Origin of the sequence: Streptomyces sp. Pv4-95 (genome assembly GCF_045782725.1) — a bacterium.
GTDB lineage: Bacteria > Actinomycetota > Actinomycetes > Streptomycetales > Streptomycetaceae > Streptomyces.
Window position 1 is genome coordinate 8,407,867 of the sequence record NZ_CP127172.1, and the last position, 57,067, is coordinate 8,464,933.

The 57,067-nt window shown below is 68.1% G+C and carries 52 protein-coding genes and 6 pseudogenes (1 of these 58 cut by a window edge); 30 read left to right on the forward strand and 28 right to left on the reverse strand.

Annotated features, from left to right (window positions below):
* Positions 1-153: 153 nt before the first annotated feature.
* A complete protein-coding gene (locus QOM21_RS36985) occupies positions 154-723 on the reverse strand; it encodes a hypothetical protein (RefSeq protein WP_407555474.1) in 570 nt (189 codons plus the stop codon).
* 80 nt (positions 724-803) lie between these two features.
* Between QOM21_RS36985 and QOM21_RS36990 the strand changes: the two genes are divergently transcribed.
* The 4 genes from QOM21_RS36990 (at position 804) to QOM21_RS37005 (ending at position 2,807) form a co-directional block, all read left to right on the forward strand.
* Entirely contained in the window at positions 804-1,307 is a 504-nt protein-coding gene (locus tag QOM21_RS36990; protein WP_407555475.1) for a LysR substrate-binding domain-containing protein, read from the forward strand.
* A 45-nt stretch (positions 1,308-1,352) separates the two neighbouring features.
* Positions 1,353-1,643: a cupin domain-containing protein gene (locus QOM21_RS36995; protein ID WP_407555476.1), complete on the forward strand. Its 291-nt coding sequence runs from the start codon at positions 1,353-1,355 to the stop codon at positions 1,641-1,643.
* Between the two features lie 61 nt (positions 1,644-1,704).
* Entirely contained in the window at positions 1,705-2,313 is a 609-nt protein-coding gene (locus tag QOM21_RS37000; protein WP_407555477.1) for a GNAT family N-acetyltransferase, read from the forward strand.
* A 299-nt stretch (positions 2,314-2,612) separates the two neighbouring features.
* A complete protein-coding gene (locus tag QOM21_RS37005) occupies positions 2,613-2,807 on the forward strand; it encodes a hypothetical protein (RefSeq protein WP_407555478.1) in 195 nt (64 codons plus the stop codon).
* A gap of 386 nt (positions 2,808-3,193) precedes the next feature.
* Here the strand turns inward: QOM21_RS37005 and QOM21_RS37010 are convergent, their stop codons facing one another.
* From QOM21_RS37010 to QOM21_RS37030, 5 genes are all read right to left on the reverse strand, one after another.
* On the reverse strand, positions 3,194-3,787 hold the full coding sequence (locus QOM21_RS37010; RefSeq protein WP_407555479.1) for an alkaline shock response membrane anchor protein AmaP: 594 nt from the start codon (positions 3,785-3,787) through the stop codon (positions 3,194-3,196).
* Between the two features lie 43 nt (positions 3,788-3,830).
* Positions 3,831-4,499 carry a DUF6286 domain-containing protein gene (locus QOM21_RS37015; RefSeq protein ID WP_407555480.1) on the reverse strand — a complete coding sequence of 223 codons (669 nt, stop codon included), beginning with the start codon at positions 4,497-4,499 and terminating at the stop codon, positions 3,831-3,833.
* Between the two features lie 31 nt (positions 4,500-4,530).
* Positions 4,531-4,848 carry a hypothetical protein gene (locus QOM21_RS37020; RefSeq protein ID WP_407555481.1) on the reverse strand — a complete coding sequence of 106 codons (318 nt, stop codon included), beginning with the start codon at positions 4,846-4,848 and terminating at the stop codon, positions 4,531-4,533.
* Between the two features lie 95 nt (positions 4,849-4,943).
* Positions 4,944-5,243: a hypothetical protein gene (locus tag QOM21_RS37025; RefSeq protein ID WP_407556033.1), complete on the reverse strand. Its 300-nt coding sequence runs from the start codon at positions 5,241-5,243 to the stop codon at positions 4,944-4,946.
* 75 nt (positions 5,244-5,318) lie between these two features.
* Positions 5,319-5,795, reverse strand: a complete 477-nt coding sequence (locus tag QOM21_RS37030) for an Asp23/Gls24 family envelope stress response protein (protein WP_407555482.1) — start codon at positions 5,793-5,795, stop codon at positions 5,319-5,321.
* Between the two features lie 304 nt (positions 5,796-6,099).
* Here QOM21_RS37030 and QOM21_RS37035 point away from each other — a divergent pair, with 304 nt between their 5' ends.
* From QOM21_RS37035 to QOM21_RS37045, 3 genes are read left to right on the forward strand one after another with little or no spacing between them, the layout of a single operon-like run.
* A complete protein-coding gene (locus tag QOM21_RS37035; protein WP_407555483.1) occupies positions 6,100-6,636 on the forward strand; it encodes an RNA polymerase sigma factor in 537 nt (178 codons plus the stop codon).
* The gene (locus tag QOM21_RS37040; protein WP_407555484.1) at positions 6,627-7,283 is read left to right on the forward strand and encodes a hypothetical protein; all 657 of its coding nucleotides are present in this window, start codon (positions 6,627-6,629) and stop codon (positions 7,281-7,283) included. The genes QOM21_RS37035 and QOM21_RS37040 overlap by 10 nt, the downstream gene beginning before the upstream one ends.
* Complete coding sequence (locus QOM21_RS37045) at positions 7,280-7,675, forward strand: hypothetical protein (RefSeq protein WP_407555485.1); 396 nt, start codon at positions 7,280-7,282, stop codon at positions 7,673-7,675. Before QOM21_RS37040 ends, QOM21_RS37045 begins: the two co-directional genes overlap by 4 nt.
* Positions 7,676-9,217: 1,542 nt before the next feature.
* Here QOM21_RS37045 and QOM21_RS37050 read toward each other — a convergent pair.
* The 3 genes and pseudogenes from QOM21_RS37050 to QOM21_RS37060 form a co-directional block, all read right to left on the reverse strand.
* Positions 9,218-10,426, reverse strand: coding sequence for a PP2C family protein-serine/threonine phosphatase (locus tag QOM21_RS37050; protein ID WP_407556018.1), 1,209 nt, complete (start codon positions 10,424-10,426; stop codon positions 9,218-9,220).
* 477 nt (positions 10,427-10,903) lie between these two features.
* Positions 10,904-11,195: pseudogene (locus QOM21_RS37055) on the reverse strand (hypothetical protein); the annotation flags it as partial.
* Positions 11,168-11,419, reverse strand: a complete 252-nt coding sequence (locus QOM21_RS37060) for a hypothetical protein (protein WP_407555486.1) — start codon at positions 11,417-11,419, stop codon at positions 11,168-11,170. The pseudogene QOM21_RS37055 and the gene QOM21_RS37060, both read right to left, overlap by 28 nt.
* Before the next feature lie 611 nt (positions 11,420-12,030).
* Here QOM21_RS37060 and QOM21_RS37065 point away from each other — a divergent pair.
* Positions 12,031-13,512, forward strand: coding sequence for an MFS transporter (locus tag QOM21_RS37065; protein WP_407555487.1), 1,482 nt, complete (start codon positions 12,031-12,033; stop codon positions 13,510-13,512).
* A gap of 1,053 nt (positions 13,513-14,565) precedes the next feature.
* Here QOM21_RS37065 and QOM21_RS37070 read toward each other — a convergent pair.
* The 3 genes from QOM21_RS37070 to QOM21_RS37080 all read right to left on the reverse strand — a co-directional run bounded on the left by QOM21_RS37070 (position 14,566) and on the right by QOM21_RS37080 (position 15,863).
* Positions 14,566-15,333, reverse strand: coding sequence for an alpha/beta fold hydrolase (locus QOM21_RS37070; protein ID WP_407555488.1), 768 nt, complete (start codon positions 15,331-15,333; stop codon positions 14,566-14,568).
* A gap of 165 nt (positions 15,334-15,498) precedes the next feature.
* On the reverse strand, positions 15,499-15,693 hold the full coding sequence (locus QOM21_RS37075; RefSeq protein ID WP_407555489.1) for a hypothetical protein: 195 nt from the start codon (positions 15,691-15,693) through the stop codon (positions 15,499-15,501).
* 5 nt (positions 15,694-15,698) lie between these two features.
* The gene (locus QOM21_RS37080; RefSeq protein WP_407555490.1) at positions 15,699-15,863 is read right to left on the reverse strand and encodes a hypothetical protein; all 165 of its coding nucleotides are present in this window, start codon (positions 15,861-15,863) and stop codon (positions 15,699-15,701) included.
* A gap of 776 nt (positions 15,864-16,639) precedes the next feature.
* Between QOM21_RS37080 and QOM21_RS37085 the strand changes: the two genes are divergently transcribed.
* From QOM21_RS37085 to QOM21_RS37125, 9 genes and pseudogenes are all read left to right on the forward strand, one after another.
* A complete protein-coding gene (locus QOM21_RS37085) occupies positions 16,640-17,821 on the forward strand; it encodes a S1 family peptidase (protein WP_407556020.1) in 1,182 nt (393 codons plus the stop codon).
* A 446-nt stretch (positions 17,822-18,267) separates the two neighbouring features.
* Positions 18,268-19,020 (forward strand): hypothetical protein, encoded by a 753-nt coding sequence (locus tag QOM21_RS37090; protein ID WP_407555491.1) that lies wholly within the window; start codon positions 18,268-18,270, stop codon positions 19,018-19,020.
* Positions 19,021-19,957: 937 nt separating this feature from the next.
* Positions 19,958-20,152, forward strand: a complete 195-nt coding sequence (locus tag QOM21_RS37095) for a PmrA (protein ID WP_407555492.1) — start codon at positions 19,958-19,960, stop codon at positions 20,150-20,152.
* Between the two features lie 248 nt (positions 20,153-20,400).
* Entirely contained in the window at positions 20,401-21,309 is a 909-nt protein-coding gene (locus QOM21_RS37100; protein WP_407555493.1) for a zinc-binding dehydrogenase, read from the forward strand.
* A 70-nt stretch (positions 21,310-21,379) separates the two neighbouring features.
* Positions 21,380-22,297, forward strand: a complete 918-nt coding sequence (locus QOM21_RS37105) for a cupin domain-containing protein (RefSeq protein ID WP_407555494.1) — start codon at positions 21,380-21,382, stop codon at positions 22,295-22,297.
* Between the two features lie 551 nt (positions 22,298-22,848).
* Positions 22,849-22,944: pseudogene (locus QOM21_RS37110) on the forward strand (IS5/IS1182 family transposase); the annotation flags it as partial.
* Positions 22,945-23,318: 374 nt separating this feature from the next.
* A complete protein-coding gene (locus tag QOM21_RS37115) occupies positions 23,319-24,152 on the forward strand; it encodes an SAM-dependent methyltransferase (RefSeq protein WP_407555495.1) in 834 nt (277 codons plus the stop codon).
* 1,354 nt (positions 24,153-25,506) lie between these two features.
* Positions 25,507-28,029 carry an SdrD B-like domain-containing protein gene (locus QOM21_RS37120; protein WP_407555496.1) on the forward strand — a complete coding sequence of 841 codons (2,523 nt, stop codon included), beginning with the start codon at positions 25,507-25,509 and terminating at the stop codon, positions 28,027-28,029.
* Between the two features lie 306 nt (positions 28,030-28,335).
* Positions 28,336-29,016 (forward strand): hypothetical protein, encoded by a 681-nt coding sequence (locus QOM21_RS37125; RefSeq protein ID WP_407555497.1) that lies wholly within the window; start codon positions 28,336-28,338, stop codon positions 29,014-29,016.
* Positions 29,017-29,023: 7 nt separating this feature from the next.
* On the opposite strand, the gene QOM21_RS37130 is transcribed toward QOM21_RS37125, so the two are convergent.
* Positions 29,024-30,235, reverse strand: a complete 1,212-nt coding sequence (locus tag QOM21_RS37130; protein ID WP_407556022.1) for a NosD domain-containing protein — start codon at positions 30,233-30,235, stop codon at positions 29,024-29,026.
* Between the two features lie 216 nt (positions 30,236-30,451).
* Between QOM21_RS37130 and QOM21_RS37135 the strand changes: the two genes are divergently transcribed.
* Together QOM21_RS37135 and QOM21_RS37140 are read left to right on the forward strand one after the other, a co-directional pair.
* Positions 30,452-31,609, forward strand: coding sequence for a Dyp-type peroxidase (locus tag QOM21_RS37135; protein WP_407555498.1), 1,158 nt, complete (start codon positions 30,452-30,454; stop codon positions 31,607-31,609).
* A 940-nt stretch (positions 31,610-32,549) separates the two neighbouring features.
* Entirely contained in the window at positions 32,550-33,527 is a 978-nt protein-coding gene (locus QOM21_RS37140) for an L-threonylcarbamoyladenylate synthase (RefSeq protein ID WP_407555499.1), read from the forward strand.
* Between the two features lie 19 nt (positions 33,528-33,546).
* On the opposite strand, the pseudogene QOM21_RS37145 reads toward QOM21_RS37140, so the two are convergent.
* The 5 genes and pseudogenes from QOM21_RS37145 to QOM21_RS37165 all read right to left on the reverse strand — a co-directional run.
* A pseudogene (locus QOM21_RS37145) lies at positions 33,547-33,774 on the reverse strand (carbonic anhydrase); the annotation flags it as partial.
* Positions 33,775-33,813: 39 nt separating this feature from the next.
* Positions 33,814-35,103, reverse strand: a pseudogene (locus QOM21_RS37150) (IS256 family transposase).
* A gap of 750 nt (positions 35,104-35,853) precedes the next feature.
* The gene (locus QOM21_RS37155; RefSeq protein WP_407555500.1) at positions 35,854-36,396 is read right to left on the reverse strand and encodes a hypothetical protein; all 543 of its coding nucleotides are present in this window, start codon (positions 36,394-36,396) and stop codon (positions 35,854-35,856) included.
* Positions 36,397-36,408: 12 nt separating this feature from the next.
* Complete coding sequence (gene nhaA / locus QOM21_RS37160) at positions 36,409-37,707, reverse strand: Na+/H+ antiporter NhaA (RefSeq protein ID WP_407555501.1); 1,299 nt, start codon at positions 37,705-37,707, stop codon at positions 36,409-36,411.
* A gap of 260 nt (positions 37,708-37,967) precedes the next feature.
* On the reverse strand, positions 37,968-39,494 hold the full coding sequence (locus QOM21_RS37165; protein ID WP_407555502.1) for an alanine/glycine:cation symporter family protein: 1,527 nt from the start codon (positions 39,492-39,494) through the stop codon (positions 37,968-37,970).
* A 420-nt stretch (positions 39,495-39,914) separates the two neighbouring features.
* On the opposite strand from QOM21_RS37165, the gene QOM21_RS37170 reads away from it, so the two are divergent.
* The 3 genes and pseudogenes from QOM21_RS37170 to QOM21_RS37180 all read left to right on the forward strand — a co-directional run bounded on the left by QOM21_RS37170 (position 39,915) and on the right by QOM21_RS37180 (position 41,468).
* Positions 39,915-40,040: a hypothetical protein gene (locus tag QOM21_RS37170; protein WP_407556034.1), complete on the forward strand. Its 126-nt coding sequence runs from the start codon at positions 39,915-39,917 to the stop codon at positions 40,038-40,040.
* Positions 40,030-40,269 (forward strand): annotated as a pseudogene (locus QOM21_RS37175) (IS5/IS1182 family transposase); the annotation flags it as partial. The gene QOM21_RS37170 and the pseudogene QOM21_RS37175, both read left to right, overlap by 11 nt.
* A gap of 395 nt (positions 40,270-40,664) precedes the next feature.
* Positions 40,665-41,468: a hypothetical protein gene (locus tag QOM21_RS37180; RefSeq protein ID WP_407555503.1), complete on the forward strand. Its 804-nt coding sequence runs from the start codon at positions 40,665-40,667 to the stop codon at positions 41,466-41,468.
* Between the two features lie 589 nt (positions 41,469-42,057).
* Here QOM21_RS37180 and QOM21_RS37185 read toward each other — a convergent pair.
* The gene (locus QOM21_RS37185) at positions 42,058-42,312 is read right to left on the reverse strand and encodes a hypothetical protein (RefSeq protein ID WP_407555504.1); all 255 of its coding nucleotides are present in this window, start codon (positions 42,310-42,312) and stop codon (positions 42,058-42,060) included.
* Between the two features lie 553 nt (positions 42,313-42,865).
* Between QOM21_RS37185 and QOM21_RS37190 the strand changes: the two genes are divergently transcribed.
* Together QOM21_RS37190 and QOM21_RS37195 are read left to right on the forward strand one after the other, a co-directional pair.
* Positions 42,866-43,825: a helix-turn-helix domain-containing protein gene (locus tag QOM21_RS37190; RefSeq protein WP_407555505.1), complete on the forward strand. Its 960-nt coding sequence runs from the start codon at positions 42,866-42,868 to the stop codon at positions 43,823-43,825.
* Positions 43,826-43,966: 141 nt separating this feature from the next.
* Positions 43,967-44,188 (forward strand): annotated as a pseudogene (locus tag QOM21_RS37195) (sigma factor); the annotation flags it as partial.
* Between the two features lie 41 nt (positions 44,189-44,229).
* On the opposite strand, the gene QOM21_RS37200 reads toward QOM21_RS37195, so the two are convergent.
* From QOM21_RS37200 to QOM21_RS37225, 6 genes are all read right to left on the reverse strand, one after another.
* Positions 44,230-45,363, reverse strand: a complete 1,134-nt coding sequence (locus QOM21_RS37200; protein WP_407555506.1) for a methyltransferase domain-containing protein — start codon at positions 45,361-45,363, stop codon at positions 44,230-44,232.
* A gap of 258 nt (positions 45,364-45,621) precedes the next feature.
* The gene (locus tag QOM21_RS37205; protein WP_407555507.1) at positions 45,622-45,837 is read right to left on the reverse strand and encodes a hypothetical protein; all 216 of its coding nucleotides are present in this window, start codon (positions 45,835-45,837) and stop codon (positions 45,622-45,624) included.
* Between the two features lie 89 nt (positions 45,838-45,926).
* Entirely contained in the window at positions 45,927-46,316 is a 390-nt protein-coding gene (locus QOM21_RS37210; protein WP_407555508.1) for a recombinase family protein, read from the reverse strand.
* The gene (locus tag QOM21_RS37215; protein WP_407555509.1) at positions 46,316-46,687 is read right to left on the reverse strand and encodes a DUF6415 family natural product biosynthesis protein; all 372 of its coding nucleotides are present in this window, start codon (positions 46,685-46,687) and stop codon (positions 46,316-46,318) included. Before QOM21_RS37215 ends, QOM21_RS37210 begins: the two co-directional genes overlap by 1 nt.
* A gap of 285 nt (positions 46,688-46,972) precedes the next feature.
* Positions 46,973-48,163 (reverse strand): helix-turn-helix domain-containing protein, encoded by a 1,191-nt coding sequence (locus tag QOM21_RS37220; protein WP_407555510.1) that lies wholly within the window; start codon positions 48,161-48,163, stop codon positions 46,973-46,975.
* Positions 48,164-48,270: 107 nt separating this feature from the next.
* A complete protein-coding gene (locus tag QOM21_RS37225) occupies positions 48,271-48,912 on the reverse strand; it encodes an HAD family hydrolase (protein ID WP_407555511.1) in 642 nt (213 codons plus the stop codon).
* A 173-nt stretch (positions 48,913-49,085) separates the two neighbouring features.
* Here QOM21_RS37225 and QOM21_RS37230 point away from each other — a divergent pair, with 173 nt between their 5' ends.
* Positions 49,086-49,568: a hypothetical protein gene (locus QOM21_RS37230; protein ID WP_407555512.1), complete on the forward strand. Its 483-nt coding sequence runs from the start codon at positions 49,086-49,088 to the stop codon at positions 49,566-49,568.
* A 1,017-nt stretch (positions 49,569-50,585) separates the two neighbouring features.
* On the opposite strand, the gene QOM21_RS37235 is transcribed toward QOM21_RS37230, so the two are convergent.
* Both QOM21_RS37235 and QOM21_RS37240 read right to left on the reverse strand, forming a co-directional pair.
* Entirely contained in the window at positions 50,586-51,497 is a 912-nt protein-coding gene (locus QOM21_RS37235; protein ID WP_407555513.1) for a terpene synthase family protein, read from the reverse strand.
* The gene (locus QOM21_RS37240) at positions 51,494-52,441 is read right to left on the reverse strand and encodes a hypothetical protein (RefSeq protein WP_407555514.1); all 948 of its coding nucleotides are present in this window, start codon (positions 52,439-52,441) and stop codon (positions 51,494-51,496) included. The genes QOM21_RS37235 and QOM21_RS37240 overlap by 4 nt, the downstream gene beginning before the upstream one ends.
* Positions 52,442-53,349: 908 nt before the next feature.
* Here QOM21_RS37240 and QOM21_RS37245 point away from each other — a divergent pair.
* A complete protein-coding gene (locus tag QOM21_RS37245) occupies positions 53,350-53,508 on the forward strand; it encodes a hypothetical protein (RefSeq protein WP_407555515.1) in 159 nt (52 codons plus the stop codon).
* A 191-nt stretch (positions 53,509-53,699) separates the two neighbouring features.
* Positions 53,700-54,602, forward strand: coding sequence for a hypothetical protein (locus QOM21_RS37250; protein ID WP_407555516.1), 903 nt, complete (start codon positions 53,700-53,702; stop codon positions 54,600-54,602).
* Positions 54,603-55,037: 435 nt separating this feature from the next.
* Here QOM21_RS37250 and QOM21_RS37255 read toward each other — a convergent pair whose 3' ends face one another.
* Entirely contained in the window at positions 55,038-55,289 is a 252-nt protein-coding gene (locus QOM21_RS37255; RefSeq protein WP_407555517.1) for a hypothetical protein, read from the reverse strand.
* 275 nt (positions 55,290-55,564) lie between these two features.
* Here QOM21_RS37255 and QOM21_RS37260 point away from each other — a divergent pair, with 275 nt between their 5' ends.
* The 3 genes from QOM21_RS37260 to QOM21_RS37270 all read left to right on the forward strand — a co-directional run.
* Positions 55,565-56,239: a hypothetical protein gene (locus QOM21_RS37260; RefSeq protein ID WP_407555518.1), complete on the forward strand. Its 675-nt coding sequence runs from the start codon at positions 55,565-55,567 to the stop codon at positions 56,237-56,239.
* Between the two features lie 126 nt (positions 56,240-56,365).
* The gene (locus tag QOM21_RS37265) at positions 56,366-56,800 is read left to right on the forward strand and encodes a hypothetical protein (protein WP_407555519.1); all 435 of its coding nucleotides are present in this window, start codon (positions 56,366-56,368) and stop codon (positions 56,798-56,800) included.
* On the forward strand, positions 56,800-57,067 hold the 5' portion of the coding sequence (locus tag QOM21_RS37270; RefSeq protein ID WP_407555520.1) for a tail fiber domain-containing protein. The gene runs 149 nt beyond the window's last position; 268 of the gene's 417 nt are visible here — the first part of the coding sequence; it begins with the start codon at positions 56,800-56,802; its stop codon lies beyond the right edge, outside the window. Before QOM21_RS37265 ends, QOM21_RS37270 begins: the two co-directional genes overlap by 1 nt.

Consider the following 57,067-nt stretch of genomic DNA (forward strand, 5'->3'; position numbering starts at 1 on the left):
AACCCGAGGGCCGGCTCGGCGTAGTCGACGACCTAAGCGGTCCTCGTCGGCGCGGAGGACGACCTCGTCCAGCTCGAACGCAAGCCCAGTGTCGTCCTCTCGGGCCCCTGCCGAATCCCTCGCTTTCCGAGAAAACTCATCGGTGATGAAGCCCTACTTCAAGGCGGACTCCAGCGCTGCAGCAGTTGACCCTGAATCCCTGGAAGGAATCTTCCAGCGGAATGCAACGCCGTCGCCGTCGACGTAGATGAGTGTGCCACCCTTCTCGGCGATGGTGATATCGAACGCAACAGAGTCGACCTGGTAGGTCTTGGGCGGGACATCTGGAGCATCCTCACTGAAACCAACGGGAGCGAGCCTTCCCGCGCCCTTGCTGTTTCCTGCCTTGACGGTCTTCCCACCAGGTGTCCTCCAACGGAAGCCAGCCTTGCCGACTGTCGTCGTCACCGTGGCCTTGGACCGATTCCCGGCTTCAAACCTGACGACAGCGAAGAGACCTTGCTCCGGGGTTTCAGCGCCGGCCCTGTCGACGTAGACGACAGCATCTGGGGTGATCTGCGCAGTGCCCCTCCCGCCGACACCGGCCGTGTCGGCGCCCTGCCCGAAATCGAGCACAGCGCGCGAACTTGGATGCGGAGCGCTCTTGTCATCACTGCCGGAACAGGCAGTAAGACTCAGAAAGCAGGTTGCTGCGAGTGCGGATGCTCTGATGATGTGGCGCATGATCCCCCCGGGTAGAAGCAGACGCAGTATGCAAAGTCTGCACTCAGCCAGCATGTTTGATGGATCTTTGTTGCCCGGTCGTGACCAGCAGTGCGCCGGTTGGGACGGCAGACCGGCATCACCACATCACCGCGCTCTGGACAGCCCTACGGGGCCTGGGCATTCCCACCCACGTCGATGTGCCCGAGACGGCGGACACGCTGGAAGTCTTTGCCCGCTTCGGTGCGCACGACTGGATCGTCAACTCCCGCAACACGGCCGATGAGACGGTCATCCGCATCCTGGCCTCGATGGCCGGGCTCACACCCCGCATCACGCACCAGGCCGACAGTCTCGACCTGGTCCAGGGCATGATCACCGCGGGACTCGGGGTGGGACTGCTGCCGACCGGCACCCCAACCTTCCCTCAGGTCCGCCTGATGCCGCTCCCCAGTCCCCAAGTGGTGCTGCGGGCCCACGCCGTCGCCCGCTACGGCCCCCTCACCTGGCCCCCGCTGGTCCTGGTCACCGATCTGCTCGCCCGACGTGCCGCGACCGCAGTCGGCGGCCTCCCCGCACCGGTGCGGCGAGACCTCGACAGATAGCCTGCCACCAGGGATGTTCCGCCAACGACAGCAAGGAGACCGGCCATGACAAGCCTGGCCCACGCGCGCGTGCAGCACGAGGACGAGGGGGTGCGGGTCACCCGCTGGGACTTCGAGCCCGGACAGAGCACCGGCCCCCACGTGCACGAGCACGACTACGTCGTCGTCCCCGTCACCGACGGTCGAACCGACGTGATCACTCCTGATGGCACGGTCACTTCCTCGCAGCTGCGAGCGGGTGAGTCCTACGCCCGTCCGGCCGGCGGCGAACACGAGGTCGTCAACGCCGGCACCGCGCTGCTGGCCTTCGTCGAGATCGAGATGAAGAGGCAGTAGCCCCGCCCGGGCGACGAAATCCGTCGAGCGCCGGGCGGGTCTGTGCGGTTACGGTACGGCGATGCCCAGCGTCCACCTCCCCGTCCCCGCCAGGGTCGCCACCCCCAAGGACATCGACGCGATCGTTGATGCGATGACGACCGCCTTCTTCCAGGATCCGCTGTGGGGACCGGCCTTTCCCGACGAACCACGGCGCGCCATGCAGGCGGCCGCCATGTGGCGCCTGTACGTCACCTCCGCACAGCGCTATCCCTGGACACTGGTGACGCCGGGCGTGGAAGCCGCGGCGGTGTGGATCCCACCGAACGGCACCGAGCTCACCCCGCACGAGGAAGCCGGCCTGGAGGAACTGCTGACGCAGGCCGCCGGGACGGAGGCGGCCAAGGCAATCCTGGCGATCTACGCTCAACTGGAAGCCGCCCACCCCACCGAGCCGTGCTTCTACCTCACCCTCCTCGGCGTCCACGGCAACCACCGCGGCAAGGGGCTGGGCATGGGCCTGCTGGCCGAGAGCCTCATTCGCATCGACGCACTCGGTGCCCCCGCCTACCTGGAATCGTCCAACCCCGCGAACATCGCCCGTTACCAGAGGGCGGGCTTCATTCCCCGCGACGAGATCACTACCGCCACCGGGCACGTCGTCACCACGATGTGGCGACCGGCCCGCTGACCCGAGCCCGAGAGCGGTCAGTGACCGCGGCCGGGCCACCGGGTCGCTGACCGCCCGGACCGCCCGGACCGCCGCATGAGCACACCCGACACCGCCCTGCCCGCTTCACGTGATGGGCTTTGGCCCGGGCCGTAGCCATGCAGAGGCCCGCCCGAGCCGGTGTGAAGCTGACGTCGCCAGCCATCCCATTTCGGCTCCAGCGCCCACCCCGGCACGTCGGGGACCTCCTCGACCGCGCGGGCCAGGGGCGAGCTCGACGGGCAAACGAAGGGCGGCGGCACGGGACACACGCCCGGGCGGTGGCCGCCGAAGTCCGTCGCCGCTGCACCGCCCTGCCGCCCGAGGCCGAGCCGCGGGTCCCTGCGGAGGTCATGCTGGAGGAGGCCGAGCGCCGCCTTGACGAGCCACGGCAGACGACCGTCCGGTGCGTAGAGATGCGTGCCCGACAGGTACGCGCCCTCTACGAGCGTCTCGACCGGCTCGCCGGCCTCTGACAGTCGCGCGCGACCCGGCGACGAACCTACGTCCGCCTTCCCTTCCTGGACATGGCGAAGGGGCCGGATGGAGTGTCCGGACCCTTCGGTGAGCGTCGCCGGGAGCTGGTGGCCCAGCCAGCTCCCGGCACCTATCGGATCAGTGCTGCTGGAACCAGAGCACGAGCCAGCCGACGATCGCCGTCCCCAGCGCTGTCGACGCACCGCGGACGAGACCGGTGGTTGCCTCGCCCGACAGTCGACGCAACGCCTTTCGATAGGTGGAGACGACAGCGGCGGGGCCCCGGTGCTCCCCTCGAAGTTGGGTGGCCTTGAGGCCGTCGACTGGGGAGGTGCCTGTTTGTTGCGGGCAGGTAGACAACCCAGGGCCTTCGAGTGCATCAATGTCATTCGACGCGGTGCGGGCTGTGGCGGGCGACGCTCAGGTCGACACGTGTGGGGAGGTTGTCCCAGCCGGCGGATCGGCGCGCCTGTTCCACGGCGTCGTGCAGCCCGGCCAAGACCTGTTCCGGAGTGGTGCCGGTGCGGAGGGTGAGGCTGATGCGGGCATGTGGGTGCGTGCGCGGGCCGTAGAAGAGCGCGTGAGCGCTCCGGATGCCCGGCAGCAGGTTGAGGTCGGTGGTGAGAGCGTCGCTCAGTGCCAGATTGCTGACGGTCACGGCTTCCTCGGATGAGTCTGTGACCGTCAGTTGGCGGGGGTGGCGCCGACGCTGGGCCAGCAGCCACGCCAGGGCGAGCAGCAGGAGCAGGGCCAGTGCCGCGATGGAGGCCGGCCACCACCAGCTCATGTCCGTCCACCGGGTCTGATCGGCGGGCGGGATCAGGACCTTGCCCGAAGCGTTGAGCGGCCAACCGGCCGGCGACGTGAGGTTCCAGCGGTGATAGATATCGGCGCCGCCGGCGAGTACCAGGAGGCCGCCGCCCAGCAGCACGAGTCCGAGCAGGGCAAGCACAATTCGGTTGGTCTTGGTGTGGTCCATGATCATTTTCTCCAGAAAGTCTCGGCGTACCCGGTCGACCTCGTTACTTCGTACTCCGGCGTACGCGGACCTTCAGCCGAGGGGGGCGTGCCAGTCCGAGCTGGTCGCGTTCTTCACGGCGGAGGGCGTCAGTGAGGTCTTCCTTCACGTCGGCGATGTCACGAAAGGCCACGCCGGCAACGACGGTGACGCGGCGGCGGCGCACGCGGACGCGCGCCGTGCTGACCCCCGGGACACGTATTGCCGCGTCGCGCAGAAGCAGCGCCGCGCCTTTGCGGTCGAGTGCAACACGCATCGGCCCGTGGACGTCGGTGGGCACGCGCAAGGGAAGTTGGGTCCACAGACCCGGGGTGAGGGCCAGGATGATGAGCCACAGGCCGAGGGCCGCGGCGACGGTGGCACCGGTGAGGATCCAGATGTTATCCACCGGGCGGGTGCCGAGTTCGCCTGTCAGTGTTGTCCACCATGCGGTGGCCGGGTGCCCGGTGCGTATCCAGATCGCTTCAAATAGCAGTGCCGCGGCTGCGAGCAGTATCAGTGAGCCGGCCAGGGCAGCTGGGATCCGACGTGCTGACCAAGGGCGGGGCGGGCGGTCGTGGGCCGGGTCGCGTTGCTGCGGCGGTTCAGCAGGCCGGTCATGTGTGGTGGCCGACTGCGATCGCGGGACAGCGTCGTCGTGGCCGGGCGAGGTGTGCGGAGTGGGAGAAGTCATGATTCTCCTGTCGTGTGCGCGGGCCGTCAGGTCAATTGGCCCGGCCTCGTTGCAGGCTCTCGCCGGTGACGAGCCGCTGAACGGAGACCGTGAGGTCGTCGATGCGCAGGCCGGTCAGATGGGACACCCGGTCGGAGATGTAGCGCCGCATCTCGCCGCAGGTGCGGGCGATGTCGACGGGGTAGGGCAGATCCAAGTAGACCGTCAGGCGGGCCGAGCCGTCGTGCACAGCGGCCGTGGAGGGGGCAGGGCCCAGGCCAAGACGTGCGGGGGACTGGCCGGCTTGCCGAATGAGGGCTTCGTGTGCCGCCCGAACCGCGATGCGGGCCACCACGGTCTCCGGGATCACCGTCGCGCCGCGCCGGGCGGGCGGGGGAAGCGAGGGCGAAGGTGTGCCCTCACCTTCCGGACCGCTTTGCCGGCGAGATGACGGGAGTTGAGTTGTCACCGGACCCGCCCGGCGTGCCTGGTGCGGGGGCCGGCTTCGTAAGCGCTGCGGGGGTGGTCGAACGTCTCGCGGCGCCCGAAGCCTTCATGGGAGCGCCCATAGCCTTCACGGGAGTGTGCGTAGTCTTCACGGGTGCGTACGTAGTCGCTGACGTGCACGTCACCACGCGCGAGGTGGCCGATGATCAGACCCACCAGGCCCATCGCCGCGACCACGAGGAAAGCCCCGAAGCCGCCGAAATAGCCGGCGAAGCCCAGCGTCAGTCCGGTCAGCAGCCCCACCACGGTTGCATTCATTGTTCATTCACCTGTCTTCGTGGCTGTCCCTGTCCTGGCGTCCTGCTGGGACGTCCGGCTAGAGGTTGGGAGAGGTCACTCCACCCGCTGCTCGTTGTCGTCTTCGTCCCCTGGTATGTCGATGTCATTGACGGCGATGTTCACCTCGATGACCTCCAGTCCGGTCATGCGCTCCATCGCCGCGATGACGTTGGTGCGGACCTCAGCGCCGACCTCGCTGATGGGGTATCCGTAGTCGACGACCACGTCCAGGTCCACAGCCGCTTGGCGCTCGCCCACCTCGACGCTGACACCGCGGGCGGCACTGGGCTGTCCGCCGGGCATGCGCTCTCGGACGCCTCCGATAGCCCGGGCCATGCCGGAGCCGAGGTTGTGGATGCCCGGTACCTCGCGGGCCGCCATCCCGGCGATCTTCTCTGCGACGGGTTCCGCGATCGTGGTCCGCCCACGGCTCTCGGGCGAAGGGGTGCCTCGCTTCGGATCTTGCTGCGCCGTGGTCTGGTCGGTGGACCTGCGGTCTTCTGAGGTCGGGCGGAATGTCATGTTCGTCATGGCGTTCTCCGGGGCGAGTGGCACGGGCGCCGGATTAGCGCCCTCGAAAGATTGGACACATACCGGGAGGAAACGTCACACTTGTGTGTGGCCTGCGACACGTAGGCTGGTCAGTGGTGTCTGACCGGGCCGGGCCATCAGGGAGCACCGGGCGGCGGACTGCCTAGCGCTCCCCGAGACGCATCACGTAGGAAGCGACCAGCAGATGCGGAGTACGAGGGAATCTCCTCCCCTCGGGGGCGCGGAGCCGCCCGCGTCGACCGGGGCGGAGCTTCCCGGCGAGCCGGGGATCGACCTCGCGGCCGTGGGCGACCGCATCCTGGTTGCCCGCGCAGCCGAGGGCGACGACGACGCCTTCGCTGTACTCGTCCACCGTCACAGCGGAAGGCTGCTGGCCCTGGCCTATCACATGCTCGGCAACCTCTCGGACGCCGAGGAAGCTGTGCAGGACGGCTTCATCAGCGCGTGGCGACGGCTTCCCGAATTCCGGGGAGACGCCACGTTCCGCACCTGGATGTACCGCATCGTCACCAACCGATGCCTCAATGTCCGCCGCGCGCACGCCCCTTCCGTCTCCCTCGACACCGTTGCCGAACCAGCGGCCCACGACGCAGGCGGCGAACCCGCCCGCGCCGCAGAAAGCACGGCAGCCACCACCGCGCTGGCCCACGCGCTCGGCAACCTACGGCCCGGGCAACGCGTCTGCTGGATCCTGCGGGAGCTGCACGGGCTGTCCTACGAAGAGATCGCGCAGGTGGTGGGGGAGAGCGAACAGACAGTGCGCGGCCGGCTCTTTCGCGCACGCCGCACGCTCATGAAGGAGATGGCCTCATGGCGCTAGAAGATCCCCGTGCCACCTCCCCGCCCACAGAGGTGCCCGCACCACATCGGGACACTGATGCGGCAGGGCTTGTCGGCGACGAACGGCTGCCCTGCGGACGACTGGTCAGCCACGTCTGGAAGCAGGCACGCACCGCCAGGGATCAGCCCGACACTCACACACCACGATGCACGTACTGCAAGCAGGCGATCGAGGGACTGGCAGAACTGGACGCCACCACCCGCACCCTGCGCGCCGAGCGACCCAGTGCTCGCACCGTCGCCGACCGGATCGTGCGCGCGGTACGCGCGGAGGCGCGACTCGGCCAGATCCTGCCCCTTGACGATCCCGCACAAGAACTACGGATCGCAGAAACCACCGTGGCCAAAATCCTGCGCCGCGCCGCCGACCGAGTCCCCGGCGTGCGCGCCGCCAGCTGCCGCCTCGCCCCTGACGAGTCCGGCACCCAGGTGAACATCACCATGACCCTCGCCGTCAGCCTCGACCAGCCCCTGCCCAGCCGAGCCGCACAGGTGCGCCGGGCCGTCGCTGACGCCTCGACCCACGACATCGGCCTCGCCGTCCACAGCGTCGATCTGAGAATCGTGTCCGAACTTGAGCATGTGACGTCCGGCGGGCCCACCCCACGGAACGGAGCCGGACCATGACGATCGTGGACACGGCCGGCATCGAGCAGACAGCTGCCCGTGCCGCACTGACGGTTCCGGGCGTCGAGGAACTACAACCAAGCCTGCGAGACTCCCTCGCCGGCGCCGCAAGCTACATCCGGCGGACCTTCGGCTCGATCGCACCTTCCCCCGAAGCCGGCATCCACATCAGCCACACGCCCGAACCCGACGCCTGGCACCTCGAAGTCCGCTGCGTACTCAACGAACACCGTCGCCCCCTCGACACCGCACGCGACGTCCGCGAAGGCGTCCAAGCAGCCGTTAGCTCACACTTGGCCTCCCGCGGTAGGACAGCAAGCGTCACGATCGTCGTAACCGTGACCCGGATACACAGAGAGCGAGAACCCCTCCACCTGTGCGCCGACCTGTAGTTCAAAGGCCCCACCCACCTGAATGAGAGTGCCTACGTTGGCCTGTCCAGCCACTGGGCAGCTTGGGGGCTGCGGCGTAGACGAGGCGAGCACAGGATGTGACGTCCGGCGCCGCCCGATATCGACATCAACATCGGGCTGGTGGAGAAACCCCGGCTCACCGGTACACCTGGCGTCCGGCTCCGGCCGCGCGGCATAGAGACGCCGGAGGCGGTGCCGACGGCACGCCGGCTGTGCTCTCCTCGACCACGAGCACGTACCACTACGTCTGAGTGGTCGTCGGCTCGGAAGGGTAGGGGACGACGCGCCCCCGCACTGCGGCCGGGACGTCCTGGGGCCCGATCACGGGAGCCGAGAACGGAGTGTCACGCAGTCATCATCCCGGGCGGCAGCGATGATGAGGCATGACGTACGACGGGCGGCAGTGGTGTGAGACCGAGATCCCCGGTCTGCACGTGCGGACTGGCTTCGGCACCGCCGGGACGCGGTTGCTGGGCTGGCAGGGAATCCTGCCGTTCTCCGTGATCGGACCCACCGTGCTTTCGCCGGGCTTGGAAGGCCCCGCCCCAACACCCAGGTATGTCGCCCATCAGGCAGTAGGCGGCGCGAGAAGAGAAAACCGCGGCTGACACGAGTACGACACACAGGAGGAGCGGGCGTCGTGCAGGCACCGGCATCTGGTTGAACGCTGACAAGGGCTTCGGTGGTCGCCCGCTCGTCAGGGCGATCCGCGGGCTGGTCCGGCTTGGTCCCTCGACGTAGTACCGACCGTCTCCCAGAGTGCCGATGTAGGGGATGTCCCAGGTGGGCCGACCGGCACGCCGGCGAAGTCGGCCAGGCGGGCGCCGGCCCGACCGGCGAGGGTGAGACCGATCGCGGCCAGGGTCGAGCGCTGCCGCTCGGTCCGCTGGCCGTGCCTTTGGGTCAGGCCGGGTATCTGCTCGATGAACGTGCGGCGCGGGCACTCGGCGTTCCGGCAGGTGAACCGGCGGACCGGCAGCTGGAGTACGTCGCTCCGCGCTCGGAGAGTCAGCGGGACACCGCAGGTAGGAACCATGAATCTGGTCGGACCAAATTCCGCACCCTGGACACCAGGCGCCCGCAGCCGTACACCGCGCATCAACATGCACTATCCGCGATGCTCACGGCCACCGACAGCACTGCGATGTCCGCGATCGACGGGAATAACAACTTCTCCAGCCGGAGCAAGATCTCATTCACAGCCCCCAACTGCCGGCCCAGTCAATCCTGCCACTGCTCGTTTGAGGCAACTTCCCGAGCCAACTCAATGAGTTTCGCCGTCACTCAGAGTGCACGGATCGCACAACCTGAGCCAGAACCCGTTCTCGTGAACATGGCCAGACCGCGGGCTACCCGTGGGCGGGCGAGCAGGTCGGGGGCGTGACGCACTTGTTCGTCGGTCGTGGCCGGCGGGCGGCCGAGCCGGGCGCCGCCGGCGGCGCCCAGGCCCTCGTTCGTGCTCTGGACGATCCTTTGTTGGACATCGTGGCCGTCGCACTCTTGCTGAACGACGCGCTCGGCTCAGTCCAAGGTGGCGAGGTGGTCGGAGACGCCCCCGCGCCACTCGATCAGGAAGAGGGTCGCGTCGTCGCTGGTCGTGCCGCCCCGTTCCTCCATCAGGGCGTGGGAGAGCGAGCGCACCACCGCCCGCACTCCCTCCTCGGCGTGCTCGATGCGGTTGACCCAGTCGATGAGTTGTTCCACGCCGAACTGCTCCCCGCCGGCTTCGTGCTCCTCGATCACGCCGTCGGTGAAGCACAGCACCCGGTCGCCGCGTTGGAGGGTCAGCTCGCTGATCTGGGGCTCAACGCCGCCGAAGCCGACTGGCAGGGTGGTCGCACTCTCCAGTTGCCGGACGACCTGGTAGTTGCGGATCAGCAGCGGGGCCGGGTGGCCCGCGTTGACCCGTTGCAGGTGGCCGGTTGCGACGTTCAGGCGCATCATCTGCGCGGTGACGAAGTGGTCGGGCCCGAACTGCTCGGCGATGGCCCGGTCCATGAACGCGTAGATCTCGGACAGGCCGATGTCGGCGCGTCTGGCGTGGCGGTAGGCGCCGATGGCGACGGTTGCCATGGTGGCGGCGGTTAGGCCGTGGCCCATCGCGTCGATCGTGGCCACGTGCAGGATGTCGTCGTTGAGGGCGTAGTCGAAGCTGTCTCCGGCGACGCTGTAGGCGGGTTCGAGGATTCCGGCCACCGCGACCTGCGGGGTGGACATGGCCACTGGCGGCAGCAGGGACCACTGGATCTCCGCGGCCAGGCTCATCGGTTCGCGGCGCCGGGCCAGGAAGAACCGGTCGGTGTAGCTGTGTTTGGTGACCAGCATGTCGGCGACCAGACCGGCGAGTCTGCGGAGCAGCCGCCGGTCGTCGTCATCGGCGGTGTCCAGGGTGAGCACCATCACCCCCACCTGGTCGCTGCCGTCCAGCAACGGCAGGTACATCCGGACGCCGTCGGCCTGCGGCACCTCCACAGGGGTCGCGTGCAGGAAAGCCGTGCCGGCGTGGGAGTCACCGATCGGCTCGGGCTCGCCGACGGTCAACCGCCTACCCGGCAGCGGCACCAGCACCCGTTGGCCGTAGTCCTGCAGGAGGATCGAGACGTCGTGGCCACCGACTCTGGCCACCTCTTCCGCGATCAGCGGGGCAATCAGCTGCGGCGGCATCTCGTGCGCCCGATCCAGCAGCACCCCCAGCAGCCGCTCACCGAACCCTTCCGACCGATCCACCATGGCCTTGTCAGGCCGTCGACCACCGTCCGCCACAGCCGCTCCCTTTCACCACAGCAGAGCCGGTTTCGCCCGCTGACCGGCTCTCTCCATGGAGCCGCTCACCAGGCGGCTGGCCTCGGCCTCGGGGGCTTGGGACAGACCTGGCTCACCTGCAGATCCGCTTGATGACCCACTTTCGCGATCTGTAGACAGGGCTCCTGACCGACCGCGATAAACCCGCACAGAGTGGCGCAGCCAACTTGCTAAAGAGCTCATTACGCCAAAAGTGGCATGTCGCACCCGGTCGGGACAGGCGGGGGTGTTACGCGGCAGGACTGATCTCGCGCCACTGTTCCCGTTTGTGGGAATGGGATCCAGCGACGGTGTGATGTCAGGGAATGCCGTACGGCGAATGCTGGTCAGATATTGCCTGACGCCATGCCAGCGATTCCCGGGCAGGGCCCGGACACCGACCGGTACAACTCCAGCCGCTCGCCCCCGGGTGGTCAGGTGCACCGCGGTGGCCATCAGCGTCGCCAGGCGCCGCGCGTCCGTGTGCCGGCGCAGCAGCGACGCCTTCCCGTCCACGCCGTACCTGGACATCTTCGCCAGCCGGCGCGGCGGCACCCCGGAAACGTCGACCTCGCCCATGCCCAGCCTGGCGATCTCCTGGGCCCGCTCCAGCGCGGTCTTCATCTGCGGGCCCGACCCCCGCACCGGCCCGCGCCGCAGCCGGTCCAGCTCCGAGCCCGGCCGGCACCATCAGCAGCTCGTCCAGCACCGCCCGCTGCCTCGACAGCGGGGGTCACCACGGATCACCCGGCCGGCTTCCTCGGGGGACGTCGGCATCGTCGCCGCGAGGGCACGGGCGATCCCGTCGATACGGGCCTGCAGTTCCAGGTCACCGATACCGGTGCCCGCGTTCTGCTCGAACGCCGTCCGGTCGAACGAGGCCGAGGCACCTGCGAGACGCCCGATGAGCCTCGGAGATGGTTCATCTTTGAAATCGGCCATCTCAACGCCCGCCCGCGGTCACGTCGAGGCCCCCGACCGCTCGTCCCGTACGGCTCTCGGTCGGCGGGAGGCGGGGCTCGATGTGCTCCCCCTGTTCGTTCGGGAGCGGTGTGCATCTCGACCGGGGCATCATGGTTTCGAGTCCGCCACGGACCACTGACACTCGGTCAGTACCTCAAGGCTCTGAGCTGCGACGACTCCCCGCTTCGCGCAGCTTGCCATGCTGGACAAAGGATCTGACAGTGGAGGCTGAGCGTTGCGGCCGAGCAGGGGCGGGTCCGTTCTGCTGTGCGGCGTGGCGTGGGGGTGTTGTAGTGTGTTCGAATTCCTGCGCCAAGGTTTCGGTGGCAGTGACCGGACTTCCTGTTCCTTCTGTGTCGATCTTGGGGTGACGTCTTATTAACCAGGCCATGTAGTCGTCCGTGTTCCCCGCGTGCTGTTGTGTCGCACGTGTCCGGGGGCGGACGTCGCGCTGGCCTGAGTTGCGTCACCCATCCCCGCATTTTTCTTCCCGGGTGCAGCTCTGCCGTCTGCCCCGGGTTTCGCGTTGTCCGGCCCTGGTGCGGCTGTCGGCAGGGCTCCCCGGTTCCGTTGGATCAGGAGCTCCCGTTTTGTCTTCCTCCGCGCTCGGCAACGAGCCAGAGCACACCACCACCCAGCCCCCGACCCACCCATCATCTGGACCGTCGAAGATGGCCATGGGGGCCTGGATCGCCCTCCTGGTGCTGCTGACCGCCGAGCTGATGAACATGCTCGACCAGTCGGTAGTCCTGACCGCCCTGCCCGCCATCCAGGAGTCGACCGGCGCCGGACCGGTCGCGGTGCAGTGGCTGACCACCGCCTATTCCCTCCCTGTCGCCGTCGGTCTGATCACCGGTGGACGGCTCGGTGACATCTACGGCCGCCGCAGGATCCTGCTCATCGGCACCGTCGTGTTCACCGCCGCCTCGCTGCTGTGCGGACTGGCCACCAGCCCGGGCGTGCTGATCGGCGCCCGCCTGCTCCAAGGCGTCGGCGTGGCCGTGATGATCCCGCAGGTCCTGGCGACCATGCACGTCACCTTCGAAGGCCAGAACCGCAGCAAGGCGTTTGGCCTGTACGGGGCCGTCCTGGCCATCGCCAACGTCCTGGGCCCGGTCCTGGGCGGCGTGCTCACCCAGGCCGACCTGTTCGGGCAATCTTGGCGGCCGATCTTCCTGGTCAATGTGCCCGTCGGGCTGGCCGTACTCCTCCTCGGACGTAAATTCATCCCCGAGTCGACTGTCCGCAAGGCCGACCGGCTCGACCTGGTCGGCATGCTGCTGTCCGGCCTGGCCATCGTCCTGATCCTCTTCCCGCTCACCGAGGGCCACGCCCACGGATGGCCGCTGTGGTGCTTCGTCATGATCGCCACCGGCTTCCTGGTCCTTGGTGTCTTCCTGTGCCACCAGCGGCGCAGGCAGGGCAAGGCCCCGCTGGTGGCCCTGTCCCTCTTCCGGGTCAGGCAGTTCTCCGGGGGCATGGCCGCGGATCTGCTGCACGGCCTGCTGTGTGGCCTGTTCTTCATGACCTGGACGCTGTACCTGCAACGCGGACTGGGGATGAGCCCGCTTGAGGCGGCCGTGGCCTTCGTGCTGCTCTCCGTGGGAGAGCTGGGCGGCGCGACGGTCGCGGCGAAGTCCGCCGGACTCTTCGCCCGCCGTCTGCCGCAGGCCGGATCCCTCATCGCGACCGCTGCGATGGTCGCCTACGGGCTCCAGATCGGTAGCCACCAGGCCGACCTGACCCTGCTGGCGATGACCGCTCCGGTGGTGTTGATCGGCTTCGGCCTGGGCATGGTCTCCGGCCCGCTCACCGATTTGTCGCTGGCCAGGGTCCCGCACGAGGACGCAGGATCGGCCGCGGGCTTGTTCAACACCGCCATTCACCTGGGCATCGCGCTGGGCACCGCGCTCACCGCCGTGGTGTTCTTCGCCATCACCGGCGGCTCTCCCGACGGCGCGGTCAACCGCGACGCGTTCGTTACCGTGCTGTGGTGGGTCGGGGGGCTCCTCGCCCTGATGTGGGCCCTGATGTTCTGCCTGCCCAAGCAGGCCGACAGTCAGGCCGACTGAGCCACCCCCAGGTCCCGGCCGTGACGTTGGCCGGGACCCTGCACGTGCAGCACGACATGTGGGCCAACTTCCTCACACCGGGCTGGGTGCGGCAAGCACACCCAGAGGGGTGTGACAGCGCCGGCACGTCGGCGATCAAGTGCACATCAACTACGAGAACTTCAAGACCTGACGATTGATCAACCCCGGAAAGTCGGATCCCAGGATATCCTGGGATCCGACTTTCCGATGACTTCCAATCGAGAACGAGGTGCCGAATGTGGTCGGGCAGGCACGACAGTTACTTCGAGGAAACCGGACGGGCGATCGCCGAGCAGGTGCAGCGCAATCCTTCCAGGAAGCGCACTAAAGCCGTTGAGTACGGGAGAGAACAAGCCAAGCAGAGTCGAAAAATCTCCCATCAGACGGAGGCCTCGGAACTGGAACGCCTCGCGGTTCTCGGGCAGATCCCCCAGGTCGAATACAAGGCCCGCATGGCCGCTCTGCAAGAAGAAGCTGACGAATCCGGGCAGCAGACGACGTGCTCGCACCGCCCCGGGGGGGGGCCCGCACGTCAGCGTGAGGCAACGAGGGTAGGCGTCCTCGGGCAGCGCCAGGACGGCTTCCACGGCCCGGCGTGGCTGTGGACGAGACACGCGAAGTCAGCTTCGAGGTGCACGAGGACGGCGAGTAGGCGTGAGGCTCCCTTGTCTCGAGTCCCTGCGCCGAGCCCCGGGCGCGCAACCAGGGGCCGTGGGCACCCGCTGCCTCACCACGCTGGGCGGATCGGTCCGTGCTGCCAAGCTTCGCCGCATCGAGAGATCATTTTTAGCTGACGATCCGTGACGCGATCCGATCGGCGCGAGACCGCCTGCCCGCAGCCGTGGGGATGCGAAGGGCGCCCGCAGCACTGTGAAAGAGGGGCGCGCCCACGCCTCGGCCAACTCCGCGATCAAACCGCCGCGATGCGCGGGAGATACCGGTGAGGGCAGGAGGGACGAGGCCGCACAGGTCTTGCTCACGGCGCGCGCAGAATCTTTGCGGCCACGCGCGCGCTTCGGCCCATGCCGTCCGCTATCTGGCCAGGGCAGTCGCGGTGGCGTGGGCGAAGTCGTCCGGGTTGTCCAGCATGATGTTGTGTCCGCAGTTCGAGATCGAGATCACGTCTGCTCCTGCCTCGACGAGCGTGTCTGCGCCGGGGAGTGGGGCGTCGTTCTCGGGCAGCAGGTAGGTGCGGGGGATCTTCAGGTCCAGCAGGAGTTCGCGCATGGTGGGGGCGGTGCCGCGGGTGAGATTGACCGCGCTGCGATGCAGGGCCTCACGGCCGGCCAGGCGCATGGTGGACCACCAGTGGGGGCCGACCCGGTCACGGACCTCTTCCCACCCGCCGGCCAGGAACTCCTGCTCGGAGTAGGCGGCGATGCCGCTGCTGCCATCGGAGCCTGGCGTGCGCGGGATCGGGTCGAGGTTGGCGTCGACCAGCACCAGGCGGGAGACCAGGTGCGGGTGCCGGGCGGCCAGGACGATGGCGACCGAGCCGCCCATGCTGTGCGCGATCAGCTCTGCACCGGTGACCCCTGCAGAGGTCAGTGCCTCGGCGAGTGCATCGGCGTGGGCTTCCAGGGTGTAGTCGAAGTCCGTTGGGCGGTCGCTGATGCCGTGACCGAGCAGGTCGATCAGCAGTGAACGGTGGCCGGCCAGCAGCGGGTGGACCGCTATCTCAGCGAAGTAGGCAGGCGACGACGCGCCGAGACCGTGTACATAGACGCGGGAAGGTTCCTGTCCCGGCAGCTCGACCCAGCGGATCTGGTCACCCTCGGTCGTCACGACGGCATTACGCACAGCCGGCCCCCTGCAAGCAGATCGATAGAGGGACGAGAGTAGCCGCCAGCCGGCTTGGCCGGGTGCCAGGGGGGATGGACTACCGGTGTACAACCCGTCCGCGGCCGTATCCTTGGGCGCCTCGTTATCAGCCACGGCGATGTCCAAGCGACGGCCGGTGTCCGATCAGTTCTCTGCCGGCAGTCGGCGTGCCAGGTTCCCGGCCAGGTGCCGGGCCGCGTAGGCCCCGTCTCCCTCGTGCGCGGCCAACCGCCGCAGCAACTCCACAGCGGCCTGGGCCTCCCGCAGTGTCAGGAGCGGCAGACGCGTCTCTTCGGCATCGACCACACCGTCCACCAGAGCCAGAAGTCGATCGTCCATGTCACTCATGGACGGCCCAACGCCTCACCCTCCCCGTGGTCATCCTCGCCCTCCACGTCGGCACGCAGTCCGGCTGCGAGCGCTGGCGAACCCGCCACATCCGCTTCGTCGTCAACCGCGGCCTGGCTCTCGTCCTCACCGGGTACGTCGAGGGCGATGTCATCCGGCACAGATCTTCACCTCGCTCCGGGCCCGCGACCTGCCGGTCGGGCGTACCGTCACGGTCCTTGAGGAGATGGGGATCTTCCTGGACGGCAGTGAGCCCTCCTTCGAGGGCTGGCTTGCCGAGCGTCTGGAAAAGGTCTCGCGCCCGGCATCGGCGCGGAGGCCGAGCGCTGGACCCGGGTTCCGCGCGACGGCGGCCCCCCGGCAGTCTTCCCCGCCAGCAGGGCAAGGTCTGGCTCTACCTCAACCGGGTCCGACCGGCACTGCTGGAGTGGTCGGACACAGCTACGACCACCTGCGAGAAGTGGCCCGCGCCGATGTGCTCGCCTACATCAAGACGCTGCACGGCCACCAGCGCCACGATCAACTCGTCGCTCTGAGTTGGCTCTTTGCCTGGGCCAAACGGAACGGGCTGCACCAGCCGGATCAAGGTCGGGCAATACCAGTACGGCGTGCTGCAACCGCTCGTCCCTGCCCAGGTCGACCGGTCCGTCGCGGCAGCCACCACCCCGGCAACAATTAGTTGGGCAGGTTAATCCTTAAGCGCCATTTAGAAGTGTTCGGTCGGTGTGAGCTGTCTGCTGTGGACCTAACGACCGAAACAGTTAATCGCGGTTCTGTTAATCATTGCTGTGTTCATTGACCTTGTCGTGGACGTGTCCGCTGGGGAGTATCCCTTTCGGATGCGGCGAGGTTTCCCAGCCGCAATCCGCGATTCCCCCACATGCCGCTCTTTGCGGCTGTCCGGAATGGAGACAAGGTGCTTCGTCTACGCGCGATCATGGCCTCGGGCGCCGCAACGGCGGCTCTCGTGCTGGCTGGAGGCGTCATCCCGGCGCACGGTGCCCCTACGGTGGATCCTTCCACCCCCGGCGGGCATTACCAGCAGCAGATGGTGCAGGCCCTCGCCGATTCTCTCGGTATCAGCGATGCGGCCGCGGTACGGCGGCTGGACTCGCAGGCCGCCCAGCAGAAGACACTGCGGAAGGTGCGGTCCTCGGGTGTCGACCCGCGCGGAGCCTTCTTCGACAGCAAGGGCAAGCTCACGGTGAACGTCGCCGATGCGCGCGCGGCCCGGCACGTCGAGGGCGCCGGGCTCAAGGCGCGAATAGCCCGGCACACCGCCGGAGAGCTGGACGGCATCAAGCATGAGTTGGACAAGGCGGCCGGGCAGAGAATGCCCACCGGTGTGCAGGGCTGGGGCGTGGACCCAGCCTCGAACAAGGTCGTCATCCAGGTACGTGACAGATCGACGGCCGCCGGCCAGGCGTTCCTTGAGAAGGCAGCGCCCTACGGCTCGGCGGTCACTGTGCAGAACACCGACAGCACGGCTGTCACGACCGCCGGCACGATCTACCCCGGCAGCCGGATGGACTACGACAACCACTACTGCTCAGTCGGCTTCGGCGCCCGCAACTCCTCGGGCGACCAGGTGCTGGTCACGGCAGGCCACTGCGTCGAGAACCTGCCGGATCTCTACTACGACGGCAGTCACTTCGCCAAGGGCACCTCGTCCCGCTTCAAGCATGGCCGGGACAGCGTCGACATGGGGCTTGCCTCGGTCGACTCCGACACCACCATCGCCGCCCAGATCGGCACCTGGAACAACGGCAGCAACATTGCCGTCAAGGGCAGTCAGCGGGCCGCGGTCGGCTCGGACGTCTGCAAGTCCGGTGCCACCTCGTACTGGACCTGCGGCTCCATCAAGTCCTACAACTACTCGGTCACCTACAGCGACCCGGGCCAGCCGGACACCCTCGTGACCCACCTGGGTCTGAGCAACACCTGTGACCTCGGCGGGGACAGCGGCGGTGCCTGGGTCTCCGGCAACCAGGGCCAGGGCATGACTTCCGGTGGCCGTACCGACAACTCGTGCAACGGCGTCTACGGTCGGGGCACCTCCTACTTCCAGCCCCTGGACGACGCGCTGAAGTACTACGGGCTGCGCCTCAACACAGCCTGACCAACACGATCACACTTCTCGGCGCGATCACCACCCCACGCAGTCGCGCCGAGACGGTGGAGAAGCGACCCGGTAGCATCCGGCCGGTGATCCACCACGGTGGGACTGCCGTTCTGACAAGTACGGCAGTCCCACCGGACTCCTTTCGCACCGCCGGATGCCTCTTGCACCGCCGATCGGGAGTAACCATGAACCAGCCAGGTCAAAGGCCGGAAGCAGACCCCGACGGGACGGAGGAGACGGCAGGGCGCGGCACGTCGGATCACGGCACGGCGGGCGGGGCCACGTTCGGTGCGGCGTTCCACCAGGCACTCAAAGTCCGTGGACTGTCACTGCAGCGCCTGCACCATCACCTCGCCCGACGTGGCGTCTCGGTCAGCCCGGTGACGCTGAGCCATTGGCAGCGAGGACGGAGCCAGCCCGAGCGGCAGGAGTCGCTCCGAGCAGTGGCGGAAGTGGAGGTCATTCTCGACATGCCGCGAGGAGCGCTGCAGAGCCTGCTGAGTCACCGCCGCCCGCGAGGCAGGGCCGTGGCCAACGGGAGGGAGATATCCGAGGCCTTGTCACGTGTTGTTACTCCTGGCGCTCCACTGGAAAGGGCTCTCGGTCCTGATGCCTACCGGTTCAATGAAGACCTGGTCACCCTGTCGGTCCAGGAGAAGCTGCACATCGACGAGTACGGATGCATCGCGCGGTACACCGTCAGCCACGTCGTACGCGCCACGCGAAACGGCGTACGGCATCTGACCGCCCACCACAACCTGGACGATCCCGAGACCCCGTCAGTACAGGTGACCGTTCAGTGCGGGCGTCTGGAAGCTCTTCACTTCCGCCAGGAAGTGAGATCCGCGGTCTTCGACATCGGATTCGGACGCGCCCTCAGTCGCGGTGACACCGCAATCGTCGAGTACACACTCGACGTCGGCCCGCGGTGGAAGCCCTCGAACCATCACGAGCGCACTCTGCCCATTCCGGTACGGCAGTACCTCCTGCACATGTTCTTCCATGCCAGGCACGTTCCCTCGGCCGTGTACGGCTATTACCGGCCCAGCTCGGAAGCGGCGCGAGAGGACGTCCGGCGGCTCTCCTTGGACGCGTCGCACAGCGTTCACCTGCTGCCCGCGAAGTGCACTGCCGGCATCTACGGAATCTCATGGGAACGGTACTCAGCTTCCGGGAAGCCGCCGAAAGCTCCCTGACCGAGCTGCTGCTCAAGACAGCAGCCCGTTCGGTGCGGGAGCGCTCCGTGGCCAGGATGTCGCCCCCTTTTGTTGCCCGCGCCCCAACGAAGCCGCGCCCGCTCGTCGCAGCGGCGTCTGCGGTAGGAGCGGGGAGGTCAAGGTGTGTTCAGCCGTGGCCTGCTGGTCAACCAGGTGCCGTTGGTCCGGAGCGCGAGGCGGCGCCCGCATGCTCATCGCAACCCGCTGGATCCCTCCGGCGGCGAGGGGCGGCTGCGCTACAACCCCAAGGTCCCGAGGCGCCGACCACGGCAGATGCGGACGAACGGTGGAACGAGCTGTTCGCGGCCCTGCGGTCCAACCGGGACCGGGCGATTCTCGCCCTGGGGATCAGCAATGCTGCCCGCGCCTCCGAGCTGCGCGGAGTTCGTGGTGTCGACGTCGACTGGGGCGACCAGCTGGTCCGCGTCGAACGCAAGGCTCCCAGGACGAGCAGTGGCTGCCCTCCAGCCCGGAGGCGTTCATCTGGCTGCGGCTCTACCAGAGAGAGGGACCGCCGCTGGACCCGCAGGCGCCGTTGTGGTGGACACTGCGCCGCGACCACGGCGAGGGACTGGCCTACCAGCCCATGAACTGTGAGGCCCTGCCCGCAGTGTTCCGCCGGGCCAACGCCCTGCTCGGCACGAACTGGCCGTGCCTGGTGTCACCGTGTGTGGTCGCCGGAGGCGTCTCGGCTCCAGGTTCCATCGGCTTCAGCGACCAGGCGGGTGGCTGTCTTGTCGTGGTAACCGAACGTCTTCGCGATGACGGGGCCGGGGCTTGGAGGAGGAGTTGGCGGATCGCGGAGGTTCTGCCGCGCTGTGGCGGGACGCCGATCTCCCGCAAGTGGGTTTGGAGACTGCCCGGATCCCTGGGGCGGATCGGCGATTGTGCTCCCCTGCCGTCCCCATCGCGGTCATTGACGTTCCGTCGCTGCTGGAGGCGCTGGCCGAACGCGCGGCTGCCCGCGCAGAGCGGCACCTTCACCTCGATGCTCCTGGCCCGCTCCTGCCACATCTCCGTCCCCTCCCTGGAGCGGAACGCCCGCCCCGGCGTCGACGCGGTCGCCCGGCAAGTCGCCCAGCCCGGCCCCGCCGCCCGACGGAAGCGCTGACGCCTCAAGATCATTACATTGCCGGGCGTGTCTGGGCCCGTCACAGCGTCATCCACCGGACGGGTGCAGGGCTCGACGGCCGCGAGTCGCACTGACACAGATCGTCAACTGATTGATTCTCACGGGTCTGGTCGCTGTCCCGGTCCTGCGTAGGGTTTCAAGAAGACGGCAGTGCGGCATTTGCGCACTCGATCTGCTGCAGCGCCGAGTGTTCAGGCGCACCCACGAGAGAAGGAAACACACCCCTTATGCGCGCCCTTGTGGTCGATCACAGTGAGGCCGGCCCCGTCCGGTTCGCCGATGTCGATGAGCCCGTACCGTCCGCCGGTGAGACGTTGGTGGAGATACGGCACATCGGTCTCAACTTCGGAGAGCTGAATTACGTGGACCAGTGGCCAGCCGGCGCTGTGCACGGTCACGACGCGGCCGGCGTCGTGGTGCGCGCCGCATCCGACGGCTCGGGGCCGCCCGAAGGTACGCGCGTCGCAGTGGGAATGGCTCGCCACGCGTGGGCGGAGCGGGTGGCAGTCAGCCCCGCCTCGCTCGGCACCGTCCCCGAGGGCGTGGACCTGGCCGACGCCGCCGCGCTGGGGATCGCCGGAGTCACCCCATTCCGGGTGCTGCGCAAGCGTTCCCTGCTGGCGCGCAACGTTCTGATTACCGGCGCCAGCGGGGGCGTGGGGCACTTCGCCGTCCAGCTGGCGGCGCTGGCGGGCGCCCGGGTGACGGCACTCGTCGGTTCCCCGGAGCGGGCCGCCGGACTCCGTGAACTCGGCGCCGACAAGGTCCTGACCGACTTGGCCGAGACCGGGGACCGGTTCGACCTCGTCCTGGACACGGTCGGCGGACCACTGGTGGCCCAGGCCTGGAGTTCCCTCGCCGAGGGCGGCACCATCCACCTGGTCGGTTACTCCTCGGGGCAGGAAACCACGTTCCCGTCAGGGACCTTGTTCGGCTTCGGCGAACCCCGCAGCATCGCCACCTACGGTGACATGACGCCGACCAGCGGGGAGCTGACGGACCTGCTGGGCCTCATGGCCGCCGGGAGGCTCTGGGCACCGGTCGGACTGCGAGGCGACTGGCAGGACGTGGACGACGCCGTCCAGGCGCTGTTCGCGCGGAAGGTGCACGGAAAGGCCGTTCTTGACGTGGCCTGATGCTTTGGACGAGGAAACATGCGCCTCGCCCACCGGTGGGCGGTTCGCCGTGGTGGACGAGAATGGACCCATGGATGTGCTGGCGGAGGTCTTGCGTGTTTCAGGTGCGCGTGGGGCGCTCGGGATCCTGCTGAAGGCCGGAGGAACCTGGGGCCTGCGGCTGGACTCCTCTCCAGGAGCGGCACTGCACGTGGTGTCCCGCGGCACCATGTGGCTCCACGTCCCAGGCGAGAAACCTCTTCAGGTGCAGGCCGGAGACGCCGTCCTGGTGTCGCCGGGCACCGCACACGGGATAGCCGGCGGCGCCAGCGTGACGATGGGTTCCTGCGACCGTGAGGCGGCGGCCCGGTCTTTTGGCGATGGCCGAGCCCTGCGTCTGGGCTCGGCACCGGTACAGACGGAAGTGATCGTGCTGCACTACGAGCAGGACCCGGAGGTGCGCACACCGGTGCTTACCTCCCTCGCTCGGCCGATGCACGTCACAGCCCGGGAGAACGCGCAGCTCAGAAGGACCGTCGAACTTCTCGCTGCGGAGCTCGCACAGCCGCAGATCGGCACCACCGCCGCCATCAACAGCATCATCGACCTTCTGCTCGTCCAGTTCGTACGCGCCTGGCTGGCCCGCCACCCGCAGGAACGGTCCGGCTCATGGCTGGGAGCGATGCGTGATCCGGTCGTGCGCGACGCTCTGGCATGTGTCCACGCCCAACCGGAACACCCCTGGACCACGGAGACCCTGGCCGCTGCGACGAGCGTCTCCCGGGCGACGCTGTCCAGGCGTTTCCGGTCCGCCCTTGGACAGACGCCGGGCGCGTACGTGACGCAGTGGCGCATCGACCTGGCGTCCGTCCGGCTCCGCGATACCGATGAGCCGGTCGAGTCGATCTCCGGCGCGGTCGGCTACGCCTCTCCGCACGCTTTCAGCCGTGCCTTCAAACGTGCCCGAGGCACCGCCCCGGGCGAGTACCGTTCTCGACTTCGCAAGTGATCGGCCTCGGCCTCGGGACTGATGGGCTCGCATGTTGAGGTGTCGCGTGTTCCTCTGTGCTCGCTGTCGGGCTGGGCCGCTGAGCCGTGGTCGCTGTGCGCGACGTAGCGGTTGGGGCACCTGGCGCCCTTTCAGCATGGGCGGATCGTTGCTGACCTGGGATTGCTTGCGCCGCCTTGCGGTCGGCCTGTGCGAATCGTCGCCGCACGTTGTTCGCCCAGAGCCCGGGAGAGTTGTTCGCGAAGCTGCTGGTTCTCCTCGGTGAGACGGCTGATGCGAGCGTTGGCGGCTTCGAGCCGCCGCAGCAAAGACGCGTCTGATGTGCGTTGACGTGCAGGCAACGGGGACGCGGGTGCTCGGCGATGTGCTGGTGCCGGCCACGGAATCTCTGCCAGTCGGTCAGGGAGCCCGCGCCCGGGCCGATGAAGCCCGCGCCGAGCCGCCGGTGAATGCGTGCAGGCTCATCAGGGGCCGCTCGGCAGGCTGGGGCACCTGGGCAGGCTCCGGCGCCGGAGCGGATGGAGGCACCGCGGTGGGGGTGGCGTCTGAGGGGGCAGGTTGCCGCCTGGCGCTACGTTCAGGAAGCCATCTCCCAACTCAGCCCAGCCGCCGACGGACCAAACACCGCCATGCGGCGCATCCGGCAGCCCTCCCGACGCCCTCGCCGGCTACCGCAGAACGAGGTCAGGCGGCGAATGCCGCCCTGGATCTCAGCGCCTCGGATCGTTGATCACCACAGTGACGCTGAGAGAGGTCCTGGGGTATGGCCGCATCCGACTGGATCCGCGGCAAGGCAGCGGCCCGTCTGCAGCATGCGTACAGTTTCGGAGTCGAAGCGGCGTCGCGTCGTAGTGCTGCAGGTGCACGAATGGGTGGGATCTGCTCCTTGCCGGCGAGCACCGTGAAGTTTCAGTGCTTGCAGCGGATTAGAGTCCATTCATCGGCCGATCCGGTTTCCACGCAGCGACAACACCGCGTTGCGCGGTGCCCATCCCCTTCGTCGAGATGTCTGTGAGGCGCAATGTCCAACGCAACGTCTGATGAGACCGTTCCCTCATTCATTGATGCGACAGAGCCCAGTATCGCCAGGGTGTACGACGCTTTCCTCAACGGCACCGATAACTACGAGGTGGACCGCGCGGTTGTCCGGGGCGTGCTGAAGGCCGCGCCGGAGGCTGCGGACCTTGCGGTCGAGAACCGTGCTTTCCTGATCCGCGCCTGCCGGTTCTTGGCAGGCCAGAGCGGCATCACCCAGTACCTGGACTGCGGCTCGGGCCTGCCGACCGCAGAGAACACCCACAACGTGGTGCAGCGGATCAACTCGGACTCGCGGGTCGTCTACGTGGACAACGATCCACTGGTGCTGACCCACAGTCGCGCGCTGCTCGAGGACTGCGAGAACTCGGTCGTCGTCTCAGAGGACATCTTCGAGCCGGAGATGCTGCTGCAGAACGAAGTCGTGGAGTCCCACCTTGACTGGAACAAGCCGATCGCGCTGCTGCAGATGGGCACACTGCACCACTACAACGGTGAGCACGCACGTACTCGCAAGGACATCATGCGCGCCTACATCGACGCTCTGCCGTCCGGCTCCTACGTGGCGATCAGTCACTTCCTGGACCCGGAGGACGAGTACAGCGCGACCGCTCGGAGGATGGAGGACATGTTCCTGCACAGCATGATGGGCAGTGGAACCTTCTCAACCAGGGCCGAGCTGGAGGAGCTGTTCAACGGTCTGGAGATGGTCGACCCGGGGCTGATGCGGTGCGCCGACTGGCGGCCGGATGGCCCGCACCTCAAGCAGCTGAACGCAGCCCAGCGGTGCATCGCTGGTGGCATCGCCCTCAAGCCGTGAGCCGTGCTCCTTGGCACGCGGAGTCAGTATCAGCCGTCCGCTGATTCCGCGTGCCATCCAGACGCGGTCCGGCCCCGTGCAGGCGCCCTGGTGCGCTCGCACCGAGGCAGCGGGCTTTGCGGACGAGGCGTACCCCTCCCGCTCGATCCGCCCCCACCTGCGACGGCGCGGACTCCGGGTGGTGAGCCCACACCCCTCCGACCAGGCCGCCAACCGCAAGCGTCTCGGCAGCCTTGGCGGCCGCCCGCCGGCCTTCGACCGTAACGCCTACGAACGGCGCAACACCGTCGAGCGGTACGACACCAAGCGACCTGCGGACGTGGTCCGGGATGGTCTCGGGGTACTCGGCGAGGATCGCGGCCTTGAGGTCGCCGTCGAAGCCGGAAGAGTCACACTGTCCGTCCGGACCGGCGATGAAGCCGTCGACACTGCATCCGATGAAGTACGTGAGCAGACGCATGCGGGTCCGATTCCGATTCGTTGCTACCAGGACGAGATGACACTAGGCACCCTGTTTCAAAGGGGCATCGGTCACCGCCGACGTAACGTGACCCACCGCGCAGGCAACAAATATGGCGTGGCATCAGTAGAGACATCAGCAGGCCGGCCCGGGGTGGCGGACGCCAGATCTGGAAATGAAAGGTCCCACCGGCAAATCGCCCTGACGCACGACCGGTCCAACCCGCAGTTGCTTCGTTGTAGCCGGGGCACGCCGTCGGGGCCTCGGTGTGTGGCGGGCTGCGACGGCGTGCAGCTTCGGCGTGTTCCGCGAGTTCTCTTCAGCCTCGCCGGGTCGCTGGCCCAGTGGCCAGCGGGTCTTCCCCTTCGGCCGTCTCGTCGTCAGGTGACGCCACCTGGGGATTCTTGAAGCGTCCTCACCCTGTCCGGCCGATCCACAGTCGGGCTGAGGGTGAGGGCGGTTGGCGGGGGAAGTGCCGCCTTCCGATCGCCATTCTCTGGGTGCCTGGGGATTATCAACGGACCCCAGTGGATGTCAGAGTTCTGCTGGTGGCGTTGAGACTCCAGCGCATAGAATATCGCGCGCTGCTCGCGATGGCGGTCGGCGAGGTCGGCGGTGGGGGGATGCCGTGATTGATCTGCAACAACTCTCACTGCAGGGCGGCGCCACCCGGGGCCATGAACGTGCGTTCGCTTTTCCGGGTCCGCGGCGCTTACGGCTGGTCCACAACATCGTAAAGAGATCATGAAAAGGCGATCCACGTAGCAGCAGTGGACCGCCTTTTTCCTTTTCCGTGGCGTTCGCGACGGGCTTCCGCTCCGGGGCCAGGACGCGGACGTCAGCGAGAAGCGGTCGCTTCGTTTTCACGACAAGAGAAGTGTGGAGTGTGATGCCATGAACCGACTCGGCGGAGACTCGCGCCGGTTAGCCTGGAGGCTTGCGGAGCCTTCGGCGCGCATCGCGTTATCTGTTCTTTTGCTGGCAGGCGGCGCTGTGGGAGCGACGGCTGGACCGGCCGCCGCCTCGACCGCCGACGGCACGCTGACCGTTGAGGTGTTGCGCGACTTCTTCGGTACCGGCGTGATCAACGCGACCATGGACGTCCCCCAGCGGGGCATGAAGGTGGAGATCTCCGACCCCGGCGGGCACGTTGTCACCGGCGTCACGGATGCCACCGGAAAGGTCGTGGTGTCGCGGTCGACCGAGCTGAGCGGCGGCCGGTACCGCGTCGACGTCAGCATCCCGGCACCGTACAACGGCTATCTGCGGGCGGCGCCGGCGTCGACGACGGAGAACCACTTCGACAGCTTCACGTCGTTCGTGGATGTGTCGGGCGGGAAGAATGCCTCGGTGGTGACGGGGGTGTGGGACCCGGCCGACTACACGCTGCCGGACTCGCGGTACTTCGTGCCAGTCCACAACGGTGCCAACGGGACCGACAACCGGGCGTTGGTGGCGTTCGGGACGAAGGCTCGGGGGACGTGTCCCACCGATGTGGCGTGCCCGACCACGCTGGCTACGCAGGACCAGGTGGGCACGACCTTCGGCTTGGCGTACGACAAGTACCGGACCCGACTGTTCCAGGGCGCGTTCGCCCGTCGGTACGCCCCGTACGGGCCGCAGGGTGGAGGCGCGATCTACACGGTGCCGGTCAACGGCTCGGGTGCGCCGGAGCTGTTCGCGCGGGTGCCGGACGCCTCGGTGACGCGGCACGATACCGCCAACATGATCAAGGATCCCGGATTTACCGACGCGCCGGGCAAGGAGAGCATCGGTGGCATGGCCCTGTCGGAGGACGGCTCCACGCTGTACGCGGTGAACCTGCGGACCCGCAGCCTGGTGAGCTTCGACGCGACGGGGGCCACCGCCGCGGCGCCCAAGTCGACGGTCCCGATCCCGGACCCTGGGTGCGCGAGCCCCGACGACTGGCGGCCGTTCGGTCTCCAGGTCCACAACAGCTCGCTGTACGTCGGCGGCGTGTGCAGCGCGGAGAGCACGCGGCAGCGCACGGACCTGAAAGCCTTCGTCTCCACCTACGACGGCAAGCGGTTCACCACGGTGCTGAGCCACCCGCTCACGGACAAGCGTGGCAGCGTCTTCGGTTCCGGTGACAAGGCCACACACTGGAATCCGTGGAACACCAGCCTGGACACGTGGGACGAGCGGAAGGCGGGCAACGTCTTCATCGATCCGCAGCCTGAGCTCGCCTCCCTCGCCTTCGCCCGAGACGGCTCGATGATCCTGGGTTTCCGCGACCGGTTCATGGACGTGCTCAGTTGGGGAGGGCTGGACCCCCGCCCGGGGAACGACACGGCGGAAAACGGCATGTCCGGTGGTGACATCACCATGGTCTGCGCCACTCCCACCGGTGAATACCAATGGGAAGGCACCGGGAGCTGCCCCAACCACGCCACCCCCGCCAACAATGGCGGCCAGGCCGCCGATGTCGTCGAATACTTTCCGGGCGACTCTTACGCCAACGCGCACCAGGAGACCGCGCTGGGGTCGGTGGCCTATATCCCGCAGCAGCAGTGGGTCGTCAGCACGGAGTTCGATCCGGTCGTCAACGTCGCGACCTCAGGGACCGGGTACCACGACATCGCGACCGGTCAGGGCCCGGGCAACAACCCGACCGCCAACGGGTTCCAGTTCGTCAGCCGGGAGCAAGGCGGGTTCGGCAAGGCCGGCGGGCTCGGTGACATCGCGTACGCGGCGGCGAACGCGCCGGTCCAGATCGGCAACGTCGTGTGGTTCGACGGCGACCACAACGGGATCCAGGACCCGGGGCACGTGCTGCTGCCGGGTGCGACGATCAACCTGCTGGACTCGGACGGCAAACAGGTCGCCACGACCAGGACCAATGCCGCCGGCGAATACTACTTCGGTGGTGTCGGCGCAGCGTACGAGCTCACGCCGGGCGCGAAGTACAGGGTGCAGTTCGACGTGTGCACCGCGGACACCAGCCAGGTGCCCGAGCAGCCCCCGGCGAGCGAGCTGAGGTTCACGCTCCCGCGCGCCGGTGCCAACCGTGCGCACGACTCCAATGTGACCCCACCGGCCACCGGACCGTTGTGCAACGGCTTCGCGCCTGTCACGGCGCCGGACAAGCCTGGCGGGGTCAATCACACGATCGACGCGGGGGTGTACATCCCGAAGGAAACCCCGACCCCGACGCCGTCTCCCACACCGACGTCGACCGCCACACCGACACCCGCACCGACGCCGCCCGCGGACTCCACGCCGCCGTCGCCCGCGCCGCCTGCCAACCACCCGGCCCCGGCCGGTGGAGACGGAGGTTCGCTGGCGAACACCGGTACACCCGGGCTGGCGGAGATGATCGGCATCGTCGGTCTCCTGGTGAGCGCGGGCCTCGTCATCGCGTTCGTGACCCGGAATCGCCGCGCCCGGCAACACTGAACGAACCGCACAACAGTGTGCGCCCCTCCGCGATCCGGACGCCGCGGAAGGCAGATCACGTCACGGCCGGTCCACGAGGTCGGCCTTGACGTGATCTGCCACCGGACTGCCGAGGCCGCCGCGAGCCCGCGGAGGCCGGACCATGTGGTGATCGAAAGGGTGAATCGGAGAGTGTCAGCGTCGAACCGCGCGCGGAGCGTGAGAACCCGGCAAGCTCCACCGGGTCGTCCGACTGACCGGCGCCGATGGCCGCGGTCGCGCCGGGCCGCGGCCGTCATCGGCATCGCGGCCGTCGCGGTGGCCGCGGTGGCCGCGTTTTTGGTCGCCGACGGCGGCCATGGCGCCGGCGGTCCGCGCCCGCTGACGACGGATGAGGCGAACCGGCTGGCGATCACGCGATTCCGTAATTACCAGGCGCAGGGCCGCGCGGTGACGATCACCGTCCCGGGCACTGCCGGCGGACTGACCGTTACCGGGTCCGTCGACTATCGGCGCAAGGTCGGTTACGGCGTGGTGCACGGCACCGGGCGCGTCAAGTCCAGCGACGGGCTGATCCAGTGGACGCCCACCTCGGTGCGCGTCCGCCCGATGACGGACGCACCGGAGCATGCACCCGCCTCGCCGCCCCGTTCGGGCTGGTACGACCGCCCGCTGCTGGCGTCCGGCAGCGCGATGGACACCTCCCTGTCCATCGCGCTCGGTCTCGGCGGTGACCGGCCGGACAACGCCGAACTGCTGCCGCAGAACGGTGCCGCTTGGTGGGGGCGGGACCAGGTGGACGGGCATCAGGTGGAGGTCATGAGCGGACCGTCCTCCCCTGACCGCTCCGGTACGGCGGGCAACGTGCGCTACTGGATCGGCTCCGACGGCACCATGTACCGGGTCCGCGTCAACGTGGGTTCGCAGCCGGAGCCAGTGGTGATCGACTTCGACACTCACAAGCACGTTCCGGTCAAGTCGGTACCCGGAACCACCCCGACCCGGTAGCCGCCGTTCAGGACGTCTGCACCCGTGCGTTCGCGGCGAGCAGGGACGCCGGCGGCAGCCGGATGGCCTCTGTCTTCGGCATGGCCGGGACGGGCGGGACAGCGGTGGCGCCCGCGGTGGCGGCGTCGGGGAGCTGCGGCTGCTGAACAGGCGTTGCGACCTCGGTGAACGGGATACCACCGGGCGCCGTCGGCGCCGCCCACTTGCCGGTTGGCGAGGACGCCCCGGCCGGAAGCGGGCAGGCCGCAGTCGTCGCGAGCCGGGCGGGCACGGTGGTGCGCAGATCGTTGCCCCGCAGGCAATTGCCGTGTCCCCGCGTGGCGGTGGGGAACCTCCAGCCGACGTCGACGCCGTTGCCGGTGAACGTGTTATCCACGATCTGGTTGCCGACCGGAGGCATGTCGGCGGTCGCGGTGATCACCAGCCCGGCGTTGCGGTTGCCTGCGATGCGGTTGCGGATGAACCGGTTGTCGCTGCCGCCGTCGATGCCGGCGCCGGTGCCCCACCCTCCGTCGGCTTGCTCAGGGGTGGCCGACTGCTGGTTGGCGGCGATCAGATTGCCCGCGATGACGGAGCCCCGCTGAGGGAGCAGTTTCTCCTGATGGTCGGAGCTGGTGGTGAGTCCGACCCGGTTGCCGACCAGGCGGTTGCCGACCACGTACATGTCCTCGCTGGCGTTGGTGCCTTCGTAGCCGACCGCGTTGAGTTCGGCGACATTGTCCCGCACCACGATGTGGCAGGGCTTGCACTGGCCGACATAGATCCCCGAGTCGGCGCTGCCCGACGCGTACGAGTGCTCGATGACACCGTTCTGCGCGGAGAACGCGTAAATGCCGTACAGGCCGTTGCGGGTCGCGGTCACATACGAGACCAGGAACGACTTCAGGAAGGTGACGGGCTCATCGCCGGTGTCGTAGCCACCGCTTTGCCCGGGTAGGCCGGCGGCCGCCTTCGCCGAACCGGTGATCAGCACGCCGTTCTGCGTGTTGTTCTCCACGGTCAGGTTCTCCACGGCTACCCCGGGCGCCGCGACGACGACACCGTTCGGCTGCTGCAACCGACCGTCGATGACGACCTTGTCCCGGGACAAGCCACGAAGAGTGATGCGCGCCGTGTCGATCTTCACCGACTCGTGGTACACGCCGGGCGCGACCAGCACCAGGTCGCCGGGCCGGGCCAACGACACCGCATCCGAGATCGTCGGGGCATCGGCAGGCACTCGGATCGTCACATCCGCACCGGCCGGTCGCCGGCCTTTGCCCGATCCGCCATCGCCACCACTGCAGCCGACCACAAGCGTCAGCGTGCCCAGTACTGCCGCCACCACGCGAAGAGCTAATCGAGGCATGATCCCAGTCTGGCATGACGCCCAAGTCCTCGCCAGAATAACGGGGTTGACCGGCACGTACGAGGCGACTGTGGCACTCTGCACACCATGCACCGAGCCGATTACCCTCCGTCGCGCCGCAGGTTCCTCGATGTCGCCGGCGCCATGGTGGCCGCCGGTCTGACCGCCGGGTGCACGGCGGAATCCGCCCAGCCCGGCCGGCACGCCCCTGCCGCAGTGGCCACGCCCATGCCGGTTGCGGCGACGGGCCGACATCAGGCAGGCATCACGCTTCCCCAGCCGGCCCAGGGCAACCTGCTGGCCGTGGTGGCCGACCTCGGTGCCACCGCGGCTCCCGGCCCGTTACTGGCCGAACTCGGCAAGGCCATCCGCACACTCACCACGGGGACCGACCCGCGGCTGATGGGCCTGCCGCCGGGCGACCTCACCGTGACCGTCGGCGTGGGACCCCGGCTGGTGCACACGGCCGGCGCCTCGCTGCCCGGCGCAACCGACCTTCCGCGATTCTCCCGCGAACGGATCGCCCCACGGGCACGCGGCGGAGACCTGCTGATGCAGATCTGCGCCAGCGACGCACTGCTCTTACCGGTCGTCGCCTCAGCGCTTCTTGACCAGGCAGGTGACCGCATCCACGAACGCTGGCGCCAGTCCGCACGCCGCGGTACGAACGTGCTCCTCGGCAACGGCCTTACCGCGCCACGCAACCCGCTCGGTTTCATCGACGGCATTGTTGGCCCGCACACGACCGCCGAACAACAACGGGACCTGTGGCTGGCCGGTCCCCCCACGGTTGTCGGCGGCACCCTGGCCGTGCTGCGGCGCATGGAACTCGACCTGCCAAGGTTCGCCGCCCTGTCCGTAGCCGAACAGGAAGCAGTCTTCGGGCGCCGCCGGGCCAGCGGCGTCCCCCTCTCCGGTGGCACCGCAGCCTCGGGCCCGGAACTCGGCGCCAAGACACCAGACGGGCGCTACCTCGTCCCCGCGGACGCCCATGTGCGCAGAGCGAACCCCACCGTGGTGGGGGTCGGGCACATGCTCCGCCGCTCCTACAGCACCGACGAGCCCGCCCCCGGAGTGCTCTTCATCAGCTTCCAGAACGACCTGCGGACCTTCACCTCCACCCTCACCCATATGGAAACCTCCGACGCGCTACTGCAGTTCACCACCACAACCGCCAGCGCGACATTCCTGATCCTCCCCGGCTTCGACCGGCAACACCCGCTCGGTTCCCAGCTCTTCGGCTGATCGCGCCGCGCGGTGGCTTCGGACTGATCGGACAGCAGAAGTGCCATGACGATGCTCCGGGCACGAAAGGCTGCCCACGCACTCGTTGCCGCCCTCGCGCAGGGGACGATGAAGATCGGCAGGACGTCGAAGCCGAGAGGTACTCCGGCGCTACACCTACAAAAGATCTGCGCACCGGTGTGGCGCCCCGCCTCGCGCCAGCACTGCACGGACAGGGGGAGCGCGAGCAGGAGTGCGGCCCCGAGGCTCCTTGCTCAGGAGCGGCGACGGCTGGTGAGGTAGTCGCGCACTCTGTCCACCAGCCCCAGGTCCGGCGTGGACGCTTGATCCGACGCGACGAGACCGCGCTCCGCCGGCCCCTCAGGCTGCAGCCCCGCAACGGCGGTGGCATTGGGGACCAGGCCAGCGGGACACGGCGTGGGCAGCGGCTGCATCAGGGGCAGCGCGCGGAGTGGGGCGGCGGTGCGGGGTTGACGCCGGGCGTGTCCTTGCCGGGGGCAGGCGTTGATGGGTGACGCGTGCACGAGTCGTAGAAGGTCTTCAGGCACTTGTGCATGTCGGCGGCCCCGGCAACCTGCCCGGCACCGGGGCCGCAGTACGTTCGGTCCACTCCCCGTGCCTGACACGCACGGGTAGGGACGTGAGCCCGGGTCGGTGCTGCCGGGGCCTCACCGGGTGCGCGGGTCCAACGTCCCGGGCAGGGCGTGGCCCGTCCTGCTCGCCGCCTCCACCTTGTTCAGCTCTGGTGTCCAGGGCAGGGCTCCTATCGATCGCGCCGGGATCGGGGGCTCGCCTCGTACGCGCCGGCCTCAGCTATGGCGGCCGGCGGGAGGTGGCCCGTCCGGCCAGGGCGGCATCATGGAAGCGGCAGGGTGTGGGCTCGGGGCATCGCTGACGGGGTCACGAACGCGGGGAGCGGAGAATTGAGAGGAATCCGAGGGTGACGGCAACGACCAGTGACATCGAGAGGGCAGCCGGTCTGCTGCGCGACGGGGGCCTTGTGGCCCTCCCGACCGAGACCGTCTACGGTCTGGGCGCCAACGCCGAGGACCCCACGGCCGTAGCGCAGATCTTCCAGGTCAAGGGCCGCCCGCCGTCCCACCCGCTGATCGTCCACATCGCCGGTGCGGAGCACCTGCACGCCTGGGTCGAGGAGGTGCCCGCGACGGCGCGCCTGCTGGCTGAACGGTTCTGGCCCGGCCCGCTGACGCTGGTCCTGCGGCGCGGTAGCCGGGTACCGCTGGAGGCCACCGGTGGGCTGGAGACGGTGGCCGTGCGCGTGCCCGATCACCCCGTCGCCCTCGCGCTGCTGTCGGCCTTCGGCGGCGGCGTCACGGCCCCGTCTGCCAACCGCTTCGGCTCGGTCAGCCCCACCACCGCGGACCATGTCCGTGCGGAGCTCGGTGACGCCGTCGACTTCGTGCTGGACGGGGGCCCCTGCCAGGTCGGCGTCGAGTCGACCATCGTCGACGTCACGGGCGGGAGGCCGACCATCCTTCGGCCCGGCGGGGTGACGCGTGAGGACCTCGAAGCGGTGCTGGGAGGCCCCGTCGCGGTTCCCTCGACGAGCCACGTTCGGGTGCCGGGCCAGCACCCGTCCCACTACGCGCCGCGGGCGAGGGTCGCTCTCGTTGAGTCGGAGAAGGTCGTCGCCGAAGCCGAGCTCGCGCAGGAGCAGGGGCACCAGGTGGGCGTCTTTCTTCCGCACTCCCTCGCCGGCGCTTCGGTGAAGGCCCACGCCGTCGTGGCCCTCCCCGGTTCGACGGCGGCCTACGCGCACGGGTTGTACGGGTACTTGCGCGAGCTCGACGAGCGGGGGTGCGACCTCATCGTCGCGTCCTTGCCGGCGGAGAAAGGGCTGGGGCTCGCGATCGCCAACCGGCTTCGCAGGGCTGCGGGGCCTCGAGCCTCCGCATGAGCACTCACGCTCGGGGCGGTCAGGATGCGGTGGGGGCCTCCGTATCAAGGCCGCGGGAGGCGACGAGCTGCGCGCTGCCGTCGGCCAGCCGGTAGGAGAGCCCCACCACACCCAGGCGGCCGGCGGCGACCAGCTCGGCCAGGACGCGGGAGCTTTCGAGCAGCAGGTCCACGGTGTGCTCGATCCGCTCGGCCAGAATCTCCTCGGGCGTCTCGCGTTCGGCGGCGCGGGCTGCCGGCACGCTCGGGGGACTGTCCAATCAACGGTGTGACTGGGGTTGTTGAGGTTAGTGGCGTGCTGCGCCGAGTCGGCCGTCCAAGGTGATGTCGAAGGCGTTGAGGGCGGTCTTCCAGCGGCTGGTCCAGCGGCTTGTCCCTTGCGGGTGGGGTCGAGGGACATGATCGCCATGTAGGCGCATTTCAGTGCGGCCTGCTCGTTGGGGAGGTGGCCGCGGGGCTGGACCGCCCGGCGGATCCGCGCGGTGACAGACTCGATGGCGTTGGTCGTGCAGTCGATTCAGCGGATCTCGGTGTCGAACCGCAGGAACGGGGTGAACTCCTCCCAGGCGTTCTGCCAGAGCCTGACGATCGCCGGATACTTATTGCCCCAGGTGTCGGCGAATGCGGCGAACCGCTCCAACGCGGCGTCTTCGGTCGCGGCCGTGTAGATGGCTTGAGAGCCTTGGCGATCTTGTCCCAGTCCTGGCGGGCGGCATAGGGGAACGAGTTCCGCAGGAGGTGGACCACGCAAGTCTGGACGATCGTGGCCGGCCAGACGGTCTAAACTGCTTCGGGCAGGCCCTGAGACCGTCGCAGACGAGCATGAGGACGTCACCCACGCCGCGGTTCTTGATCTCGGTCAGGATATGGAGCCAGTGCTTTGCGCCCTCGCCACCGTCTCCGGCCCACAGGCCGAGGATCTCCCGGCGGCCCTCCGTGGTGACACTCAGAGCCACATAGACCGGGCGGTTGGCGACCGCGCCGTCGCGGATCTTCACGTGGATCGCATCGATGAAAATGACGGGATAGACCGGGTCGAGGGGTCGGTTCTGCCATTCGGCCCTGCCCTCAAGGACCTTGTCAGTGATGGTCGAGATTGTCTGGCGCGAGACATCGCTGCCAAAGACCTCGGCCAGGTGGGCCTGGACCTCGCCGGTCGTCAGGCCCTTCGCGGCGAGCGAGATGACCATCTCCTCGACGCCGGTCAGACGCCGCTGCCGCTTCTTCACGATCTTCGGTGCGAACGATCCGTCCCGGTCACGGGACACGGCAATCTCGACGGGCCCGACCTCGGTCAGCACGGTCTTGGAGCGGGTTCCGTTACGGGAGTTGCCGCCGTTCTTGCCCGTCGGATCATGCCGGTCATAGCCGAGGTGGTCAGTGACCTCTCCCTCCAGAGCCGACTCAAGGAGTCGCTTCGTGAGCTGCTGCAGCAGACCTCCCGCGCCGGTCAGCTGCAGTCCTTCGGCCTGAGCGCGGCCCACCAACTCCTCGATCAGCTGGTCATCCACCGATTTCGCCGACTGCGGAGCAGTCACCTCTGAACTCTCGTCCTCAGGCGTGTTGCTACTGGTCATCAGTGCATCCTCCATGATCAGGAGTTACACCGTTCTTCTTACAGTCCCCGGCCCGAAGATACTTGATGGATGCGGTTTCGCACACATGCACGACCCCGTTCCCATGGGAACTTGGGAGGTCTGCGAATTTAAATTGAAGAAGGTAGGCGTCAGGGAGTCACACGCCGTGCGAGCCTGCATGTGGTAGGCGGGTGAGCGTCGTTGAGAGGTCTTTGACCTACGGTGAGGCGTCGCTGAAGGCTCAGTCTTCAGCGACGCCCCACCGTTTTTCGTGCCGCGGCCGCTCGCGTCGAGGAGCCGTACATCTCTCGTGACCGTCCCCGACCTGAGCCGGGCTCGGTGATGATGCTCAGCCGGTATTGGCGATTCCGGCAGCCAGTTCTGCGAGCGCCGAAAGGTCAACACCGCTGGCCTCTAGGTCGGCAGCGGCACCACCGGCTCTGCCTCTGCTGTAGGACACGCCAGCCTTAAGGTCGGCAGGGGAAGCTTTACTACCAAGGTCGCCAAGATTGCCTCCAAGACCGGTGCGACGCTCACGGCCCAATACCCGGTGCGAGTGGAACGCCGACTGGAGCTGGGGCGCAGGGAGCCCGCCCGTACGAGGTCGCCGGCAGCACCAGTTTCTACTGCGCATCCGTGGTCCCTGGGGGCCTGAGTCCACCGGCGAATCCCGTGAGCGGCTCATGGGTGAGAACAACAATCCCATCGCCGACGGCGAACGCACTGTCCTTCACCCGCTGGACCCGACACCTACCATCTCGGAAGTGACTGCGAAGGTGGAGCGCCCCAAGCCATTACACGGTGCAGCGCGACATGTGTGCCCACTTCCTCACGCCGGGCTGGGTGTGGCAAGCACACCGAGTGCGCTGCGGCGGCGCCGGCACGACGGCGATCAAGTGCACCATCAATCATGAGAACTTCAAGATCTGACGGATGCCCAACCCAGGAAAGAAGGAAAGCCGGATCCAGGGATACTCTGGATCCGGCTTTCCGATTCGAGAACGAGGGGACGAGATTGGTCGGGTCGACACGACAGTTAGGGCGGCGCCGTCCGGTCAGGTATGCCACCAGGAGGCCCGCCAGCCCCGCCCATGCCACCGTGCCGTGTCCCGAGTAGTTCCAGCCCATGGCGCCCAGACAGAGGGCTGCCACCACGCCGGAGAGCATCGCCACGCCGTCGGTGACGAAGGCCCACTCCTGGCGAGCGCTGCCAGGTCGCCGGATCTCGTTCAAGGCCGTTTTGATGACCAGGGCGGCGGCGATGACCGCCACGGTCAGCACTGAGGCGTCCATGGCGCTTTCCTGTCAGCGTTCGAGGGTGTCGGCTCGCTGGTAGATGTCCGGGATGCCGTCGTGGTCGTCGTCGCGGGTCTCCTCCTCGTACAGGCGCCGGTAGATGCGGTTGCGCCGCTTGATGAGAAGGGCTGCCAGGGCGGCGGCGATGAGTGAGCCGATCAGGACCGCGGCTTTGACGTGCTCGGAGGCGGCCGGGTCGGGGAAGGCGAGCTCGCCGACGAGGAGGGCGACGGTGAAGCCGATTCCGGCCAGTACCGCGAGTGCGAACACGTCGGCCCAGGCCAGGTCGGGGTTCAGCTTGGCTCGGGTGAAGCGGGCGGCCAGGTAGGTGCCGGCGAAGATGCCCAGGGTCTTTCCGATGACGAGGCCCAGCACCACGCCCAGCGGCTCGGGCTGGGTGAAGACTTCTCCCAGCGCTGCGCTCGAGATGCCGACGCCGGCGGCGAAGAGCGCGAACAACGGGACGACCACGCCTGCCGAGACGGGGTGGAGCAGGTGGGAGGTCCGTTCGGCGGGGGATGCGGTCTCGCCCTTGTCGCGGGTGGTGCGCAGGATCAGGCCGATGGCGACGCCGGCGACGGTGGCGTGGACGCCGCCGTTGTACATCAGTGCCCAGGTGATGACGCCGAGCGGGACGTACCACCACCAGCCGCGCACGCGGAAGCGCTGGAGGACGTAGAAGAGGACGAGGCAGGCGAAGGCCCCGCCGAGGGCGGCGAAGTTCAGGTCGCTGGTGAAGAAGATCGCGATGATCAGGATTGCGCCGAGGTCGTCGACGACGGCGAGGGTGAGCAGGAAGGCCCGGAGTGAGGCGGGAAGGTGGGTGCTGAGGACGGCAAGGACGGCGAGCGCAAAGGCGATGTCGGTGGCCATCGGCACCGCCCAGCCCTCGAGGCTGCCTCCGCCGACCGTGACGGTGGCGGCGTAGAGGGCGGCGGGAACGGCCATGCCGCAGATGGCGGCGATGACTGGCAGTGCGGCAGTGGCGGGGGTGCGTAGCTCTCCGACGACCAGTTCGCGCTTGAGTTCTATGCCGGCGACCAGGAAGAAGATGGCCAGCAGTCCGTCGGCGGTCCAGTGTTCGACCGAGAGGTCCAGGCCGAGGGCCGGTATGCCGAAGTGGAAGTCGCGAATCTGCTCGTAGGCCCCGCTCCATGGGGTGTTTGCCCATGCGAGCGCCACGACGGCTGCGGCCAGGAGTACCAGCCCGCCGACCGTCTCCGTCCGCAGCGCCTGAACCACCGCATTGCGCTCTGGGAGGGGGAGCAGGCCGAGGAAGGGGGAACGCTCGCGAGGGGCGGCAGCCATCAGGGAAACCTCCGGGGCAATCGACGTGAGGGCGTACGGGCCCTAGGACGCCGACCAGACTTCCCGGCACACCGCGCGACCGACGCTTCCGCATGGGCGGGAGGTTTGACGCGTTCTTTACACCCTAACCGCACACCAAGCATGCCGCCATCCCCAGTTTCACCTGCAAAAACCCGACAAGTGGGCGTGACGAGCGGGCCCGTGCACACCAAGGCGCGAGGTGTGCACGGGCCCGCTCAGGAGCCGGGCCGCGGGGGCGGTCAGACGGTGGTCTTCACCGACTCCTGGTCTTCGTCCTCGTCCGTTTGACCGGCGTTGCGGGCACGGACGAACTCCAGGAAGGAGTTCAGTTCGCGCTTGACGACGGGTGCGAGGAGGTAGAGGCCGATGATGTTGATGACGGCCAGCGTGAAGAGCACGGCGTCGGCCATGTCGATGAGCGTCTGCAGGGTCAGCAGGGAACCTGCTACGGCGAACAGTGTGTAGACGACCTTGTAGGTGAGCTCGCTGGCCTTGCTGCGGCCGAAGAGGTACGACCATGCCTTGAGGCCGTAGTAGCCCCAGGTCAGCACGGTGGAGATGGCGAAGAGCAGCACCGCGACGGTCAGGATGTACGGGAACCAGGGCAAGACCGTTGCGAAGGCGTCGGAGGTGATGGTGACGCCCTGGGCGTCGCCGTTGCCGACCTTCCAGCTGTCGGGGCTGGCGATGACGATGGTCAGCGCGGTCATCGTGCAGATGACGACGGTGTCGATGAACGGCTCCAGCAGAGCGACCAGGCCCTCGCTGGCGGGGTGCTTGGTCTTGACCGCGGAGTGCGCGATCGGGGCGGAACCGAGACCGGCCTCGTTGGAGAACGCGGCCCGCTTGAAGCCGATGATCAGGGCGCCCAGCACACCGCCGGCGACACCCTCAGGGTTGAAGGCGCCTTCGATGATGGCGCCGACCGCCGAGGGCAGGGCCGTGACGTTCACGAGGATCACGGTCAGGCAGGCCACGATGTAGATGCCGGCCATGGCGGGGACGAGCTTGCTGGTGACGGAAGCGATGGAGCGGATACCGCCGAGCAGCACGATGCCGACGAGCGCCGCGACCAGGACGCCGAAGAACAGCGCGCCCGCGGACGAGCCCAGGACCCCGCTCTCGCCGCCGGTGACGGAAACGAGTTGCGCGTAGCTCTGGTTGACCTGGAAGAGGTTGCCGCCGAAGAGGCCGAAGAACAGGACCATGAAGGAGGCGAGGACCGCGAGAACCTTGCCGAGAGTCTTGCCGTTCTTGCCGAAGCGGTCGGCCAGGCCCTTGGGCAGGTAGTGCATGGGGCCGCCGGAGACGGTGCCGTCGGCGTGCACCTCGCGGTACTTCACGCCGAGGGTGACTTCCACGAACTTGGTGGCCATGCCCAGGAGGCCGCAGATGATCATCCAGAAGGTGGCTCCGGCGCCGCCGATGGAGACGGCGACGGCGACACCTGCGATGTTGCCGAGGCCGACGGTGCCGGAGACCGCGGCGGTCAGCGCCTGGAAGTGGTTGACCTCGCCGGCCGACCCCTTCTCGTCGTACTTACCGCGCACCACGTCCACGGCGAGGCGAAACTTGCGGACCTGGACCAGCCCGAACCAGGCGGTGAAGACCAGGCCGGCCACGACGAGCCAGGCGACGATGAGGGGCAGCTCGGTACCGGCGACGGGAACGGAGTAGAAGACGACTTCTCCGAGCCAGGTGGCTATGGGCTCGAAGAATCCGCTGACGGCTCCGTCAACGGATGTGGTGATGGACTCGAGTGACACTGTGGCTACCTCGATGGCGCAGATCGGCGCATGGGAGGTTGCGCCGAGAAGATGTGCGGTCTTTGCGTGAACGCCGTTGTCCGATTGGCGACCCTGGATGTGCGATCCGCGGACTCGGACCGTGATCACCCTGGTCGTACTGCCGGTGCGTGCCGGCCGCTCCGTGCCGTGGCGAGGGGTGGTGCCACCTGTGGAGTTGCGCAGTTCTACCACGACCTTTACCACTTCTTTAGTGACGCACATCACATAGCAAGCAGAGGCATTCGAAAATGCCAGCGAACGAAATGAGACCGTTATCCGGATGGCCGGATCCGTTCATCGGACACCTATCCGCGGGCCGACGCTGAGCGGTCCACGGTGAGGGGCCACGGTGGCCACGCGAGCAGGAGTGGAGCCTGCCCCGTAAGCGCCAGTGAAGGGGTGGCACTCAACCAGGCGCGTGGGGCCGTGGCCCAGCTCCTGGAGGAGCAGGAGACCAACGCGCAGAAGGTCCGGTTCGACATCGAGACCCGCGGCCGCAGCGGACTGGTCTCCGCCGAGAGCTAGGCGCGAGCCCAACGCCGCCTCGCGCGGGACTCTCCGGGCGCGCGGCCCCGCCTCTGCCCGTCACCTCTTCCTCATTGCCTGTATGGCCGGATTGGTCATCCCGCAGCCGTCCGACCAGCTCGGCCACCGCCAACGGCGAGGCCGTCACGGAGGCCGCCCACCCGGCTTCGACCGCGAGGCCTACAAGCAACGGAACACCGTCGAACGTTGCATCAACCGCCTCAAGCGGCAGTCTCAACTCACCCGCCTGTGGTGGTCCACCTGGGCTTGCATGGATGGCTACCATGGTCTGCCTCCTGGCGCACGGAAGCTGTGTGGTGGCGATTTCCGTAGCTCGGTATCCCATTGTCAGAGGCGGCTGGTTACATCGCGGCCATGAACTTCACCCGAACCACTCCGCCACGGTCGGTTGACGTCACTGCGGTTTTCCCGCAACTGGCCCCGCTGGCACGCTCGGCCACCCGGCTGCACCCCCGCCCGGGGGCTCCATCACCGCACGACAGTTCGGTCGGCGGGCCGCTGCTGTGGCCTGCAGCGGAGCCGTGGCCGCACTGCGCCGTCCCGCACCCTGAAGCATCAGATCTGTTGGCGGAGGTGCGGCTGCGCCGGCGACACCAGGCGAGGGTGGCGATGAGCCCGGACGGTGATCCTCGCGTCGCCCAGTACACACCGGAAGAGGAAGCGCTCTGGGAGCAGATCAACGAGGCCGTCCAGTGGCCGGACGGCCCGGTCCCCATGCTCCCCGTGGCCCAGTTGTACACGCGTGATGTCCCGTCGCTGCGCCCACCCGGGCAGGCCGGGGTCGATCTGCTTCAGGTGCTGTGGTGCCCTTTCGATCACCCTCCGGAGAACTACATGCCCCGGACCGCGTTGTTCTGGCGGTCCGCGGCCACCGTTACCGACATCCTCGTTTCACCTCCGGAACCGCTCTTGGTGGAGTTCGAGGGATATGTGCCCGAGGCGTGCCTGCTCGCGCCGGAGCAAGTCACCGAGTACCCCAGCTTCCTGGAGTTGACCAAGGAACTGCGAGAACAGCTGGGAGACTGGAGCAGGTGGATGGCGGCCGGGCCCGGCGTGGACGGCTCCTACGCTGCCCATCCGGAGTCGTTCTACGGCGGTCATCTGTCCGTCGCCCCCGGCTGGAAGGTCGGCGGCTGGCCCGGGTGGGGTTATACCGATCCCGTCCCTCGACTCTGCCCCGTCTGTGGCATCGAGATGGACCCGCTGCTGACCATCGCCACGTTCGAATGGGACGCCGGCAACTGCAGCTGGATCCCGAACGAGGACCAAGCCGCCGCACCCCCGGTTGGTCACCACTACCGCGACACGCGGCAACCTACCGCGGTCCAGATCGGCAGTGGCTACAAACAGCAGCTCTATACATGCCCGGCAGAGCCAGAGCATCCCCACACCGAGCTTATGCAGTAGCCGACCCACGCCAAGGGCTACACAGATGGTCTCTGGCAGCCCCGGCCCGGAGAGCTCCCGTATGGGAGGCGGCTCAGATGCCGCACCTTGCGCGGCTGCTCTCAAAGAGCGGTCAACCGCCTGCCACCCGCGCACTATGTTCGATTGCTTAGTGTCGCGTTCAGGTATCCGGGCCGGGAGTCACCGCCTCCCATCTCCGGCCCGGAGAACCAAGCGTCGATCCCGACTCAGAGTTCCAGCGCCAGGGGCTGGGGGTGGTCTTCCCCCACCTCTAGCTGTCGCGTGGTCTGATGCTGCGATAGCCGGACGGTGGGCTGTTCGGTGCTGGCGTGGTTTTGGGGTTGTGTGCGGCAGGGTGCGCAGAGTCCGTCGGGTGGTGGTGTGCCTTTGCCGGGTTGGCGGCATTCGGGGGTTGAGCATTCCCACAGGGTTTGCCGCGGAGGCCGGTCGTCGTGGTGTTCTTGGGGGTGGGGGAGGGGTTTGTTGCGTTGGCGGCGTTGTCGTTCGCGGTCGGGGCAGATTTTGCAGGGTTGTCCGGTGTCGATGGCGGTGCCGTCTTCGCAGCGGTCGTAGGCGCACACGTGGCGGGTCAGCAGGCAGATGACGACGCCGGGGTAGCTCCCGATTTCGCCGGCGCGGTGTTGTCGGCGAAGCCCCAGTGATGCCAGCGGCGCTCGAGCCGGTCGGCGAGCTGCTCAGCGCTTCGCTGGCGGGACGCTTGGCCCAGTGCGGCGAGGATGGCGTTGCGTACTGCGGGAGGCTGGTAGTCGGGCATCTGGGTGGCGAGCTTCGGGGGGTAGCGGGTCTCCACGGTGCGGATAGCGCCTGTCTGTTCGCGGGTCAACCGTATGCGGCTCTTTTGCGCAGCGCGGGCCGGCTTGTGTGCGTGGGCGTTGTTCGGCGCCGCGGAGAGCGGGCGGGGGTCTCGCGCGCGCTACTACCTGTAGTAGCCCTGCGGGCGTCAGGGGCGCTACGCGCCGAAGGCGCTGGGTTCTCTTTCTTCTTGTTAATGCTTCTTGTAGTTACACCCCTCATTTGAGGGCCCACGTACCCCCTCGTTTGAGGGGTCACGTACCCCCTCGTTTCGGGGGGTACGGGATGGCCTGTTGTAGGTGGGTTTGCGGCTTCGGTCTCGTTGGTAACCCCGGTGTCGGGGAGGTTGGCGAGGCGGGTGTAGAAGTCGTTGAGGGACAGCGGTCCGGTGTAGCCGGGGGGTGGGGTGCGGCGCAGTCGGTAGACATTGCGCAGCTGCGGGCCTGCGCCGCAGTCAAATCGCCCTGTGCGAGTGGTGGTTCGGCCAACCGGCGCGCTAGGCTCGTTCGCAACAACCCCATACATAGGTGACCCCGGCGGCGCGCCAACGCCCCGGGGTCCGACACCGAAGAGGAAAGTCTTCGATGCGTATCAACCTTACCGCGCGCACGCGTGCCTTCACCGTGCTGGGCAACGAGGTCCTACGGGACCGGCGGCTCAGCTTCACCGCCCGCGGCATCCTCTCGTACCTGTTGTCTCTGCCTGACGGTTCCCGCGAGGACGTCCGCACTCTCGCCGACAAGAATCCCGGCCTGGGCCGACGGGGCGTGGCGAAAGCCATCGACGAACTGATCGCTCTGGGCTACTACGCACGCCGCACCCTGCGCGATGAGGAAAGCGGGCAGATCCGCACCACCACCTACGTCTTCGACACCCCCCAACCCCCAGGCGCGCCGCATCCCGCCCCGGCGGGAACCGGCGACACGAAGGCCGGGAAACCGGGAACGTCCCCTGAAGGGGAAAAGAACCAGGGAGAAGAACCCACCCACCCCCGGCCGTTAACCGCCGACCTTCCATCGGTCGGCTACGGCACGCCGACCGGCGCCAACGAGGCGCACGATCCACCTCGTTCCGCAGCCGCAGCCGCAATGCAGACAGCATCTCGTGGAGCGGCGTTTCTGGCGGGGCTGAGCCACTCCGAGCCGAGGCTGGCGCTGAGCGCCACCGAAGCCCTCGGCCTGGCGCCTCTGGCCGACCGCTGGCTCGACCACGGTGTCACCGAGCAGGAAGCCCGCTCCCTGCTCACCGCAGGGCTACCACCCGTCGTGCACAGCGCACGCGCCTTCCTCACCAACCGCCTCACACGCAAACTGCCCCCACACCGCGCCCGCCCCCAGGGCTCACAGGCAGCCGCGCCGTTGGCGGAGTGCCTCCAATGCAGGGACCCGCTGCCCCGAGGCCGGCAAGCCACCACATGCACCCGCTGCACCGGAACAGCCACCACCCCGGTCCCAGACCCCACCCCGGCAGTGACATCCACTCAAGTAGCAGCCCTGCGCAGGGCACTACGCGACACACCCTCCGCCGCTCCGGCTGAATGGTGATCGATGTCGACAGCTACGAGCGCGCCGTCGAGCCGGTCGGGGAGCTGTCGGCCGCCTCTGGGGCCGGCGGGCAGCCGATCCACGCGTGGATCGAGCTGCGCCCGTTCCTGACCACGCTTCCCACATCCGAGGAACTCCCAAATGAAGGAGGGCCCGCTTCGGAGCCTCACGCCAGGCGCGCTCGGGAACCTCGTACGCCGCGGAGCGGACTTCGCAGTGGCCGAGGACGCCGTGCAGGACGCGCTGGTCGAGGCGGTCCGCGTCTGCCTGGCCGACCTCCGCGGGAAGCGAAGGGCTGGCTGGTCCGTGGCCTGGCGCAAGTTCCTCGACGCAACCGGGGCGGAGATCGCCCGCCGCCGGCGATCGAGCCCACCCCGGTCACGGCTATTTCTGTGTTCGTCGGGCTAGGTAGGGCTGTGCGGACCTGGCACAGGCGGTGACTGCAAGGGATCCACGCGCCAGGAGGGATTCCGCACCCATACGCGCTCGCCACTCCTGGCGACAGTCAGTCCCATGTCCGTGTCGGTGGGACGGTCCAGCTTGTCCCACTCCTGCCAAACTGCCTCCACCTCTCCCCATAGGCTGCTGTCCCCGAATTCAGTGACGGTGCCCTCGGCATCCGCGATGGCCCCCGAGCCTCGATGGTCGTGGACCCACACACGTAGGTAAGTGCCCTCCCGCCCCTCAGTGAGCGTGACCCCCGGGAGACGGGCGCCCGCGTACAGGGCGAACCCGGGCGTGATCATCTCCTGCGGAAGAACCTCCGCGCCCAGCGACCGCGGACGGGATGTGTCCGGGGTAGCGCCAGTCGTGCCACGGTGCGAGCGCATCGGCATGTAGGTGGCTGTGCCCGCGAACCGGCCCGACGCTTCCATACCGTCCTCGCCGACGGTCAGACGGACGAGGGCACCACACCAGAAGTCGCCCACCCTGGGCGTCACCAGTACGCCCCCTGGCCGTAGTTGTTCGATCAGTCGGTACGGAACGTGCCGCAGTGCGCAGGTGGCAATGATCCGGTCGTAGGGTGCGCCCGCCGGCCAGCCGTGCTCCCCGTCGGTGACCACCAGTTGCGGTCGGAGTCCGGCGGCCGACAGGTTCCGTTCGGCCTGCGCTGTCAGCGACGCGTCGATCTCAACGCTGGTGACGTTCTGGTCGCCCAATCGAGCGGAGAGGAGTGCGGCGACGTAGCCGGTGGCGGTGCCGATCTCCAGAACTCGTTGCCCGTCGTGTACGTCGAGCAGCTGGAGCATTCGCGCCACCATGGAGGGCATGGAGTTGGAAGCGGTCGCGATGCCGGGTCCGCCCTCGGCGCCGTCGTCGACCTGCGTGACGACGGGCTCATCGGAGTACACCAGGGCGGCGCGCTCTGCGGCAGTCGTGACGGGGCGGCACCGGTCACGGTCCTGCCGCCATACCTCCGCAGGTAAATATGCCTCACGGTGGGTGCGCTCCCACACCGCGCGCCAGCTGGGGGTCAACAGGCCGCGCTCGTCCAGAGACTGGACGAGCGCGGTGTGCCCCTGTCGGGGGTTGGTCATTGACTCAGGCCACCTTGGGGCGTTCGCCGTCGGGGCTCGGGGTTGGCGGCGTCCACGGCTTGTCTTCCGGCTGACCGCCGTGCTTGCCGCTGTCCGACATTCGCAGAGTGCTCATGATCTCCTCCATGTGGTCGAGACATCAGCTGTGCCTGCCGTAGCAGGTATAGCGGATGGTGCTGCCGGCCGCCGCCGTGGTGAGGTATGCGGCGGCCAGGCGTTCCCGTTGCGCCTCGGGGTCGCAGCGCAGCGGGGGGGGGCTCAGAGGCTGAGAGTCGTCGTTTCTCCGGGGAGCCGCACTCCTGCTCGGCGAGCGAGGACGCGGGCCGCCGACTCGGGCACAGGGCACGGGCTGACCTGCCCGGCCGCGAACACGCTGCAGACGGTGCGGGCGATGCACGGGCCTGAGGCGCTGTCGACGAGGACGTCGCGCAGGTCGAGGGTCGAGCCACAGTCGCAGCGGTCGCCGTCAGCCATGCCCGCCTCCGGCGATGCCGACGGCGAGGACGAAGGCTAGGGCGGCGAGGCACGTCAGGTAGGTCACGACGAGGCGAATACGGCGTGGCTCAGGCACGACGGGCTCCGGCGAGGGCCTCGCGGGCGCGCTGGTCGGACTCGTCGAACGTGGTGACCGAGTAGCCGCCGGCCTGCGCGATGCGCTGCTGAAGGGCGATGCGGTGCTGGACGTCGTAGGCAAGACGGTCCCAGTTGTGAACCAGGCAGACCACCTCGCGACCGGGGGCCGCAGCGCGCATGGCGGCGAGCAGCGCGCCGAGTTCCGGGCGGGCGGGGTCGAAGGCGGCGTCTCCGAGGTCGAGCCAGTGCCCCGCAAGGACCCAGCCCTTGCGGTCGGCGTAGGCGTGGCAGCCGATGAGCCGCTCATCGAGTTGGCCCCGTGAGTTGGTGGCGCACCGGTCGTAGACAAATGCGAGGGGCGTGCGGGCCGGGGCCGTCATCAGGCGTCCGCCTTGTGCTGAGTAAGTAGCCACTGACAGTCACGGGCGAGCTGCTGAACTTGGATGTGTGCTGCCAGCGGGGCGTCACTGATGCCTTGCTTGACCTGTCGCTCGACGCCGTCGAGGCGCGCGATTCGTCGGTGCCACTCGGTACTGCCGCGCCAGATGCGGCCAGCCGCATCGCGGACCTCAGGAAACAATAGGCCGATGTGACCGCGCAGTTCCTCTTCCAGGCCAACCAGCACGGCGGAGTCAAACGGGGCGGTACCCAGGCACAGTGCCCGGCAGATCGTCTCGCCGATGGTCTCTGCGTCGACCGGCTCGGCGGACGCTCCGCGCTGGGAGGCCCACTGCCCAGACGGCGCATTCATCGCGGCCTCCGGACGCTGTGACGGGGGCAGGCCACAACGAACCACACACGTACGCCGCCCTCAACCGGAGTGGCGACCGATCCAGCAGGGGCGAGGGCGGTGCGCGCGGCTCCGCACCAGTAACACGCCTCGCCGTGCAGCCGGACGAAACTCACATCAGGGGCCGCCAGCGGGACGTCATCAGGTGGAACCTTCGTTGCAGTCACAATCTCTCCCTGTGCCGATGGGCTCAGGAAGAGACTCGTCCCGCAACTACCCCTCAAGTACCCCTGACAGGGGTACCGTTCAGGCGCCCGTCCCGGCCTGACACCACTCGGCGAAGTTCGACAGGCTCCCGGCATCCGCGCGCTTCAATCGGCGCAGGGTGGCCGCGTCCTCTCGCACCCATCGATGCTCCCGTGCGTGCTGCGGAGCGATCCGCCGCGCCACCTTCAACGACTCGAACGCCGCGTCAGGGCGACCAGACCAAAGTTGAGCGCGACTGAGTTCGATGTAGAACCCTGAGCGACGCTCTGCCGGCAGATCCCGCGGCGGCTTCCACTCCCGAGCCAGCGTCAAGGCGCGCCCCAGGTGGCCATCGCCCAGACTCACAGCCACTGACACCTCGTGCACGCGGACACTGTTCGGACCGAATGCGGTGCCCCGATATACATCCTCGGGCACCCGGTCGCCGAGGGCGCGCGCCTCGTCGAGGTGTGTCTCGGCCACATCACCATTACCTGCCCGACCAGCGATGACTGCGGCGCGCATATGCAGCGCCCCCCGAGCGGCAAGCGCTGTCGGCCGATCACTCCGCGGTGCCAGATCTGCCGCACGTTCGAGTGCGCGCAGGCCCGCGGCATGCGCCCTCGCAGCGAAAAACGTTTCCGTCCGAACGTAGGCAACTGTCGCTTCCACGAGCGGGTCGGCGGTCTGCCCTGCCGCCCACCGCATGAGGTCGATGAGACGCGCCGACAGATCCTTTGCGCCGTACTTAAATGCAATGGCGTCCGCAGCCCTACATGCGTCCACCAGGAGACGGGCCACAGCCGGGCGGTCGTCTGCTGCTGCGGTCTGCAGCGCACGGCACAGCTCAGCGAGGAGCCCCGGGACAGTGCGAGCAATGCGGATGTACTGGGCGCCCAGACGCTGCGTGACGACGGACCCGACTGCCTCGCCGAGCGCTGACAGGTCCCGGTACGGGCCATCCTCCGGCGCCTCGTACTCGGCGAGGACTGCAGAGAGGGTGGGCATAGCCTGGTGCACGCGGTCATCCGGGCGTTCCGTGTCCGGCAGTAGCCGAGCCGGGTCGAGGTCGAGGGCCGTGGCCACCGCGTCCAAGAGGGCGTCGGAGATTCCCCGCTCCCCTCGCTCGATTTTCCGCAGGGTGCCCAGAGCGATGCCCGCGGCGCGGGCAAGGTCAGCCTGTGTGAGGCTCGCGATGCGGCGCTCGTAGGCGATGCGGGGGCCTACCCCGCTATACACGATACTGGGCAAACTGGCCTCCGTTCGGTGCAGCCACTCCGAACAGTACCCAGATCGTCACGGTCGGGAACGAAAACGGCCCCGTCCGCATCTCGCAGACAGGGCAGCTCCGTTGACGCTCAAAGGTTGCCCACCACGTTCACCAGCTCCGTCAGGCTCGTGACTCGGACGTCAGCCGCACGCGCGTCCTGACTGCCCGCCCATAGATGCCCGAGTGGGCCCCGCCGCAGGTGTGCCGCGCGGAGGCCGACCGCGCGCGCTGGCAGCACGTCATTCTGCGGGTGGTCGCCGACGTAAAGCACCTCGCTCGCCGGGCTTCCGGCCAGCTCGACGGTGCGAGCGAAGAACGCCTCCGCCGGCTTGGCCACGCCCCACTCCCCAGATGTCGCGATGGCATCCGCCGGTAGGTTAAGTGCCCGCAGCAACTCACCGGCCCGCGTGGTCTGGTTGCCAGCCACGACCACACGCAGCCCGGCATCTCGGAGTGCTGTCAGCGCCGGGCGGACATCTGGATACAGGTCCGACTCTTCCAGACGTTCGCCGCAGCCCGCTCGCTCCATCTTGGCCCGTTCGGCCTCCACATCGATGCCGGGCCGTACAAGCCGGAGCGCATCAGCGTTGTCTCGACCCTGTGCGACGACCGCACCCACCAGCGCCGACAGTGTGTGCCGCCGCACGCCGAGCCAATCGGCCCACGCGCCCCACCCGCGGTCATCGCTGATAAGGGTTTCACCGACATCGAATGCCACTGCACGGATCATGCAAGCAGCCTACGGCGCGATCTGCCTACGTTTGGCAGTGCCCGGTTCTATGATCTGCGGGCCAAGGCGAAGAACGTGAACAGTAGATTCCGCCGCGGGCGGCTGGGAACGCTCTGCGCTGGGTCCGCGACCAGATCTGCGAGCGGCTGGCAACGTAGGGAGACACAGCGAGCATGACCACCATCGCCGTTACCGGGCACATGGACCTCACCGAAAGCACCGTGCGCCTGGTAGAGAAGGCACTGCGAACCCTGTTGCGCCAGCACCAAGCAGGCGAGTTGATCGGGGTCACCTGCCTGGCACGCGGGTCCGACACTCTGTTCGCCGAGGCGGTAGTCGAGGCTGGCGGGGGCCTGGTCGTCATCCTGCCTTCGCGGGACTACCAGGAGGCGAAGGTCAAGCCCGATCACGCCCCTGCGTTCAAGCGTCTGGCCGGCATCGCGGACGTAGTGACCATGCCGTACGACACCGCGAATCGCGACGCGTACGAAGCGGCCAACGGTGAGCTGTTGAAGCGGGCCGACCGGCTCGTAGCGGTGTGGGACGGCACGCCATCTACAGGAAAGGGCGGGACGGCCGACAGTGTTGAGCAGGCGCGGCAGGCTGGGCTGCCTGTCGATGTTGTGTGGCCGACGGGGGCCGAGCGCGGTGCCTAGGAGCGGCGTCGGTCCGGTGTGAGAATCGCCGGCGTACTTATGGGGCGCGTGGGTTCGGGGGCGACGGGGCGCCGTCAGATTGGCGCACGAGCGCGTCCGGGGCGCTCGCTGACGGCCGTAGTGAGCACCCGTCGGGTACGTCTGTCCGTCGCGGCCGTGGGCTCGGTCTGGACCCAGGCCAGCTTCCGCTCCTGGAGGGCCTCGATGACGTTCGACTGCATGATGTGCTCCGCTCTGCCCGTTCGGCCGTGATGGTGGGGGATGGTGCGTGATGTGACAGGACTGTGCCGGTGACGCCGATCTGAGCGAGTAGGGCTTCCTGCACCTCCCTTCCGCTGCCATCAGCGGTGGCTGGCTCGGCGCCTGCCTCGGGCGCGAGCGATAGCTCGCAGTGGGGATGCAGGGGCACACGGCCCAGGTCCGTCCACTTGCGGCCCCCGGCGAAGCGGGCAATCAGCTGCAGCTGCCCAAGCTCTCCGAACTCCTTGATTAGCTCGGGCACCTGAGAGGCCAGAGGGCGATGGACCGAAGTCGGCGGCCGGGCCCGCCCTGCTCTCACCGCGCATCCGGCGAGGACCGCGTCAACGGCAGCCTCCTGGTCCACGGACTGGTCTGCGGCGTGTTGCCCGGCCGCGGCGCTGCAGGAGAGAGAAGAGTTAGTAGAGAGAGGAAATATAGGGCCGCGTTTGTGCAGGTCAGGACCTCAATTCGGGTCGGAATTCCGACCAGATGGGTCGGATATCCGACCCCGCGGGTCGTCTTTCCGACCCGCTGTGCCTTCCGGGTCGGAAAGACGACCCGCCCGGGGGCGCCCTCGTCGGAGGTCGGGGGAGGACCTGGCGGCCTGTGCCTGGGCGAGAGTGTCCGGGGCATTGCGCCCCCCGGATAGCCCTCGGGAGCCTCCACACGCTGCTGAGGTGCTCCTTGACGGGTATCAAGGCATCGCCGTCTCTGTAGGTCAAAGCCGGGTCCGTGACTCGGAGGCGGCCGGGGTTGCTCTGCCGGGGCCCTGGGTGTTCAGAGCGCAGGGATGCGGTGGAGTCGGCGGAGAATCTTGGTGGCCCCGGGGTAGCGGGTGGCGGTGAGGCCGAGGTGGCCGGTCAGGTTGCCGTCAGCGATGGCGCCCAGGAGCACTGGTAGTGGCCCGTGACCGGCGTGGGCGAACGCTGTGGCGAGGTGGTTGTACCGGTCCACGACGGTATCGACCGCCTGTGGCAGATCGCCGGTGGCCGCCGCGCGGAAGAGGACCTCGTTGGAGGCCGCGTTGCCGTCGTTCCCCGGTCCACCGCAGGCCTCCGTTGCGTATGAGGCAAGGTCGTTGACGAGGTGGCCAACCTCGACTGTCCGTTCCGTGAGCTGGTCCGCCGCGGACCCCTCTTCGGGCACGGGCATTTCATAGACCGCCATCCAGCAGCGGATGTATGGGAGCACACCGACCGTGCGCCGACGCAGCGCGCGGAACTCGGCGAAGGTCATGGCGCGGAGGTTTTGTGCCGGCTCCGAAGCGGTGGCCAGGCAGAAGTCCGCGAGCGCGGAGCGGAACGGCTCGGTGCGCAGGCGCTGGGCGCGCATCTCATCGAGCAGCGCGTCGTGGAAGACGCCGAGTTCACCCTCGGCTGTCTGTCGGCCGCTGCGCAACCGTTCGGCCAGGGCGGCGAGTTCGACGGCAGGGCCGTCGTCGGCCTGTAGGAAGAACAGACAGAACCTCGCACTGGGCAGGGAATGGTGCAGGGTGGCGCCTGGCGGTGCGCAGTGGGCGCCGAATACGGCGGCGTAGAAGGCGCTGCGGGCGTGCCAGGCGGGCCCTCTCTGGCAGCAGCAGAGCGGCAGTGCCCACGCGAGCAGGGCTCGGGCGAGTTCGCGGTGCCGTTCGGTCGGCAAGTAGGGGTGGTACGGCTCCAGGAGGCATGGAAGCGTTTCCTGCGTCATGGGCATCCTCGATGTGGGCGCAGGGCGCTCAGGGCGAACAGCGTGGTCAGGTGCGGCGAGCCGTAGTACAGGGTGAAGCGGCCCATGCGGAAGTAGGGGCAGGCGGGCCAGGACCCGTCGGGGCGCTGAGCGCCGGCCAGCAGGGTCCGGCGCTCCCGCTGTCCGGGCGCAATCCCCAGGTTCTCTGCGGCGAGGATGAGCAGCGCGAGATCGAGCGGGTTTGTGGGCGGGCTCGGCTGGACGGCGAGGTGCTGGAGCACAGCGTCGTGCAGGGGGCCGTGCAGGACTGGGGCGACAGCCGTCTCGCCTGTGCACAGGCGGGACGCGGCGTGGAGAGAGGCCGCAGGTGCCGGGTAGTAGCGTGATCCGAGAAGGTAGCGCTCGGAGGTGAGATGGTCGCTGACGTAGCGCAGGGTGGCTGCAGCGTGCTGGCTTTCGAGATGGGTGTCCTGCTGGGCCAGGCCCAGCAGGTGAAGGACGTTGGCGCAGGCGACGGCGTCGTGTCTGCGCTTGCGTGGCAGTGCCTGAGTCTCGGCATGGTCGTCCCAGTAGACCGTGACCACCCCGGGGTGCGGGCCGACTCCGTTCGCGCCGGCGTGGAGCACTTCCCGCGCCGCGGCAGTGAGTCGGGCACGGGGCAGGAGCCCGTGTCGGTGCAGGGCGACTGCGGCGACGGCGGTGCAGTCGGTGTCGCACGCGAAGGCCGTGGAGGAGGGGAAGAAGCGGTAACGGTCCCCCCAGCGGCACCGCTCGACCTGGCGGGCCAGGATGGCGACGAGCTCGTGCGATTCTCGGTCGGCAGATGGAAGCAGTGCCAGAGCCCACATCGCCGAGAAGCCCTCTGCGCCGGGGTCGAACCCGATGTCCACTCCGTGGCGCCGGTACAGGCGCTCGCGTGTCCGGGGCGCGGTGAAGGGGTCGTTGAAGCGCGGATCGAAGTCCAACCAGGCCGACGGTAGCCCCTGGCCCGCTGCCTCCCGGGACAGGAACTCCACTGCCCGCCGGGCGGCCTCACCCCCAGCCGCGTCGTCCGCCTTTGGCGGGCCGGCGCCAGCCCCCGCGTCGGGCACGATTTGTGGTGGCCCATCCAGCGCGTCAGCCGGGTCCGATGTTGGAGCAGGCATGTCCCGTCCCTCCGCGCACGGAGCACCCGCCACAGAGGTCCCGCACCCAGAACGCGAGGGCGCATGCGGTGCGGGCACAGGTGATCCCGACAGGCCTTCTTGCCGACAAGCGACCGCCCTGTGCGACCGCTGCCTCATAGTCTGACCCGTGTTGACCGTGGCCTCGCGAGCGCGCGGGCCACGAGTCGATGCGCGAACCAGTGGAATCGCAAGCCGTCATGCGCCGGTGCGTGACGCGTAAGCGCGCATCAACGCGACGGTCAGGGCGTGAGATGACGTCGTCGGGCACCCGAACGTAGGAGACGAGAGTGTCGCCGACGCTCGCCTCCCGTAGTCGGTGAGTGGACAACCTGGTTTGCAAATCCAGAATGGGCCTCGGCTCAAGTCTGAGACGGGCCATGCGGGGGAGTTGTGCTGCTGAGGGCTGTGCGCTGGGCTTTCGCGTGGCAGATTCCCTTACGCATGCTTTGGCTGCCTGCCCGGGCCGGCGGGGCGGACTGCGCGAATGCAGCTCCCCGCCGAAGCCTTTGCCGCCGCTGTGCTGATCGAGGTCGTCAGGTCTCCGCCCTCCCGGCCAAGGGGGGCGTTGGGTAGCCCGGCAGGGCGGTCGCCCATTGGGTCGGCAGGGAGGCCGCCGACGTTTGGCCTTGAAGGAGAACTTGCCCGGCAGCGAACAACACCGCTGCGGCTTCTCCTCAGGTTGGAGTGTTCGGGCATGCGAGGAGTCTTTGGACCTGGTGCTGTTCGAGGCGACGTTCTGCTTCAGGTATCACGAGGTCCGCATGCACGGAACGGCCGTGCCACCCGCTCTGGCCACGCAGTTCTTCGACGCGGACACCCTGCCCGCCCGGGGCCTGCTGGCCCTCTTCCACGCGGCGGATCCGTAGCCGGCCGGCTGAGCGTGCTCACGCAGCCCTCGGGCTGTGAGCTCATCAAGCATCACTGCAGGCGGAAATTCGGGCTCTCCGGCCGTGACACGGGTATGGCTGGATTCGTCGATGCGCCCTTCCCCGCCCCTCGGCCAAGCGGTACTCCTTGCCGGGATGCAGGGCGGCCCAGCCAGGGAAGGGACACTGCGATGGCTCATGCGCGATACGAAGGCCAAGGAAACCTGGAAAGCGCCGCACCAGGCGATGCAACCGCCTGCGGCCAGACGGAGATGACCTCGTTCGACGAGGCGTACGACCAGCCAGACCCCCGGCACTTCTTCCGCCTGCTGGGCCGCTGGGACTACCAGACGCCTCACCACGCACAGGCGGTGTTCCGGCGCGTGGCCGCCGCCCGCGCCGCCGCCCCGCTCACTGTGCTGGACCTCTGCTGCTCGTACGGGATCAACGCGGCCCTCCTCAACCACGACCTCACCCTGGAGGACCTTTATGCCCACTACACGTCCCCGCAGGCCGCAGCGCTCACGACAGCGGAGCTGATCGAGTGGGACCGTGCCTATTACGCGGCTCATCGACGTCCCGACGCGCATCGGGTGATCGGGCTCGACATTGCTGCGAACGCCATCTCCTACGCTCTCGCTGTCGGTCTGCTGGACGAAGGCTTCGCCGAGAACCTCGAAGCGGCTCCGCCCACCCCCGCTCTCCTGCGCGCAGTGCAGCCGACCCTTGTGGTCACCGTCACGGGCGGAGCGAGCTTCCTGTCCCCACGCACCTTGCAACCGCTCCTCGCCGCCGCTCACGAACAGGTGTGGATCGCGGCGTTCGTTCTGCGTACCGGCTCCTACCGCCACATCGCTGACGGGCTGACACCGTACGGCCTCATCACCGAGAAAGCGGCTGCTCCGAGCTACCGGCAGCGCCGCTTCACGAGCGTGCATGAGCAGCGGTATGCCATCACCGCGGTGACTGCCGCCGGTGAGGATCCTCAAGGCAGGGAGACCGACGGTTACTTCCACACCGAACTGCACCTGTCACGACCCGCGAAAGACACCGCAGCCCTTCCGCTCACCACTTTTACGTCGGAGAGTGCGTAAGCACACGCCAACCCCACGCGGGGTTACCCGCCGGTTCACTTCCGCTGAGACACGTCGCTGGGGCGTGCGCGCCCCAGCAGAAGGCCGCCGGCCGGCGACGTCGGCCGTACGACGAGCGCAGGGCCGCCCTCTTGCAGGCCCCCGACGACGGGCGACCCTGCAGCCCGTCCTTCCACTGGTGACGTGGCGGTGGCGACGGGATGGGTCGGCGCCCTCGGCGGTGTGGAGGGCTCCGTCGCGAAGCCGCGGCAGTCGCGCTATGCGGGTGGCCGGGGCGGTTCGGGGCGGGTGAAGTGGCGTCAGCGCCACACCGTCGACGCAGCCGTCATCGGCGTAACCGGCATGGCTCCTGCGGCGCAGGCCTTCATCCTGGGCCGGCCCCGCGCGGGCCGGATCCGTCCCGGACGGACCAATCACCAACCCGCTGAACGCCGCTTAGGGCGAGCAGATCTCGTCCACCCGCTCCTGGGCTTCCCTGACTTTGTCCCTCGCCGTCCCCAAACGCTTCTTGGCGGTCTCGACCTCGGCCTCCTGGGCGGCGATCGCCTTGGGGTCAGGAGGCTGTGCGGCCTGCAACTGGGCAAGCTTGTGCTTCTCTTCGTCCAATTCCGTCGCGCGGCGTTTCTGGTTGTGCTTCGCCTTCTCAAGGGCCTCTTTGGCCTGCTTGCAAGGGTCGATGGCAGGCATGCTTCCTCCCTCTCCGGATGGTGAACCTCAGCCTCACAGGCAGGCCGTCACGGCGCGCGTCGAGGACACCCAGTCGGCCGTCAGCCGGTCCGGTGGGCGGCACGGCGGCGCGCGAGGTCCGCTTGGCGGAATCCGGTGGCGGTGCGCCCGGGGGAGACGGACGGTGTTCGGGACATGACGCCACAGCCCGGAGGCGAACACCGATGCCGTCCTACGAGGGAATCCTGAACTGGATCCACTGCCAGTCGCCGCGCTCGAATCACAACATTCCCGGGGTGCCCGAGCTCGACGTGGTCACGCTGCGGTGGGACGGCGAACAGGTCGCCCGGCGTGAAATGGAGACCGGGCAGACATGGACTCTTGACGTCACCCGTCCTCTGCTCGGCCCGGCGACGGTGGAGGTAGTGGTCAGGCCCAACGAGGAGGGCAGCGTCGAGGACGTCATCGGCTCCGTGCAACTGAGCGAAGCCGACGTGGGTACGGGCATCACCGGCACTGACTTCCACGTGACTCACTTCGACGAGGCCGGGGCTCAGTACGAGCTGACGTACAAGGTCCGCCAGACCGACGACCCCCCGCCCGTCCACGCCCGCGAGGACGGGACCCTCAGCTGGATCTTCTGCGAGTCGCCGCGCTCGAATCACAACATTCCCGGGGTGCCCGAGCTCGACGTGGTCACGCTGCGGTGGAACGGCGAACAGGTCGCCCGGCGCGAAATGGAGCAAGGGGAGACGTGGGAGCTGGACGTCACCCGTCCTCTGCCCGGCCCTGCGGCGGTGGAGGTAGTGGTCAGGCCCAACGAGGAGGGCAGCGTGGAGGACGTCATCGGCTCGGTCCAGCTGATCGGGTCCCTCGCGGGCGCCGGCTTTCAGGTGGCCCGTTTCAACGACGCTGGCGCCCGCTACGAGCTGACGTACAAGGTCGATGCGCGCAGTCCCTTCGACGACTAGGGAGTTCACCAGCCGATCAGGCCAGGCCCTGCGCACTACACGTAGTACTCGCAGCTCTCGCCGCGTGCCCGCCCTACTGGACCTTGCACTTATTGTAGTCGCCCGACTACCGAGAGGATTCTTGTCATGGGTGAGAAGAAGACGTCCGAGAAGGATGAAGCGTCGACGAGTGAGGGCATCCGCATGATCACGGAGCCGAACGACGAGGTGCCAGAGATGCCTGAGAAGTCCGAGGAGGCCGCGACCGTCGGGACGCTGACGATCCGATACGTGAACGCCACTCCGGAAATCACCCTCAGCAACGGCACAGCAATTCCCGGCGAGATCGTCGTTGTCGACCCGCAGGGCAACCCGATCGCCGTCTACCAGGGCACTGCGCTCCCCGTCAGCGTCACCACCCGCGGTATGAACCACGCCCACGGCCACTTCCTCCCCGCCGGCCACAACGCCGTCGTGCCCGCCGGCGTCGCTCACCCCGCTGTCGTGAGCCCCGGCATCGTGCCCGTCGTCCTCTCGGATCGGGCGCTGAAGCGGGACGTTGTCGGGGTGGCGTGGGCCTAGTGATCGCCTGGTTGCGGCAGTTCGCCGCAGGCCGTCGCAGCACGAGCCCGGCGGCCGCGTCCGGTCCGGCCAGCGAGGCGACACCGGACGCGGTACACCACAGTGCGGCGGTCAACGGATTCCAGGTACTGGAAGCGGCACTGGCCCTGCCCGTGAGTACCTGGCGCTATCACTGGGATCCTGCTCAAGTCCGGCACCTGGGACCGATGGCACAGGACTGGTGGGACGCCTTCGGCGTCGGCGAGAACAACAAGACGATCTGCTGCA

Coding starts and splice junctions, on each gene's coding strand:
- QOM21_RS37230 (WP_407555512.1), top strand. CDS start 49,086: ATGACCACCATCGCCGTTACCGGGCACATGGACCTCACCGAAAGCACC.
- QOM21_RS37250 (WP_407555516.1), top strand. CDS start 53,700: ATGGCTCATGCGCGATACGAAGGCCAAGGAAACCTGGAAAGCGCCGCA.
- QOM21_RS37255 (WP_407555517.1), bottom strand. CDS start 55,289: ATGCCTGCCATCGACCCTTGCAAGCAGGCCAAAGAGGCCCTTGAGAAG.
- nhaA (WP_407555501.1), bottom strand. CDS start 37,707: ATGGCTGCCGCCCCTCGCGAGCGTTCCCCCTTCCTCGGCCTGCTCCCC.
- QOM21_RS37235 (WP_407555513.1), bottom strand. CDS start 51,497: ATGACGCAGGAAACGCTTCCATGCCTCCTGGAGCCGTACCACCCCTAC.
- QOM21_RS37200 (WP_407555506.1), bottom strand. CDS start 45,363: ATGACCAACCCCCGACAGGGGCACACCGCGCTCGTCCAGTCTCTGGAC.
- QOM21_RS37210 (WP_407555508.1), bottom strand. CDS start 46,316: ATGACGGCCCCGGCCCGCACGCCCCTCGCATTTGTCTACGACCGGTGC.
- QOM21_RS36985 (WP_407555474.1), bottom strand. CDS start 723: ATGCGCCACATCATCAGAGCATCCGCACTCGCAGCAACCTGCTTTCTG.
- QOM21_RS37100 (WP_407555493.1), top strand. CDS start 20,401: ATGCGCGCCCTTGTGGTCGATCACAGTGAGGCCGGCCCCGTCCGGTTC.
- QOM21_RS37040 (WP_407555484.1), top strand. CDS start 6,627: ATGGCGCTAGAAGATCCCCGTGCCACCTCCCCGCCCACAGAGGTGCCC.
- QOM21_RS37155 (WP_407555500.1), bottom strand. CDS start 36,396: ATGGACGCCTCAGTGCTGACCGTGGCGGTCATCGCCGCCGCCCTGGTC.
- QOM21_RS37030 (WP_407555482.1), bottom strand. CDS start 5,795: ATGACGAACATGACATTCCGCCCGACCTCAGAAGACCGCAGGTCCACC.
- QOM21_RS37265 (WP_407555519.1), top strand. CDS start 56,366: ATGGGTGAGAAGAAGACGTCCGAGAAGGATGAAGCGTCGACGAGTGAG.
- QOM21_RS37045 (WP_407555485.1), top strand. CDS start 7,280: ATGACGATCGTGGACACGGCCGGCATCGAGCAGACAGCTGCCCGTGCC.
- QOM21_RS37010 (WP_407555479.1), bottom strand. CDS start 3,787: ATGGACCACACCAAGACCAACCGAATTGTGCTTGCCCTGCTCGGACTC.
- QOM21_RS37215 (WP_407555509.1), bottom strand. CDS start 46,687: ATGAATGCGCCGTCTGGGCAGTGGGCCTCCCAGCGCGGAGCGTCCGCC.
- QOM21_RS37025 (WP_407556033.1), bottom strand. CDS start 5,243: ATGAATGCAACCGTGGTGGGGCTGCTGACCGGACTGACGCTGGGCTTC.
- QOM21_RS37050 (WP_407556018.1), bottom strand. CDS start 10,426: ATGGTGGATCGGTCGGAAGGGTTCGGTGAGCGGCTGCTGGGGGTGCTG.
- QOM21_RS37060 (WP_407555486.1), bottom strand. CDS start 11,419: ATGGCCGATTTCAAAGATGAACCATCTCCGAGGCTCATCGGGCGTCTC.
- QOM21_RS37120 (WP_407555496.1), top strand. CDS start 25,507: ATGAACCGACTCGGCGGAGACTCGCGCCGGTTAGCCTGGAGGCTTGCG.
- QOM21_RS36995 (WP_407555476.1), top strand. CDS start 1,353: ATGACAAGCCTGGCCCACGCGCGCGTGCAGCACGAGGACGAGGGGGTG.
- QOM21_RS37105 (WP_407555494.1), top strand. CDS start 21,380: ATGGATGTGCTGGCGGAGGTCTTGCGTGTTTCAGGTGCGCGTGGGGCG.
- QOM21_RS37135 (WP_407555498.1), top strand. CDS start 30,452: ATGCACCGAGCCGATTACCCTCCGTCGCGCCGCAGGTTCCTCGATGTC.
- QOM21_RS37190 (WP_407555505.1), top strand. CDS start 42,866: ATGCGTATCAACCTTACCGCGCGCACGCGTGCCTTCACCGTGCTGGGC.
- QOM21_RS37225 (WP_407555511.1), bottom strand. CDS start 48,912: ATGATCCGTGCAGTGGCATTCGATGTCGGTGAAACCCTTATCAGCGAT.
- QOM21_RS37115 (WP_407555495.1), top strand. CDS start 23,319: ATGTCCAACGCAACGTCTGATGAGACCGTTCCCTCATTCATTGATGCG.
- QOM21_RS37075 (WP_407555489.1), bottom strand. CDS start 15,693: ATGGACGATCGACTTCTGGCTCTGGTGGACGGTGTGGTCGATGCCGAA.
- QOM21_RS37000 (WP_407555477.1), top strand. CDS start 1,705: ATGCCCAGCGTCCACCTCCCCGTCCCCGCCAGGGTCGCCACCCCCAAG.
- QOM21_RS37205 (WP_407555507.1), bottom strand. CDS start 45,837: ATGGCTGACGGCGACCGCTGCGACTGTGGCTCGACCCTCGACCTGCGC.
- QOM21_RS37085 (WP_407556020.1), top strand. CDS start 16,640: ATGGCCTCGGGCGCCGCAACGGCGGCTCTCGTGCTGGCTGGAGGCGTC.
- QOM21_RS37015 (WP_407555480.1), bottom strand. CDS start 4,499: ATGACTTCTCCCACTCCGCACACCTCGCCCGGCCACGACGACGCTGTC.